At 40.8% G+C, this 50,681-nt stretch carries 57 protein-coding genes and 1 other RNA gene; 26 read left to right on the forward strand and 32 right to left on the reverse strand.

Annotated features, from left to right (window positions below):
- The first annotated feature begins 163 nt into the window (after positions 1-163).
- Positions 164-1,300, forward strand: a complete 1,137-nt coding sequence (locus L1266_RS17720; RefSeq protein WP_235378038.1) for a DUF2628 domain-containing protein — start codon at positions 164-166, stop codon at positions 1,298-1,300.
- A gap of 113 nt (positions 1,301-1,413) precedes the next feature.
- Positions 1,414-2,484, forward strand: a complete 1,071-nt coding sequence (locus L1266_RS17725) for a restriction endonuclease PLD domain-containing protein (RefSeq protein WP_235378039.1) — start codon at positions 1,414-1,416, stop codon at positions 2,482-2,484.
- Between the two features lie 78 nt (positions 2,485-2,562).
- Here L1266_RS17725 and L1266_RS17730 read toward each other — a convergent pair whose 3' ends face one another.
- From L1266_RS17730 to rsmI, 5 genes are all read right to left on the reverse strand, one after another.
- The gene (locus L1266_RS17730) at positions 2,563-4,086 is read right to left on the reverse strand and encodes a hypothetical protein (RefSeq protein ID WP_235378040.1); all 1,524 of its coding nucleotides are present in this window, start codon (positions 4,084-4,086) and stop codon (positions 2,563-2,565) included.
- Positions 4,086-5,192, reverse strand: a complete 1,107-nt coding sequence (locus tag L1266_RS17735) for a DNA methyltransferase (protein WP_235378041.1) — start codon at positions 5,190-5,192, stop codon at positions 4,086-4,088. The genes L1266_RS17730 and L1266_RS17735 overlap by 1 nt, the downstream gene beginning before the upstream one ends.
- 160 nt (positions 5,193-5,352) lie before the next feature.
- Complete coding sequence (locus tag L1266_RS17740; RefSeq protein ID WP_235378042.1) at positions 5,353-7,248, reverse strand: DUF3258 domain-containing protein; 1,896 nt, start codon at positions 7,246-7,248, stop codon at positions 5,353-5,355.
- Positions 7,249-7,373: 125 nt separating this feature from the next.
- Positions 7,374-7,739, reverse strand: an RNA gene (rnpB, locus tag L1266_RS17745) — RNase P RNA component class A.
- Between the two features lie 42 nt (positions 7,740-7,781).
- A complete protein-coding gene (gene rsmI / locus L1266_RS17750) occupies positions 7,782-8,639 on the reverse strand; it encodes a 16S rRNA (cytidine(1402)-2'-O)-methyltransferase (protein ID WP_138616426.1) in 858 nt (285 codons plus the stop codon).
- Between the two features lie 61 nt (positions 8,640-8,700).
- Here rsmI and L1266_RS17755 point away from each other — a divergent pair, with 61 nt between their 5' ends.
- Genes L1266_RS17755 through dolP form a run of 4 tightly spaced genes read left to right on the forward strand, consistent with a single transcriptional unit; the run spans position 8,701 to position 12,173 of the window.
- Positions 8,701-10,578 (forward strand): penicillin-binding protein activator, encoded by a 1,878-nt coding sequence (locus L1266_RS17755; protein WP_235378043.1) that lies wholly within the window; start codon positions 8,701-8,703, stop codon positions 10,576-10,578.
- 37 nt (positions 10,579-10,615) lie between these two features.
- Positions 10,616-10,987: a YraN family protein gene (locus tag L1266_RS17760; RefSeq protein WP_235378044.1), complete on the forward strand. Its 372-nt coding sequence runs from the start codon at positions 10,616-10,618 to the stop codon at positions 10,985-10,987.
- A gap of 32 nt (positions 10,988-11,019) precedes the next feature.
- Complete coding sequence (locus L1266_RS17765) at positions 11,020-11,607, forward strand: SIS domain-containing protein (protein WP_138602022.1); 588 nt, start codon at positions 11,020-11,022, stop codon at positions 11,605-11,607.
- The gene (gene dolP, locus L1266_RS17770; protein WP_054554183.1) at positions 11,607-12,173 is read left to right on the forward strand and encodes a division/outer membrane stress-associated lipid-binding lipoprotein; all 567 of its coding nucleotides are present in this window, start codon (positions 11,607-11,609) and stop codon (positions 12,171-12,173) included. Before L1266_RS17765 ends, dolP begins: the two co-directional genes overlap by 1 nt.
- A gap of 65 nt (positions 12,174-12,238) precedes the next feature.
- On the opposite strand, the gene L1266_RS17775 is transcribed toward dolP, so the two are convergent.
- From L1266_RS17775 to zapE, 8 genes are all read right to left on the reverse strand, one after another.
- Positions 12,239-12,679, reverse strand: a complete 441-nt coding sequence (locus L1266_RS17775) for a ClpXP protease specificity-enhancing factor (protein ID WP_054554182.1) — start codon at positions 12,677-12,679, stop codon at positions 12,239-12,241.
- Positions 12,679-13,305: a stringent starvation protein SspA gene (gene sspA, locus L1266_RS17780; protein ID WP_054554181.1), complete on the reverse strand. Its 627-nt coding sequence runs from the start codon at positions 13,303-13,305 to the stop codon at positions 12,679-12,681. Before sspA ends, L1266_RS17775 begins: the two co-directional genes overlap by 1 nt.
- 79 nt (positions 13,306-13,384) lie before the next feature.
- On the reverse strand, positions 13,385-14,122 hold the full coding sequence (locus L1266_RS17785) for a cytochrome c1 (protein WP_054554180.1): 738 nt from the start codon (positions 14,120-14,122) through the stop codon (positions 13,385-13,387).
- Positions 14,119-15,384: a cytochrome b gene (locus tag L1266_RS17790; RefSeq protein WP_054554179.1), complete on the reverse strand. Its 1,266-nt coding sequence runs from the start codon at positions 15,382-15,384 to the stop codon at positions 14,119-14,121. The genes L1266_RS17785 and L1266_RS17790 overlap by 4 nt, the downstream gene beginning before the upstream one ends.
- Positions 15,384-15,974, reverse strand: a complete 591-nt coding sequence (petA, locus tag L1266_RS17795; RefSeq protein WP_054554178.1) for a ubiquinol-cytochrome c reductase iron-sulfur subunit — start codon at positions 15,972-15,974, stop codon at positions 15,384-15,386. Before petA ends, L1266_RS17790 begins: the two co-directional genes overlap by 1 nt.
- Positions 15,975-16,594: 620 nt before the next feature.
- Complete coding sequence (gene rpsI, locus L1266_RS17800; protein WP_095209788.1) at positions 16,595-16,987, reverse strand: 30S ribosomal protein S9; 393 nt, start codon at positions 16,985-16,987, stop codon at positions 16,595-16,597.
- Between the two features lie 8 nt (positions 16,988-16,995).
- Positions 16,996-17,424: a 50S ribosomal protein L13 gene (gene rplM, locus L1266_RS17805; RefSeq protein ID WP_054554177.1), complete on the reverse strand. Its 429-nt coding sequence runs from the start codon at positions 17,422-17,424 to the stop codon at positions 16,996-16,998.
- Between the two features lie 344 nt (positions 17,425-17,768).
- Complete coding sequence (zapE, locus tag L1266_RS17810; protein ID WP_054554176.1) at positions 17,769-18,857, reverse strand: cell division protein ZapE; 1,089 nt, start codon at positions 18,855-18,857, stop codon at positions 17,769-17,771.
- 178 nt (positions 18,858-19,035) lie between these two features.
- On the opposite strand from zapE, the gene L1266_RS17815 reads away from it, so the two are divergent.
- The 3 genes from L1266_RS17815 to L1266_RS17825 all read left to right on the forward strand — a co-directional run bounded on the left by L1266_RS17815 (position 19,036) and on the right by L1266_RS17825 (position 22,136).
- Positions 19,036-19,479: a YhcB family protein gene (locus tag L1266_RS17815; protein WP_055020791.1), complete on the forward strand. Its 444-nt coding sequence runs from the start codon at positions 19,036-19,038 to the stop codon at positions 19,477-19,479.
- 123 nt (positions 19,480-19,602) lie between these two features.
- The gene (locus L1266_RS17820; protein ID WP_138602010.1) at positions 19,603-20,955 is read left to right on the forward strand and encodes a Do family serine endopeptidase; all 1,353 of its coding nucleotides are present in this window, start codon (positions 19,603-19,605) and stop codon (positions 20,953-20,955) included.
- A gap of 98 nt (positions 20,956-21,053) precedes the next feature.
- Positions 21,054-22,136 carry a trypsin-like peptidase domain-containing protein gene (locus L1266_RS17825; RefSeq protein ID WP_138602008.1) on the forward strand — a complete coding sequence of 361 codons (1,083 nt, stop codon included), beginning with the start codon at positions 21,054-21,056 and terminating at the stop codon, positions 22,134-22,136.
- Between the two features lie 67 nt (positions 22,137-22,203).
- Here L1266_RS17825 and murA read toward each other — a convergent pair whose 3' ends face one another.
- Genes murA through L1266_RS17860 form a run of 7 tightly spaced genes read right to left on the reverse strand, consistent with a single transcriptional unit; the run spans position 22,204 to position 26,860 of the window.
- Positions 22,204-23,463, reverse strand: coding sequence for a UDP-N-acetylglucosamine 1-carboxyvinyltransferase (gene murA, locus L1266_RS17830; protein WP_138602006.1), 1,260 nt, complete (start codon positions 23,461-23,463; stop codon positions 22,204-22,206).
- Positions 23,464-23,478: 15 nt separating this feature from the next.
- Entirely contained in the window at positions 23,479-23,736 is a 258-nt protein-coding gene (locus L1266_RS17835) for a BolA family protein (RefSeq protein ID WP_054554171.1), read from the reverse strand.
- 5 nt (positions 23,737-23,741) lie between these two features.
- Positions 23,742-24,035, reverse strand: coding sequence for an STAS domain-containing protein (locus L1266_RS17840; RefSeq protein WP_054554170.1), 294 nt, complete (start codon positions 24,033-24,035; stop codon positions 23,742-23,744).
- Complete coding sequence (locus tag L1266_RS17845) at positions 24,028-24,675, reverse strand: MlaC/ttg2D family ABC transporter substrate-binding protein (protein ID WP_371352324.1); 648 nt, start codon at positions 24,673-24,675, stop codon at positions 24,028-24,030. Before L1266_RS17845 ends, L1266_RS17840 begins: the two co-directional genes overlap by 8 nt.
- A 32-nt stretch (positions 24,676-24,707) precedes the next feature.
- Positions 24,708-25,256: an outer membrane lipid asymmetry maintenance protein MlaD gene (gene mlaD / locus L1266_RS17850; protein ID WP_054554168.1), complete on the reverse strand. Its 549-nt coding sequence runs from the start codon at positions 25,254-25,256 to the stop codon at positions 24,708-24,710.
- Positions 25,257-25,269: 13 nt separating this feature from the next.
- Positions 25,270-26,049, reverse strand: coding sequence for a lipid asymmetry maintenance ABC transporter permease subunit MlaE (mlaE, locus tag L1266_RS17855; RefSeq protein WP_054554167.1), 780 nt, complete (start codon positions 26,047-26,049; stop codon positions 25,270-25,272).
- Positions 26,042-26,860 carry an ATP-binding cassette domain-containing protein gene (locus L1266_RS17860; protein ID WP_082389312.1) on the reverse strand — a complete coding sequence of 273 codons (819 nt, stop codon included), beginning with the start codon at positions 26,858-26,860 and terminating at the stop codon, positions 26,042-26,044. The genes mlaE and L1266_RS17860 overlap by 8 nt, the downstream gene beginning before the upstream one ends.
- A 248-nt stretch (positions 26,861-27,108) precedes the next feature.
- Here L1266_RS17860 and L1266_RS17865 point away from each other — a divergent pair, with 248 nt between their 5' ends.
- The 12 genes from L1266_RS17865 to mgtE all read left to right on the forward strand — a co-directional run bounded on the left by L1266_RS17865 (position 27,109) and on the right by mgtE (position 36,466).
- Positions 27,109-28,077, forward strand: coding sequence for a calcium/sodium antiporter (locus L1266_RS17865; protein WP_138616432.1), 969 nt, complete (start codon positions 27,109-27,111; stop codon positions 28,075-28,077).
- Positions 28,078-28,080: 3 nt separating this feature from the next.
- Positions 28,081-29,052 carry a KpsF/GutQ family sugar-phosphate isomerase gene (locus L1266_RS17870; protein WP_054554164.1) on the forward strand — a complete coding sequence of 324 codons (972 nt, stop codon included), beginning with the start codon at positions 28,081-28,083 and terminating at the stop codon, positions 29,050-29,052.
- A 3-nt stretch (positions 29,053-29,055) separates the two neighbouring features.
- Positions 29,056-29,607: a 3-deoxy-manno-octulosonate-8-phosphatase KdsC gene (kdsC, locus tag L1266_RS17875; RefSeq protein ID WP_138602001.1), complete on the forward strand. Its 552-nt coding sequence runs from the start codon at positions 29,056-29,058 to the stop codon at positions 29,605-29,607.
- Positions 29,604-30,158 (forward strand): LPS export ABC transporter periplasmic protein LptC, encoded by a 555-nt coding sequence (gene lptC, locus L1266_RS17880; protein WP_054554162.1) that lies wholly within the window; start codon positions 29,604-29,606, stop codon positions 30,156-30,158. The genes kdsC and lptC overlap by 4 nt, the downstream gene beginning before the upstream one ends.
- On the forward strand, positions 30,148-30,669 hold the full coding sequence (gene lptA / locus L1266_RS17885) for a lipopolysaccharide transport periplasmic protein LptA (protein ID WP_054554161.1): 522 nt from the start codon (positions 30,148-30,150) through the stop codon (positions 30,667-30,669). Before lptC ends, lptA begins: the two co-directional genes overlap by 11 nt.
- Complete coding sequence (lptB, locus tag L1266_RS17890; RefSeq protein ID WP_054554160.1) at positions 30,666-31,391, forward strand: LPS export ABC transporter ATP-binding protein; 726 nt, start codon at positions 30,666-30,668, stop codon at positions 31,389-31,391. The genes lptA and lptB overlap by 4 nt, the downstream gene beginning before the upstream one ends.
- 106 nt (positions 31,392-31,497) lie before the next feature.
- Positions 31,498-32,994 carry an RNA polymerase factor sigma-54 gene (locus L1266_RS17895; protein WP_054554159.1) on the forward strand — a complete coding sequence of 499 codons (1,497 nt, stop codon included), beginning with the start codon at positions 31,498-31,500 and terminating at the stop codon, positions 32,992-32,994.
- Positions 32,995-33,020: 26 nt separating this feature from the next.
- Entirely contained in the window at positions 33,021-33,308 is a 288-nt protein-coding gene (hpf, locus tag L1266_RS17900) for a ribosome hibernation promoting factor (protein ID WP_054554158.1), read from the forward strand.
- 3 nt (positions 33,309-33,311) lie between these two features.
- Positions 33,312-33,764 carry a PTS IIA-like nitrogen regulatory protein PtsN gene (gene ptsN / locus L1266_RS17905; protein WP_054554157.1) on the forward strand — a complete coding sequence of 151 codons (453 nt, stop codon included), beginning with the start codon at positions 33,312-33,314 and terminating at the stop codon, positions 33,762-33,764.
- Positions 33,765-34,610, forward strand: a complete 846-nt coding sequence (gene rapZ / locus L1266_RS17910) for an RNase adapter RapZ (protein ID WP_138601999.1) — start codon at positions 33,765-33,767, stop codon at positions 34,608-34,610.
- Between the two features lie 13 nt (positions 34,611-34,623).
- Complete coding sequence (locus tag L1266_RS17915) at positions 34,624-34,896, forward strand: HPr family phosphocarrier protein (RefSeq protein WP_054554155.1); 273 nt, start codon at positions 34,624-34,626, stop codon at positions 34,894-34,896.
- Between the two features lie 211 nt (positions 34,897-35,107).
- A complete protein-coding gene (gene mgtE, locus L1266_RS17920; RefSeq protein WP_138601996.1) occupies positions 35,108-36,466 on the forward strand; it encodes a magnesium transporter in 1,359 nt (452 codons plus the stop codon).
- Positions 36,467-36,543: 77 nt separating this feature from the next.
- On the opposite strand, the gene L1266_RS17925 is transcribed toward mgtE, so the two are convergent.
- Together L1266_RS17925 and L1266_RS17930 are read right to left on the reverse strand one after the other, a co-directional pair.
- The gene (locus L1266_RS17925) at positions 36,544-38,721 is read right to left on the reverse strand and encodes a YgiQ family radical SAM protein (protein WP_235378045.1); all 2,178 of its coding nucleotides are present in this window, start codon (positions 38,719-38,721) and stop codon (positions 36,544-36,546) included.
- 121 nt (positions 38,722-38,842) lie between these two features.
- On the reverse strand, positions 38,843-41,038 hold the full coding sequence (locus L1266_RS17930; RefSeq protein ID WP_054554152.1) for a bifunctional diguanylate cyclase/phosphodiesterase: 2,196 nt from the start codon (positions 41,036-41,038) through the stop codon (positions 38,843-38,845).
- A 177-nt stretch (positions 41,039-41,215) separates the two neighbouring features.
- Here L1266_RS17930 and L1266_RS17935 point away from each other — a divergent pair, with 177 nt between their 5' ends.
- Positions 41,216-41,794, forward strand: a complete 579-nt coding sequence (locus tag L1266_RS17935; RefSeq protein ID WP_235373534.1) for an SRPBCC family protein — start codon at positions 41,216-41,218, stop codon at positions 41,792-41,794.
- Positions 41,763-42,650 carry a TIGR03899 family protein gene (locus tag L1266_RS17940; RefSeq protein ID WP_235378046.1) on the forward strand — a complete coding sequence of 296 codons (888 nt, stop codon included), beginning with the start codon at positions 41,763-41,765 and terminating at the stop codon, positions 42,648-42,650. Before L1266_RS17935 ends, L1266_RS17940 begins: the two co-directional genes overlap by 32 nt.
- 33 nt (positions 42,651-42,683) lie before the next feature.
- On the opposite strand, the gene L1266_RS17945 is transcribed toward L1266_RS17940, so the two are convergent.
- The 9 genes from L1266_RS17945 to L1266_RS17985 form a co-directional block, all read right to left on the reverse strand.
- A complete protein-coding gene (locus L1266_RS17945) occupies positions 42,684-43,451 on the reverse strand; it encodes a TIGR04219 family outer membrane beta-barrel protein (RefSeq protein WP_138601926.1) in 768 nt (255 codons plus the stop codon).
- 4 nt (positions 43,452-43,455) lie between these two features.
- Positions 43,456-44,442 (reverse strand): DUF2333 family protein, encoded by a 987-nt coding sequence (locus L1266_RS17950; protein WP_235378047.1) that lies wholly within the window; start codon positions 44,440-44,442, stop codon positions 43,456-43,458.
- 8 nt (positions 44,443-44,450) lie between these two features.
- Entirely contained in the window at positions 44,451-44,957 is a 507-nt protein-coding gene (locus L1266_RS17955; RefSeq protein WP_166339589.1) for a copper chaperone PCu(A)C, read from the reverse strand.
- 80 nt (positions 44,958-45,037) lie between these two features.
- Positions 45,038-45,364: a hypothetical protein gene (locus tag L1266_RS17960; RefSeq protein WP_054554146.1), complete on the reverse strand. Its 327-nt coding sequence runs from the start codon at positions 45,362-45,364 to the stop codon at positions 45,038-45,040.
- A gap of 9 nt (positions 45,365-45,373) precedes the next feature.
- Positions 45,374-45,580: a PspC domain-containing protein gene (locus L1266_RS17965; protein WP_166339652.1), complete on the reverse strand. Its 207-nt coding sequence runs from the start codon at positions 45,578-45,580 to the stop codon at positions 45,374-45,376.
- 10 nt (positions 45,581-45,590) lie between these two features.
- Positions 45,591-46,265, reverse strand: coding sequence for a PspA/IM30 family protein (locus tag L1266_RS17970; RefSeq protein ID WP_166339599.1), 675 nt, complete (start codon positions 46,263-46,265; stop codon positions 45,591-45,593).
- A 249-nt stretch (positions 46,266-46,514) separates the two neighbouring features.
- Positions 46,515-47,492 carry a tRNA dihydrouridine(20/20a) synthase DusA gene (gene dusA, locus L1266_RS17975; RefSeq protein ID WP_082389307.1) on the reverse strand — a complete coding sequence of 326 codons (978 nt, stop codon included), beginning with the start codon at positions 47,490-47,492 and terminating at the stop codon, positions 46,515-46,517.
- Positions 47,493-47,727: 235 nt separating this feature from the next.
- A complete protein-coding gene (locus tag L1266_RS17980; RefSeq protein ID WP_138601919.1) occupies positions 47,728-48,207 on the reverse strand; it encodes a hypothetical protein in 480 nt (159 codons plus the stop codon).
- Between the two features lie 97 nt (positions 48,208-48,304).
- Positions 48,305-48,925, reverse strand: coding sequence for a MarC family protein (locus L1266_RS17985; protein WP_138601917.1), 621 nt, complete (start codon positions 48,923-48,925; stop codon positions 48,305-48,307).
- Between the two features lie 94 nt (positions 48,926-49,019).
- Between L1266_RS17985 and L1266_RS17990 the strand changes: the two genes are divergently transcribed.
- The 3 genes from L1266_RS17990 to L1266_RS18000 all read left to right on the forward strand — a co-directional run bounded on the left by L1266_RS17990 (position 49,020) and on the right by L1266_RS18000 (position 50,417).
- A complete protein-coding gene (locus tag L1266_RS17990; RefSeq protein ID WP_054554141.1) occupies positions 49,020-49,454 on the forward strand; it encodes a transcriptional repressor in 435 nt (144 codons plus the stop codon).
- 73 nt (positions 49,455-49,527) lie between these two features.
- Positions 49,528-49,995 (forward strand): chemotaxis protein CheX, encoded by a 468-nt coding sequence (locus L1266_RS17995; RefSeq protein ID WP_054554140.1) that lies wholly within the window; start codon positions 49,528-49,530, stop codon positions 49,993-49,995.
- Positions 49,992-50,417 (forward strand): secondary thiamine-phosphate synthase enzyme YjbQ, encoded by a 426-nt coding sequence (locus L1266_RS18000; protein WP_054554139.1) that lies wholly within the window; start codon positions 49,992-49,994, stop codon positions 50,415-50,417. Before L1266_RS17995 ends, L1266_RS18000 begins: the two co-directional genes overlap by 4 nt.
- 168 nt (positions 50,418-50,585) lie before the next feature.
- Here the strand turns inward: L1266_RS18000 and L1266_RS22440 are convergent, their stop codons facing one another.
- Complete coding sequence (locus tag L1266_RS22440) at positions 50,586-50,666, reverse strand: IS3 family transposase (protein WP_366035313.1); 81 nt, start codon at positions 50,664-50,666, stop codon at positions 50,586-50,588.
- Positions 50,667-50,681 lie beyond the last annotated feature (15 nt).

A 50,681-nucleotide genomic window follows, 5' to 3' on the forward strand; every position in this document is an offset into this window, starting at 1 on the left:
CAATCGCCAACTGGTTGAAGCGATGATCAAAGTGAAGGCGCTAAATAAGATCAACACCCTTGGTCTGCCTAAATATCAGTAAGTTAAGTGAGTTTATTAGAGAGCTGCATTTGATCAACAAGGCCATGGCACATCAGTAACGACCAAAAAATGGTATCTTTCAATGAGTGACTTAAAGTTTAAAGTTATATTCAATGGGAAAATAAAAGATGGTTACAGCAAAGAAAAGCTTGGGAAATCCCTTTGTCGTTTTTTAAAAATTGATCCTAAGAATTACGAAAAGCTTTTTGATGGCAGAAATTATGCTTTAAAAAAACAGTTAAGCGAAGAGCAAGCTAAGCAAATAAAGAAGAAGCTCCTTTCTATCGGTATTATTTCAAGTATTGCAGTTGAACAAGCAAAAGTAGATACCAATGCTGAAATTAAGACAAGTAAAAAGAACGTAGTAGAATCAAAATTTTGGCAAGAAAGATTTGATATTTTAGACTCACTTCCCAAGACTAATTCAATTCTATCGCTCAGTAAAACAAAAGAGTTTAAAGCGCTGGATAACAAGAGCTCTCGTAAAATTACCTTTAATTTACTTGCATTCTTTTTCGGTACTTTTTACTATTTTTTTAAAGGTATGTGGGAAAAAGCAATAGTAATAGCTTTTCTATCAGTTACATACGCCTTTATGCTATCTATCGTTGAAGAGGCTCTGGAAATACAATTTTATAGCGCAATTTATTGGGCTGTACCTGCATCAATAACTGCTGTAACAGCTACATTCGACTACTACAAAAAAGTTTCAGAAAATCAGAGAATTTGGCCCGCTCTTAAAATACTAAATAATAAAGCAACTCTTGTTTCAATGGCTACAATCTCAATTTTGACATCTATCTTACCTACCCTAGATATTTCACCAATTAATTACAATAACTCAATTAATAGCGTAAAAAATGGTTACCTTGATTACAACAAGGCGACTACAGTTGGTCATGCATTCGATAATTGGTCTAGCTGTAAGAAAAAAAACTGGAGTGAATTTACTACAAAAAATAAGATCAATATTGTTGAGTTTAAATGTATTACTGACTTTGGGAACGTTGTAGAAAAGGACTTATGGGGAAAAGATAAAGTCTATATAGAGAAAGCTATCATCTTCCAATTTACATTAAATCACGATGGTAGCTTTCAAATAAATAGTATCGACTATAGTAATACCCCACTAGATGGGGAGAAGACAGAGTTTTCAGCAACAAGTTTCTTTGACCTAAAAGGCTGGCTCTACATAGTATACAGCAATAGCGATATTTGAATCGTAAATTATTAAAGGAAGTTAGCGTTAATGTGTATTAACGTTAGTTCAAGGAAGCTTGACTCTAAAATATAAACCCATAATATAGTGGTTTTTCTATTTATGGATGAATAATGTTCGATTTTGTAGTACACCCAAATGTTTGTTCAACAAGCGCTCAAAGTAATTTAAGAAGTATTTTAGAGGATATGTGGATTAAACACCTCCCAAGAGGAAGAGGAACGATATTTATTGTCTCCGGCTTTGCAAACTTTAATGGTGGGGCTAGATTCTATAAAACTTTAAAAGAACATACAGAGAATGGTGGCCAAGTAATTGCTATTCTTGGAGGTAGCACAAGCCAAAGACTGAGCACCAAACAAGTAGTCGAGGCTCTTTTAGAGTGTGGTGCAAGGGTTATTTTGATCAATCGAAAGCGTTTATTACACGCTAAATGTTATGGATATTTGACTGAAACTGGTGAGCAAGCTGCTGTTATCGGCTCGGGAAACTTTACAGGTCCAGGCCTTTCACAAAACATTGAAGCATCAGTTTACTTAAAGCCACATCTGATCTCTCAAAGTCAATTCAATTGGGGTTCGTTTATTGACGGTTTACTACAACAAAATTGGCAATACCACGAATGCACTTTAAGTTCTAGTAATCCATGTTGGTCATTACTTTACGATGAAAGACCTCGACATGTTCCGATAGACGAATCTGATGCAGAAACATTAATTGTACGATTAGTTAATACCGATACAAATCGAATTCTCGCAAATCGTGGAGAAAGAGCAGCAGTAGGAAGCCAGTATTTTTGGTTAAGCAAAGACTGTTTCGACTTTTTCCCACCACTTACGATCAGAAATACAAGGGGCTGGAAAGGAACCTTATCTACTATGATCCAAATGAATTATATTGATTTAGATATAATTAAAGAAGAACGCGTAACCTTCGAAGCTGAAAACAATCTAGATTTTAGGTTAGGAACAGGTGCTTATAGATGCACAAAAATAGCAGCTCCAGGAGACTTAGCTTGTGTAACAAGAGTCTCAGATGATTCTTATGAAATCCGAATAATTTCACAAACTCGCTCCCCATTACACCACCAAAAACTCGACTCATACGCAGTTACGTTTGTTGGGAACAGAGGTAAAAGATATGGCTATATAGATAATAATGATTTTTATCGTATTATTTCTTGAATAGCCAATCTGAGCAATAAATATAAGTCATTATAGTAGAGTAAGATTTCCTAGTCTTACTCTACTATTGAAACATTATTACTTTTGTAATAGTACTAAGCTTTCACTGTCAATTGAATTTGATTGATGAAGGTCGTAACGGGGGTACGCATCTAGACAAACTATTTCACTAACATCCCAGCCAATGTGCTCTGCTAATGTCGCTAAATAGCTTGGTGTATTTAACTCAAATACGACCCCTCCAAGAGTAGTTTTATTATGACCTACAACTAGAGCAAACTTTCCACCATCTTTTAGCATTGATAAGACATTTTCAAACATTTTTTTCATATCGACAAAATATCGATATACAAGAAAAGGCATAGCCTGCCTCCTAAACCCATCATTATCAGTCAAAGAACCAAGCATATCTAAGCATAAGTTATGTAGTTTTTCCGGAAGTTTATCTTTATTTTCAACTAAATCTTCTTTCAACTTATTTTGTTCGGATTTTTTTAACTCCCTTGAACCAATCAATGTACTATCTAAAACTTTAATATTTTTTGGGGATGCTAATTCAAGCCAAACCAAACTTAAACGTTGAGTATCAATGTATGGCAATGCAGTTGCGTAGGGAGGGCTAGTAATCGCAAAATCAAAATAATCAAAATAATCCTGTAATGCAAAAGTATCTCGAATATCTATATTTTTTGCGTTGCCGACCGGCAGGTTAGCTGGCAATACTTGTGATATAGTTTCAAGACTAGAAAAATACTTCTCAGCTTTTTCTTGTACGACTTCAAAAAAACACTTCTCTGGAAGTAACGATTTACGTCGCCTTATTCTTAAATCTGCAGGCTCTTGCTGAGAGTATTCCTTTATTATGTTACTAGCAATACACAATAAACTATCCCTAATTTCTTTCTTTTTTATTTTATTCGCGCATAACCTAAATGACTCAATTTTTTTTAGCTGTTCAATATCAAACCAATTTTTTAAGTAATCTAAACGCTCATTGCTTTCTAAGTAAATCGTATCGACAAACATTTTACTATTAGATATCACACACATCAGTTCTTTTTTTGCGAGCGGTAAGCTTAAATTAATTGAGGCTAGTTTGGTATTAGCTAAAAAGACTGCTAATGGATTAACATCAAAACCTACATTTTCAAAACCCTTTATAGAAGACTCGTAAAGAGTAGTACCACTTCCACAAAAAGGCTCTAAAACCTTTGAATTTTTTTTAAGCGAAAACTGCTGAAGAATGGAAGATACTATTTGAGGATTAAATTTCCCCTTGTATTCATGTATACCATGTGCCCCATACCTAGTAGGTTGGCGTTTCTGATGACCATTTACTGGACATGACTTTTCAAGCAAGCCTTGGTATGTATCTATTATTTCAGAGTTAATTTTAATATGAGCTACGTATGTTAATCTTTTTAGTGAAGTAACTAAAGCAGGCAACCTAGCTTCATCGGTAAAATCAAACTCATATCCAAGCTCTGTCGACTCAATCATATCAATGAAAAAACATTCCGTAATTTGCTTTAACTCAAGCAGAGCAAATTTTTTTTCATATTCAAACTGTTTATATACGGGTAAATAAAGTTCTATTTTCATTATTTTTGAATTACTACTATTGTTTCTTCTTTTATATTTGCATGAGACAAATTAAAAGACTTTCTATGACTGTTCATAGCTCTGTTAAACTTACCTACAACTTTAAACTCAAGCTCTTTCGCTGCCCTCTCTATTAAAGCGGCATTATCAACTATCTCACCGTGGATTTTAGACCGCCCAACGACAAAAGCTCCATATCCTTTAGGTAAAAGCACATCATTAATTAGACTCAAAGTCCCTTTCATCTGATGATAAAAGTGTTCCGGCGTATGGCTATTTTTCTTAAAAAAGTGCGCTCTGGCACCAATCTCTTTTGATTTAACATGTAAAGGATCGAATCCTAACCAAAACATACGATACTTATGATATAGCCAATACTCGTATGCATTTGGATAAGGGGGAGAAGTTATCACTAAGCCAACTTTTTTACCAATATCTTCAGCTGTAGTAGTGAGAACATCTTTGTTAATGACCTTTGATGGAGGTAATGTTGCTTCAGTGTTTAAAGATGATGCTAAAATCTTACATGTAGAACGAAACATCGAAAAAACAGCTCCAGGTTTTATATTTTTCTCAACAGCGGCATAACGCGTATCACTATCTTGATTTGAAACCTTAACTAAAATACTCGATAGTGCTACCCTTAAAGGCTCATATAAATGAATCTCGCCTTTGTAAGCGTTAATTGCTTCTCTTAACTGTAGTATATTTAGTTGAACTTCTTTTTTAAACCAATGATTTAGGTTTGGTATGTTTGCTATACTGTCTATATCGACACTTAGATTAATTGCTTTGGAAAGCACTTCATCACAGGTCAAAAGTAATGATTCGTCAATTTTAGACGTTTTAACTTTACTAATAAGACAAGCTATAGGGTTTAGATCTACACCGATTGATTCATACCCTTTATCTTGCGCTACCTTCAGGGTGGTCCCAGAACCACAGAAAGGATCTAAAATGATATTATTTTTAACGCCTAGTGCATCAATCAATTGTGATGGAATATCTGGGATAAACTTTGCAGGGTAAGGGTGAATCCGGTGAATTGGATCTTTTGTATTTTTATCTTTAAAGTCCCAATCTAAATCATTAAGAATGGAATGCATTTCAAACCTCTACCTCAGTTGTATTTTATTAATAAATTAAGCTCCTAAATCTAAAAGAAACCTATACTACAGACCGCGCCACTGGCTACTTATACAGTGTAACTTATTTTTAAAAACCAGACCAACAATACCGTATATCGGGCTTAAATAGATTCTACTTTCAACAATATTTAAATGAATTCACAACTTCCTCTAACCTACTTAAACTCGCCCCACCATGTGTGTACTTATCTGTAATCCCACCTTTAGAAAGTTCATGTCCAACAACCTGTTGTAGCAGCGCTAAATCAAATGAGTGATTATTTCGTATGTTACTAATAAACGTATGTCTAAAACTGTGAAAACTGCGCATTTCATCTAGCTCATTAACACTTGGTATATCAAGCTTAGTAATTAGGCGAGCAAACCAGCTTGTTATACTTTCTGCCGACGTGATCTCATACAAGATCCGCTCGTCTGCATTCTCAACATAATCCAGAAAGCCTAATTCAATTAAACGTTTATGGATTGGAATTCTACGCTTGGCATTTTCAGTTTTAAGGCGTTGAGATTCATGCTCATCGGTTACGAGAATATAATCAATGCCGTCTTCTCTTCGAATATCAGACTTTCTTAGCTGATAAATTTCTGTACGTCTTGCACCTGTATACATTGCTAATAAGAGCGACCATTTTTGCCATGCACTTTTTGTTTGCATAGCAAACGTTTCAAACTTATTAAGCTCTGCACTATTGAAAGCACCACGTATACGTTGTTTAAATTCACGTTTGATTGTGCAAGGCGAGTGTTGAATATACTCAACAGTATCTCTCTTAGCATAGGAGAATACGCCCTGTAACCATTTGTAGTAACCTTGAACTGTTTTAGGTTGTACACAGTCCTCTGGAGGTACATCGTAGTCTAGGCACTCTTTGAAGCTCATTTGGCTATAAGGTGCGCGGTTCTTTCTAGGCAATTGATAACAGCGATCAATAAAGCGACCTATATCACTTGCTTTATAAGTCTCGATAGGTTTGTCTTCAACAAGCAAGCACCAAATCTCATAAAAACGAGCATATTCATTTTGCAGACGCTCAGACAAGCCTTCTTTAATTTTGAATTCTAAAAACTCTTGGTGCACCTTGGAAAATAACGGGCCTGAAGGCTCACTTTTTGGAACTGGATTAGTATTATTTCCTTCATTAAATTTAGGCGTAATCAATGATTCAAATACTTGCTGGCTTTCTTGGTCTTTTAACAAGCATGAAGCTAAGAATTTCGTTTGCAGATTCCGTGAGTTTTCCAACAAACTCTTAAACCTAATAAACTCAAGCGAGTTTGTCTCAAATTGAACATCATGTTTTTTTAGAACTTCAATGGCATCTAGTTCTTCTGCACTGAAATCATCAACTTCTAAATCATCAAAGAAATCAAAACCTGGTTCACTCTCGTCAGGAATAGACATACCAACTAAAGAAAACATATCAATCATTTGCGCGAACTGGCGAATACTTTTTTGTACTTGTGTATTTGCAAAAATTTGTTGGTTACTGACGCCTGAGTTTTTTAGTGACATATATTGAGTTACTAAAACAAAAATATTTAACACTTCAAAGTCGTTACGTTTTAATGCATCGGAAAGTAACTCATCAGAACTACCATCAGCAATAGCTAACATGATTTCTGCTGCAATTCTTAAATGCTCAGGTGAGTGTTTATGTATTCCTTTCGTTTTAAAGCCACTGATAGCGTGGACTTTAGAGGAATAACCTTGCTGTTCTTCTGCAATTATCTTTTTACTAAGTTCAAAGGTTAGGGCTTGCTTCATATCGTCCGTAATACTTTTTGCTTTAAATACTAGTTGTTTAGTATCTATATCGTTGCGAGAACTAGCAAGCTCTTTGAGTTTATTTACATGTGGGGATATTAAATCTAATCGCTGAAGCGCGCATTGAAGGTTTTTAGTTTTAAGTGAGATTCGTATATCAGAGCCGATAAACTTACGGGGAAAGACATAACGAAAATAAAAACGTTCGTTACGTAAGATGAGGTTTTCAGGGAGTTTTATGTGTCTCATTTCGTTACCTAAGTTAGATAACGTATTGCATCAAATGGCACACTATTTGGCACAGTTTTAATTTTTTGTGCCATTAAATTAGTGGTTCAAGCGTAAGCACCTGATAGTTCAAATGCTTACGCTTGAATTTGAGTCAGCCAGTAAGCCGGGTTCTGTCGTGGATAATCATTCGTCTAGGCCATAAATTGCTCTATGGCTCAAGCAACCTACCCGGTTCTCACGTGGGCCACGCGTTCATTATTTAAAATGATAGAACCCTATTTGGTCTTGCTCCGGGTGGAGTTTACCTTGCAACCAACTGTTACCAGTGGCCCGGTGCGCTCTTACCGCACCCTTTCACCCTTACCAACCGAGGTTGGCGGTCTCCTCTCTGCTGCACTTGTCGTAGGCTCGCGCCCCCCAGCCGTTAGCTGGCACCCTGCCCTGTGGAGCCCGGACTTTCCTCCCCCTGCGCATTTTCGTTGCAGGCAGCGATTATCTCGGCTGACTCGGCGCGCAGTATACCTGAGCGCGCACGTCTATGCAGTAAAGAATTAGTCTTTTTCGTCAATAATTGCTTTATAAAGTGCATTTTTCTTCAAACCAAAATACTCAGCTACAACACCACAGGCTTTTTTCAGTGGCATTTCGGCTTCGAGTAAACCTAGCATGCGGCGCGCATCTTCTGGAATATCGTCACTTTGCTTCGCTTTACCCGGTAACATCAATACGATTTCACCGCGCTGCTTAGTGGGATCATCCGTTAAAAACTGTTTTAACTCGGCAACCGTGCCATTGAAAAAGGTTTCGAAGGTTTTGGTGAGCTCTTTGGCGAACACCACTGGCTGCTCTGCACCAAGTGCTATTTCTAAATCATCAAGGCTCGCCATGATACGGTGGGTGCTTTCATACATAATGCTAGTAATGCCTGAGTTTACCGCTTCAATGAAAAAGGTCTGCCTTGCTTTACTCTTTGCAGGTGTAAAACCAATAAACTGAAAACGATCTGTTGGTAAACCAGAACAACACACCGCGGTAATTGCAGCACATGCCCCCGGCACCGGCGTGACGTGCGCGCCTTGTTCACGGCATAAATTAACCACCGCATAACCTGGGTCGCTAATAAGTGGCGTGCCGGCGTCAGATACCAGCGCAATATTCATTCCTTGCTCTAACCAATCTACAATTTGTTGCGCTTTTTGTTTCTCGTTATGGTCATGTAAAGCAAAGGTTTTTGCTTTGATATTAAAATGGCTTAACAACTTTCCTGTGTGACGAGTATCTTCAGCGGCTATTAAGTCAACCTCAGATAGGGTTTGGATGGCACGCTGGCTGATGTCATCAAAGTTACCAATAGGCGTGGCAACAATGTAAAGAGTGCCGATTTTATCTGAATTGTCCTCATTTAACATTGAGGTCTCCTGCGTCAGTCAGTAATATAAGCAAATCGCGTTAACGTATCGGGAAATCATTGTGCGACTTAAACTTGTTAGTCTATTAATTGTATTGTCAGGGTTATCGGCTTGTAGCACAACCGAAAAACCTCGAAATAGTGCAGAAAATCAATCGGGCCAATCGAGTATTGCCCTATCACAGCTAACCGACGCACAATCTATGTACCAAGCAGCGCTAAATCGTCAAGGCGCAGATAAAATACAGCTTTTATACACTGCGCGTGATGCGGCTATCAGTGAGGAGCGCTGGGCACTACTAGAAAAAGTCTGCCTTGAACTAGAAGCGACCCCAAGTGTAGACCAAATTCAAAACAAACTTTACATTGCTCTTGCACAAGAGCATCAAGGCAAAAGTGATTTAGCTTTAGCTCAGTTACAGCAACTCGAGCCACAGTTAAGCCAGCCTGAACATCAAGCATGGCACCAATATTTAACTGCGCGTGTTTATGCATCGCAAGGCATGCCAAAACGAGCAATGCCTTTCTTTTTTAAAGCATCAACACTTAGCAGCGAAAACAATTTTATCGTTGCCAATCTAAACAAAGATTTATGGCAAAGCCTAACCCAGCTTTCATCGTACGCACTTGAGCGTTTTAATCGTGGCTCTGTGGTGCAACAAGGTTGGGTCAATTTAGCGCTTTATCATCAAGTGTATTTAGGTGCGCCTGTTGAGCTTCATCAAGCAATGAACAACTGGCTGCGTCGCTACCCGGGTCACCCAGCAGCTGAGGTGCTGCCTAAAAAGGTAACAGAGCTAGTACAAATTGAACCTTTAAATGTAAACCGCCTCGCAGTACTACTCCCTCAATCAGGCGCCAATGAGCGATTAGGTGATGCACTAAAAGCAGGTGTGCTTGCTGCCTTAGATGGAAAATCATTAGAACAAACATTATTTATTGATGAGTCGCTATCAGCCGCTGAAATTACACTTAAACTCAGCGAATTTAATGCTGATTTTGTTATCGGCCCTTTATTAAAAACTAATATCGAAAAGCTAACCAACGCTCAAACACTAGTTGATTACCCAGTGATGCATTTAAACACCTTTGATGGTGAGCGAATTTCACAGCAGCACTTTTTCTTTGCTTTAAGTCCTGAACATGAAGTTCAGCAAGCACTGGAGCGATTTTTAACAGCGGGCTATCAAAAGCCGATGCTGCTAGCGCCAAATAATAGTAACGGCCAACGCCTAGTTGAATACTTCAATACGCAGTGGCAACGCTACAGCGAAGTTAAACCTCAAATTGGGCTTTACTCTGGTAAAGACGACATGCCGAAAACAATCACTGGCTTACTTGAAGTAGACCAAAGCAAAGAGCGTATTAAAGTTGCCAAATCGTTATTCAAGCAAGAAGTTGAAAGTGAAACTCGCTCGCGCAGCGATATTGATGTGATTTATATTTTAGGTGATGCTACTGAAACGCGTTTAATCAAGCCCTATTTAGACGTAAACGTAAGTACTTTTGCTGAGCGTATTCCGCTTTATGCCAGCTCAAAAAGCCACAGTAAGCAAATCGATAGAACCGACAAAGGCGATTTAGATGCCCTTTATTTTACGGAACTACCTTGGATGCTTGATGGTCAAATTCAACAACACAATTTACGCCAGCAATACGAAAGTTTATGGCCAGAAAACGCAGATATAAGCCAGCGCTTATTTGCCATGGCATTCGATGCAGCCAGTATGCTAGGTGATGTGAAGCAATTAAGCATGGTGCAAGGTAAACGCTTTAGTGGTATCAGTGGTCAACTGAGCATTGCCAGCAATGGCTATGTTACGCGCACTTTAGATTGGGCACAGTACAAGAATAAACAAATTATTGCGGTTGATTTAGCGACTGAGCAACCAATTCCATTATTTATGCAATCTGCCTTTGGAATTAACGCTGCTGAATAATCTTTTTAAAACGTAGTAATAGCTCAAGGATGAAGCTATGTCTTGGTTTAAGCAATTATGGCAAAATAGCCGCGAAAAAGGCCTGTATTACGAAAAACAGGCTGAACAATATTTAATACAACATGGTTTAAAAGCCATTGAACGCAATTACTTATGTAAATACGGTGAGCTAGACCTAATAATGCGTGACGGGCAAACGCTGGTATTTGTAGAAGTAAAATTTAGAATAAACGCCTTGCGTGGTGGCGCAAACTATGCGCTCAGCAAACAAAAGCAGCAACGATTAAGGCGCACGATTAGCCATTATCTTGCCGAGAAAAAAATCTCAAACCAGTCTATGCGGATAGATTATGTCGCTATAACAGGTGAGCTTAACAGCACCCTAAACTGGTTTAAAAATGTTTACTAACGCCGTTTGGCGTCGGCTTAATTTGGTAGGTTATGCAAGAAACGATAAAAAAAATCTTTACTGAAAATATTCAAGTTCAAATAGCGGCAGGTGAAGTACTGCCAAGCGCACTTGAATCAGCAGCATTCACCATTGCACAAAGCCTCATTAACGGCAATAAGCTGCTATGTTGTGGCACTCCTAGCTGTCATATGTTGGCACAGCACATGGCAGGGCTATTAATTAACTTTTATGAAACCGAGCGCCCTTGCCTACCCGCAGTTGCGCTTGCACAAGATCAAGTTAACTTAGGCGCAGCAGCCAATAACGATGAGCACGAAACCTTTGCACGACAAATTCGTGCATTTGCTCAGCAAGGCGACCTTTTATTAGCAATTGCAGTTAATGGTAATGAAAAGCAAATTATCTCAGCAGTTGAAGCGGCACTGACTCGTGATATGAAAGTGATTGTGCTTGTTGGTGATGACGGTGGTGAATTAGTTGGCTTACTTGGCCCAAATGACGTTGAAATTCGTGTGCCATCAAAGCGCCCAAGCCGTATCGTTGAGTCGCATTTAGTGAATTTGCACTGCCTCAGTGAACTTATCGATTTAACCTTATTCCCACAGGAAGAAAATTAATGTTTAAACAGTCTTTAATTGTTATTAGTACCGTTTTATTGCTGCAAGGCTGTGCAGCTGCCGTTGTCGCCGGTACAGCGGGCGCTGTAACTGCCGCGAATGATCGCCGCACAATCGGTTCACAAATCGACGATAACAACATCGAAATTAAAAGCTCTATCGCTATTAGCGAAAATGAGCGACTACATAAATTTGCCAACGTAAACGTTATCAGCGTCAATGGTATTGTGCTTATGATTGGCCAAGTTGCTAACGCAGAAATGAAAGACGAAGCACAACGCGCTATTGAGGGCGTTGATGGCATTCGTAAAATCCACAACCAAATTCGCATTGGCTCAAATATTGGTATGAGTACGCAAACGCACGACTCTTGGTTAACTTCTAAAGTGAAAACGCAATTGCTCACCACAGAAAGCATCAGCAGCAATAACATCAAAGTAGTAACAGAGAATGGCGAAGTCTTTTTAATGGGCTTAGTGAGCGATTCTGAAGCGAATTTGGCGGTTGATGTAGCACGTAACGTATCAGGCGTTGAACGTGTTATTAAAGTGTTTGAATATCTGTAACGCTAAATAGTTAATTAATAATAAAAAACCCGCTAAATAGCGGGTTTTCTTTTGTCTGACTAAGGTTACTTAATCACTCGTAAGTGAGCACCTTTTTTCTTCTCTGGTTTAGCAGGTGGTTCATCATCTGGCGTAATATCGTCAGGTGTTTCAACACTTTCTAATACCGGAGCAAAATCGTCTTCGTCCTCGATGAATTCTTCTGCAGTAAATACAGTCCCTTCACCATTCTCACGTGCATAAATTGCGAGCACAGCACCCATAGGTACGTACACTTGCATTGGTTGGCCACCAAAGCGCGCATTAAAGCTAAGCTGTTGGTTGTCCATTGCAAATTGTGTTACCGCTGATGGGCTAATGTTCAAAACGATCTGACCGTCTTGCACAAACTGTGTTGGTACTTGTACAGCAGGAAAATCAGCGTTAACCACTAAGTGTGGTGTGCACTGATTATCAACAATCCAATCAAAGAAAGCGCGTAGTAAATAAGGACGATTAGGCGTCATTATAAACGGATCTCACGCTCTGCTTCAGTTAGTGAAGCTTGGAATGATTCACGCTCAAATAGACGCAACATGTATTCTTTAAGCTCTTTCGCGCCTGCACCATTAAGCTCAATGCCAAGCTCAGGTAAACGCCAAAGTAATGGTGCTAAGTAACAATCAACTAAGCTGAACTCTTCACTCATGAAGTAAGGTGCTTCAGAGAAGATTGGTGCAATTGCAAGTAACGCTTCTGTCAGCTCTTTACGTGCTTGCGCAGCTTCGCTGCTACCGCTAGTGATTTTGTTAGCTAGGCTATACCAATCCGTGTCGATACGATGCATCATCAGACGACTACGGCCACGCATAACCGGATAAACTGGCATTAGTGGAGGATGAGGGAAACGTTCATCAAGGTATTCCATGATGATGTTTGCCTGATATAAACCAAGCTCACGATCGATCAGTGTTGGTACTGTACCGTAAGGGTTAATCTCATGAAGTGCTTCTGGCAGGTTATCCTTTTCAGCCAGGTGAATGTCAACACTTACACCTTTTTCAGCAAGTACGATACGTACTTGATGGCTATACATACAGTTAGCACCAGAAAACAGGGTCATTACAGGGCGCTTATTGGCAGCTACGGCCATGCCTACCTCCATTATATTACAAAAACAGCAATAGGGGCTTAAGCCCCTATCACAAAACTACCTTTCAAAATGCCCAGGATTAGTGAACATCTCTCCAGTATTCTTTCTTCAGCATGAATGCCAAGATAAATAGAATCACTAGGAAACCAATTACCTTTAGACCTAACGCTTCTGACTCTAAACGTGACGGCTCGCCAACGTAAGCTAAGAAGTTAGTTAAGTCACGAGCAGCACGATCGTACTCGTCAACACTCATTTCACCAGAACCATCTGTCTCAACGCCAACAACTTTAGTCACTGTGTGACCATGTTCTTCAACTTCTTCAGTGATTGGTGTTGGTAAGCCTTGTAGTTCTTGAAGAACGTGTGGCATACCTACCGATGGGAAAACAACGTTGTTTACGCCAAACGGACGAGATTCATCTTTATAGAATGACTTCAGGTAAGTATAGATCCAGTCAGTACCACGAACTCGCGCTACAAGCGTAAGATCCGGTGGCGCTGCGCCAAACCATTTAGCTGCGTCATCTTTATCAATCGCATTTTTGATGTGGCTACCTACTTTTGAGCCATCAAAAATTAGTTGCTCTTGACCAATCTCAGTAGGAATACCGATATCGCGGAACGTACGCTCATAACGTTGATACTGCATTTGGTGACAACCAAGACAGTAGTTCATGAACAATTTAGCACCGCGCTGTAAAGATGCGTTATCTTTAAGGTCAATGTTCGCATCCATTAAAGGAACCGAAGGACCTGCTGCCATTGTCAACGATGGCAACAATGCGAATAAACCGATAATTAGCTTTTTCATCATTTCGTCAACCTCGTTGGTAATGGCTTAGTTTTCTCATTCTTGCTGTAAACAAATAACAATACGAAGAACATGAAGTATGTCACAGTCGTGATTTGCGATAACAGCGTTTTGAAATCAGTTTGTGGTGTAGCACCAACCCAACCCAAGATAACGAAAGTTACCACGAATTGTGCGATGTTTAACTTGTGTAAGCCACAACGATAACGAATAGAGCGAACCGAACCACGGTCAATCCAAGGTAGTAACGCAAGCACTACGATAGATGCACCCATCGCCACAACACCCATTAACTTGTTAGGTATTGCACGTAGGATTGCGTAGAATGGCGTAAAGTACCAAACTGGGAAAATGTGCTCTGGTGTTTTCAGCGGGTTAGCTGCTTCGAAGTTTGGCGCTTCTAAGAAGAAACCATTCATCGCAGGCATAAAGAATACAACCCAACAGAATAAGATTAAGAAACCAACCACACCCACAATATCTTTTACTGTGTAGTAAGGGTGGAAAGGGATTGCATCAACAATGTCTTTCTTGTTGGTGTAATACTCGTGGAATTTGAATTTAGGCTTATCTTCTTCAGCTACAGTGCCTTTCTTACGCTTGATTTCAACACCATCTGGGTTGTTTGAACCCACTTCGTGTAGTGCAACAATGTGTAAGAATACTAAGATAACGATTACTAAAGGTAATGCAATTACGTGTAGTGCAAAGAAGCGGTTAAGCGTAGCACCAGAAATTACGTAGTCACCACGGATCCAAAGCGTTAAATCATCACCAATAACCGGAATCGCACCGAATAGTGAAATGATTACCTGTGCACCCCAGAAAGACATTTGTCCCCAAGGAAGTAAGTAACCCATGAAAGCTTCAGCCATAAGCGCTAAGAAGATGAACATACCGAATAACCACAGTAATTCACGTGGTTTTTGGTAAGAACCGTAGATCATGCCACGGAACATGTGCAGGTATACAACGATAAAGAACGCTGATGCACCTGTTGAGTGAAGGTAACGAAGTAACCAACCGTATTCAACATCACGCATGATGTATTCTACCGATGCGAAAGCACCTTCAGCAGATGGTACGAAGTTCATTGTTAACCAGATACCAGTTACGATTTGGTTAACAAGTACTAACATGGCTAGAGAGCCAAAGAAGTACCAGAAGTTAAAGTTTTTTGGTGCTGGATACTGTGCAATATGCATGTTCCAAACACGTGTCATTGGAATACGATCGTCGATCCAACCAATAATTTTACCAAACATTACGCCACTCCTTTTTCTTCACCGACTAGAATAGTCGTGTCATCAAGGAAGGTATACGGAGGAATTTCTAGATTTAATGGTGCAGGTACAGATTGGAATACACGACCAGCCATATCAAATTTAGAACCGTGACACGGACAGAAGAAACCGTCATCTGTGCCCTCTACTTTCTCACCAAAGCCACCTTGTAGGAAGCTAGGAGAACAACCTAAGTGCGTACAAATACCAACAGCAACGAAGATCTCAGGACGTTGCGAACGATATTCATTGGTTGATGATTCAGGTTGTTGAGGCTCTTCAGACGCAGGATCACGAAGTTGACCTTCATGTTCTTTCATCTGTTCAAGCATTCTTGGTGTACGATTAATAACCCAAACAGGTTTTCCTCGCCACTCAACACGTATTAATTGTCCTGGCTCAAGCTTGCTGATATCTACTTCTACAGGCGCACCCGCAGATTTAGCTCGCTCACTTGGATTCCAAGACGCAATAAAAGGAACAGCAGCCCCAGCCGCACCAACACCACCAACAACAGAGGTAGCTATGGTTAAAAAGCGACGTCGGCCATTGTCTACAGGCGCATTGCTCATCCACTTATCTCCACTATGATTCCCAACACTTGCCATATTGAGAACATCAGTTACAGCAGGTTAATTTTTAGAAATTTCAAAATAGACGCGATCATAATTAAAACCCTTGATTAAAACAAGGTTATTCACAGTCTCATGCTCGAATAAACCCTATTTAATGAATTATTAATTTAGGTTAGCTCGAGTATGAAGCCGCTGGTTATGATAACGCATATAAAAAAACAATATACTGACCAAGATCAACCTCACTAAGAGGAAACAGAATTCTGCATTAGCTGTTGTTGAACTCACTCACATTACTTGCCCCCCAATTGTAGCAAAAAATTTCATCAATTAACTGATGGATTTAAGCTAATTTTGCTAAATCTTGAAGTTTTTTTACTGTAATACGCACTAATTATTAACAGCGGTTAAATATCGAACGAAAAAAGGTAGTTTTTTGTACTTCAGCTATCAAAAGCTTAAAACCCGAGAAATGAATGTAAAGCTATTGTTGTTTAAAAGCATAAATAATGGAACCCCCTCTCGATCTGCTAAAAACTGACGTCTGAAAGCTGACAGCTCCAAAAACAAAAAACCCAGCCGGAGCTGGGTTTTTGGTATTCTGATAAACGTAAATATTAACGTTTTGAGAATTGTGGACGCTTACGTGCTTTCTTAAGACCCACTTTCTTACGCTCAACTTTACGTGCATCACGTGTAACGAAACCTGCTTTACGAAGTGTAGGACGTAGAGACTCGTCAAACTCCATAAGTGCACGAGTGATACCGTGACGGATAGCACCAGCTTGACCAGTTGTACCACCACCTGAAACAGTGATGTGTAGGTCAAACTTTTCAGTCATTTCTACGTGCTCTAATGCTTGACGAACAACCATGCGAGCAGTCTCACGACCGAAGTACTCTTCTAGAGAGCGCTTGTTGATTACGATGTTACCAGTGCCTGGGCGTAAGAATACGCGAGCACTTGAACTTTTACGACGACCTGTACCGTAGTATTGATTTGCCATGATAGTGCTCCTTAAATGTCTAGAACCTGAGGCTGTTGTGCAGCATGGTTGTGCTCAGTACCTGAGTAAACTTTAAGTTTACGGTACATTGCGCGGCCTAAAGGACCACGTGGCAACATGCCTTTAACAGCTTTTTCGATGATCATTTCAGGCTTTGCAGCTTGAAGCTTGTCGAAAGTAGTAGACTTAAGACCACCTGGGAAACCAGTGTGTGCGTGGTACATTTTGTCTTTTGCTTTATTACCAGTAACAGTAACTTTCTCAGCGTTGATAACGATGATGTAATCACCAGTATCTACGTGAGGAGTGTATTCAGCTTTATGCTTACCGCGTAGGCGACGAGCGATTTCAGTAGCGATGCGACCTAAAGTTTTACCTTCAGCGTCAACTACGTACCAGTCACGTTTTACTGTTTCTGGCTTAGCAACAAACGTTTTCATTTATTAAAATCCAATGTTTTTTAATTAAAACCACAGGTAATTATTATTAATTACCGCTCTAAGTTGAATGCTTTAACCCCTTCGAGTTTAAGACTTTGAGCCATCAATTAGAGGCTAAACTAATATCTGGCAATAGAACGCAACGTGGCAGACGCGGGAGTATACCAGCACTTGAACCACATTGCTATATGATGGTTGTTTTTTATTCGAGAAAATCGGCTATCAGCTAAGTGCGCGCGAAATAAATTTCACGCCTACATCAATCGTAGGCGTCACGCTTACTTGGCGCGCCTTACATTCAACACCGTTCGGCTAATAACTGACGGCTGAAAGCTGACAGCTCACTAAGCTAGATGCTCTTTTGCTAAGTACTCTAACGATTGCATTTCTTGTAGTCGGCTAATACAGCGCTTAAATTCAAAATTTAAGTTACCTTCGCTATATAGCTCGGTTATTGGCTTTTCAGCAGAGATAATCAGCGTTACATGACGCTCGTAGAATTCATCCACTAACGCGATAAAACGACGTGCGGCATCATCATTGGCTTGCCCAAGAGCTTTTACGTTCGACAAAATCACCGTGTTATAAAGTCGGCTTATTTCCATGTAATCAACTTGGCTGCGGGCTGTTTCGCATAGTTCACTAAACTCAAACATAGCAATACAGTCAGACACTTTACGGGTTTTGATCATCCGCCCTTCAATTTCAATTTCTTTATCGAGCACACCCGGCTCAGGTGACAACTTATCGAAGTATTCAAATAAATTATCATCAGCTTGCTTATCAAGCGGACTATGGAAAATTTCGGCTTGCTCAAGGGTACGTAAGCGATAATCAACCCCCGAGTCTACATTAACAATTTCGGTGTTGGCTTTTACCAACTCAATTGCTGGTAAGAAACGTGCACGTTGCAAACCGTTTCGATACAGCTCATCAGGCACGATGTTTGACGTAGCTACCAGCACAATGCCGCGCTCAAATAAGGCTTCCATCAAACCACCTAGCAGCATTGCATCAGTGATATCTTGCACAAAAAATTCATCAAAACAGATAATATCTGTTTCTGATTTAAAGATATCTGCAACCACATTTAATGGATTACTGGTATTTTTTAACTTTTTCAGCTCATCATGCACGCGATGCATAAAACGGTGAAAGTGCACACGCATCTTACGATCAGTAGGTAAAGCTTCGTAGAACGTATCAACTAAATAGGTCTTACCTCTACCTACTCCGCCCCAAAAATACAGCCCTTTTATACTTGGCGTGCTATCTTTAGAGAATAGTTTGGCAAACCACCCCTTCGCGGCCGGTTTGTCTGCCGTTAGGTCATCATAGAGTCTTTGCAAATGGCGCACTGCATTTTCTTGCGCTGCATCATGTACAAAGTCTTCACGTTGTAAATCTTGTTGGTATTTCTGCCAAGGAGTCATAGGTCGTTACAATAAAACACAGTTAAATTTGCACAGTATATTAACACGCATCGTATCTCAGGGTATATTAGCCCGCAGTATGATTTCACAATCAAATTAAGCATATTTTAATAATGATTGGACTATAAATGCTTTTAAAGCATTTGTTTTTGTTATTTTTTCCCAAAGGGGTAGATTTATGGGCACAATTACCTGGATAGGTATTCTAATCATCGTTGCAATTTCAGCATTCTTCATTGGTGCTTTTGTAACCAAAAAACAATTTAAGCAAGACGAACTAGAACAACAAGTCGAGCAAGCTAACAATGCGCTTGAACAATATCGTCAGGATGTAGCTGATCATCTAGCGAGCACAGGTAAGCTAGTATCTAAAATGAAAGATAACTACGACCAGCTACTTAACCATGTAGAAGAGACAAATAAACTACTACTTGCTGATAAAAAACAGCACCCAAATGAGCCGTTCTTTTCTAAAGAAACAACTGAGCAATTACAAAACTCATTACAAGACCGCAGAGGCGATCGTTCAAGTGCTGAAGCTCAGCCTGCTGACTATGTTGTTGGTGAAACGGGCTTGTTCACTGGCTCAGAGAAAGTTTCAGAACATTCTAAAGCCTCTTGATGAACTTTTTTTTGACCCCATAGTCATTAGATATAACAGCTTTATATCTAAACCAAGAAAAGGGCTGCTTAAGCAGCCCTTTTTAGTTTTTGCTTTATCTCTGAAGTGGAGTAAACCCAGACTATGAAAATGAAATTATCTGTTATCAGTGCTGCTATTTTATCTTCTAGCTTATTATTAAGCCCTGCAATTTCAATGGCAAAACTTCCTGTTGCTGTAAATGGTCAACAATTGCCAACCCTCGCGCCTATGCTTGAACAGATCACACCGGGTGTGGTGAGTATTCAAGTGTCAGGCTCTAAAGAAGTTCGCCGCCGTGCGACTCCTTTTGATGACTTTTTTGGTGTTCCTCGTGGTGGCAGTCAAAAGCGTGAATTTAGTGGCCTAGGCTCAGGTGTGATCATTGATGCAGACGAAGGGTACGTGGTTACTAATAACCATGTTATCGAAGATGCCGAAAAAATGGTGGTGACCTTAGAAGATGGCCGCGAATATGACGCGACCAAAATTGGTAGTGATAAAGAGTCAGATATTGCCTTGCTGCAAATTGATGCTGAAGACTTAACAGCGCTTAAAATTGCCGATTCAGATCAATTACGTGTAGGAGACTTCGCAGTTGCCATTGGTAATCCATTTGGTCTAAGTCACACTGTAACATCAGGTATCGTCAGTGCCCTTGGCCGTAGCGGTTTAAATATAGAGGGCTATGAAGACTTTATTCAAACCGATGCAGCTATCAATCAAGGCAACTCAGGCGGCGCTTTAGTGAACCTTAATGGTGAACTGATTGGTATCAACACCGCTATCTTAGGTGCATCAGGTGGTAATGTGGGGATTGGTTTTGCCATTCCATCTACCATGATGAAAAACCTTGTTGACCAGATCATCGAACACGGTGAAGTGCGTCGTGGCTCGCTGGGTATTTCAGGTCGACCACTTGATGCAGGCCTCGCTAAAGCACAACAGCTAGACGTAAAACAAGGCGCTTACGTTATGCAAGTAATGGATGATACAGCAGCAAGTAAAGCGGGTATCAAAGCGGGTGATGTAATCATTAGCGTTGATGGTACTGAAATTAGTGGTTTCCATGAATTACGCAGTAAAATTGCTACCCTTGGCGAAGGCAAAAAAGTAAAACTGGGCATTTACCGAGATGGCAAAATCAAAACCGTTAATGTCACATTAGATGGTGCATCAGCAACGACTGCTGCTGGCGAAGAAACGCACCCAGCTTTCCAAGGAGCGACATTAGAAAATACCCAGAAGAGTGATGGTAAGGGTGTTGAAGTAACCGGCGTACAAGCGCGTTCTCCAGCTGCTCGTGTCGGCCTTGAAGAAGGTGATGTGATCATGCAAGTGAACCGTCAACGCGTTGAAACAATCCGCGACATGAATAAGATCATCGAAAATACCAAAGGTAACATCGTACTAGGTGTTAAACGAGGTAGAGAGCTTATTTTCGTACTTATTCAGTAAACCTAGTTGATAAATCATGAAAAAATAACAGCGGTGCTTGCCGCTGATATTTTTTTTGTGCCATCATTAAGGGATTGCTCACTGATAATAAGAATACTGTGCTGAAACTTTTAAAATTTATCCTTCCACCGCTTTTCACTGGTTTAGGCATTGCCTTTTTAGTGGTTTTATTTAGCCCAAGCCTTCGTAGCACACTGTTACCAGATATGAATTTACCTGCAGCGATATCCTCTGAACATATGAGCTTTGCTGATGCAGTACAAAAAGCAGCGCCGTCGGTTGTTACTATTTTTTCAGAAAGCATTTCCAATCAACCGCGCTATAAACGTCAAAACACCGTTCAAGCTCTTGGCTCTGGTGTGATCATGACCCAAGACGGCTATATCTTGACTAACTACCATGTAATCAAAAATGCCGACCTCATTATTGTTACGCTCGCTGATGGCCGTCGTTTTTATGATGTACAAGTGATTGGTTTTGATACTCAAACAGATTTAGCACTGTTAAAGATCAGCGCTGAGCATTTACCAAAAATTCCAGTGAACGATAAATTTAAACCACGTGTAGGTGATGTTGTTTTAGCGATAGGTAACCCGCTTAACTTAGGTCAAACCATTACCCAAGGTATTATCAGTGCGACGGGTAAACAAAACTTAATCGATAGCCCTTACAGCAGCCTATTACAGATGGATGCTGCGATTAACGTTGGCAACTCAGGTGGCGCGTTAGTCAATTCAAGAGGTGACTTAGTCGGTATTACCTCGGCACAATTTAAAACTCATGAAAATCTCGATATTCAGGGTATTTTCTTTGCGGTGCCTTACTCGATTGCCAAAGATGTGATGGATAAACTAATAAAGCATGGCCGTGTCGTACGTGGCTATTTAGGCTTTAGTGGCACCGGCATTGATAGTACAGGTAAAGATGTTAGCGATAACTTTACGCCTGTTGCAGGTATGCGTATTTCTCAACTTGATCCATTTGGCCCAGCCTGGAAAGCAGGTATTAGAGAAACAGATATTGTAGTTAAAATTGGCGGTATTTCAGTAGCAAACCCACAACAAGTACTCGAGAAACTGGCCAATACAGAGCCAGGAAAAGAACTTGAGTTTGAAGTATATCGCAATGGCAAAATCTTAAAAGTAATGGTGACTGTTGCAGAACTCGAAGACGAGCAGTAGTTACTTAGGTAATACAGATACAAAAAAGGCCTAACAAGTGTTAGGCCTTTTTTGGAAGTCTTAGCGATTAGCTTGAACGGCGCTTGATATTAGCACCTAGCGCACTCAGCTTATCTTCAATGCGTTGATAACCACGGTCTACGTGATAGATGCGGTCAACAATAGTCTCACCTTGAGCAACGATCCCTGTCAAAATAAGGCTCGCTGAAGCACGTAAATCAGTTGCCATCACTTGCGCGCCTGATAGGCTTTCTGTATCGCCACAAATTGCCGTATTACCTTCTAAGCGAATGTTTGCGCCCATACGCTGTAACTCTGGTACGTGCATAAAACGGTTTTCAAAAATCGTTTCTGTGATGGTTGCACTGCCTTTAGCTACCACATTTAAAGCTGTAAACTGCGCTTGCATATCGGTAGGGAAACCCGGGTGTGGCATAGTCTTAATATTAACTGCTTTTAATTCGCGGCCACGCATATCAAGATAAATGCTGTTATCAGTGACTTCAACCAAGGCATTGGTAGCGCGTAGTTTTTCAATCACAGGATCAAGACTATGGTGGTCTGTATTTTTACAAAGCACTTCACCGCCAGCCATTGCCGCCGCAACCAAGAAGGTACCTGTTTCAATGCGATCAGGAAGAATGCTGTACTCACAACCCGATAGTGACTCAACCCCTTCAATTTCGATACGGCTAGTGCCTGCACCGCTGATCTTCGCACCCATCGCAATTAAGCAATTAGCAAGATCGGTAATTTCAGGTTCGCGAGCGGCATTTTCAAGTACAGTTTTACCATCAGCCAGCGTTGCTGCCATTAGTAAGTTTTCTGTTGCGCCAACACTGACCATCTCCATAAAGATTTCAGCACCTTTTAAGCGACCATCAACCTTAGCGTTGATATAACCATTTTCAACCTTGATGATAGCGCCCATGCGCTCGAGGCCTTGAATATGGATATCAACTGGGCGGGCACCAATCGCACAACCACCTGGCAGTGATACTTGCGCTTGGCCAAAACGGGCAACTAAAGGGCCTAATGCAAGCACAGAGGCACGCATTTGCTTTACCAGCTCGTACGGTGCAAGCGTTTTATCAACCGTCGCACCATCAATGATTAGTTTGTCTTGCTGCCATTCGACATTTGCACCCAGCGTTTTTAACAAGGCTTCTGTGGTGCCGATATCGCGTAAACGAGGAACATTACTAAAGGTACTTTTGCCCTGCCCTAAAAGCGCAGCAAAAAGAATTGGAAGAGCGGCATTTTTAGCGCCAGAAATAGTGACTTCACCTGCCAGAGAGGTGCCACCTTGAATAACAAATTGATCCATTAGGAGGCCCTGCGACTATTGAGGTAAAATAAATTTTTGTTCGCGTTTCCATTCAGTCGGTGTGAACGCTTTGATAGATACAGCGTGGATTGTACCGTCTGAGATTGTTGACATTAACGGAGCATAAACCAACTGTTGCTTCTTCACGCGAGATAAACCATCAAAACACTCACCAACAGCAATCACTTCGTAGTGGCTACCATTTGCTTTAACAATCACTTCATCTAGTTTTAATTCGTCGCGTAATAACGTTTCGACTTGGCTCGTTTCCATAAATCTCACTCAAATAAGTTTGTGACCTGACCCAACTGCATTAAGTTTTGCAATTGCTCAGGGCTATTTTGCAGTTCAAGGTGAATGCCTTGCTGCTTTAATTCTGCGAAAGAGTGAATTAACCAAGCTAAGCCCGCCGTGTCAACCCTAGAAAGCCCAGAAAGGTCAAAATACCATGTTTTATGCTTCGTATCTGGCTTAACGTTCAGAAGCCGTTCACGACCAATTGAATTTCGAGTCAGTTCGCCACTGACTCGAAACTGGTTCTCTTCAAGTTGAGTAATCTCGACTTTACTCATTGCCACCTTCACCTCTGAACTGAACTGGCAACTGGCTCTTCTGCTCCAATAAATCACTCACATATTCTATACCTTGTTGGCGTAAAATACCTTGTAATTCACTTTGTTTAGCATCTAATAAGCTAATACCTTCCGCAATCATGTCATAGGCTCGCCAATCACCATCACGATCCTCGCGTACCTTAAAATCGATTTTAATATCTGGCTTACCCGGCTCAACAATTTTTGTTTTCACTACTACGACATCTTGGCCTTTGAAAGGCTGCGCAGGTGCGAACTCAACGCTTTGATTAGTGTACTGTGTAAACACGCCAGCGTAAGTGGCGATTAAATATTTTTGAAATACATCAATAAAGCGCTGCAACTCTTTAATTGCTTTCGCTTTTTCTTCTTTATCTTCGATAGCGCGCACCTTTGATACATGATTACCTAATACGCGCAATGCAGCATATTTGTAGTCTATGTAAGGCATCAGCTCTTCTTCAACGATAACGCGTAAATGCTCTTTATCTTTCGCAATTAGAGGCTGATCTTTAGAAATACGCGCAAACGTATGATCAGATACTTTACGCACCATTTTATAAGGATCTTTTAAATCAATATTTGCATCAGCTGCATTGACATTTAACGTCAACAGCATGCCCAAACATACTAAAAACTTCTTAAACATAATTATTCACTTCCTTGGTTGAATAAGAACTGACCTATCAATTCTTCTAAAACTAATGCTGATTTTGTGTCGGTAATGTAGTCACCATTGGCAAGAGCCTTACTTTCAACACCAAACAGCTCATCTAAGCCAGCATCTTGTTCATTAACTGTCACTTCATTGCCCATACAACGCTGCTCAGCAGATTCTGGGGCAATAACAGGGTTAATACCTAAATACTGTTCACCTAAAATACCTGACGTTAAAATAGAGATTGATGTGGTGTCTGAAAACTTACATAAGTAATTAGCATCAATCGCCATATTAACCACCGGCACAAACTCTTTTGGATGGATAAAAATAGATTCAACTCGACCAACAACCACACCACCTACTTTGATAGGCGCTCTTGCTTTTAAAGAACCAATATTCTCAAACTTTGCGTTAAGTTGGTAAGTTTCACCACTCCCACTAATGCCAGCATTCGCAACTTTAAATGCTAATAATGCAAATGCAGCGATACCAAGGGCTACAAAAAAGCCAACTAATATTTCTAATTTCCGTGAATTCATCTTAATACCCTAATTAGCTGGTAAACATTACCGCTGTTAAAATAAAGTCAAAACCTAATACTGCCAATGACGAGTGCACAACGGTTTCTGTTGTGGCCTTACTGATCCCCTCAGATGTAGGAACACAGTCATAGCCTTTGTAAAGTGCAATCCAAGTCACAATCATGGCGAATACAAAACTCTTAATCATGCCGTTCACAATATCTTGTTGAAACGACACTTGCGCTTGCATGATTGACCAGAAGCTTCCTGAGTCAACACCAAGCCAATCAACACCCACTAAATGAGCGCCAATAATAGCAACCGCAGAAAATATTAGTGCAAGCAATGGCATACTGATAAAACCAGCCCAAAAACGCGGTGCAATAATGCGTTTAAGTGGATCGATCGCCATCATTTCTAAACTTGATAATTGTTCAGTCGCTTTCATTAACCCAATTTCAGCAGTAAGCGCACTACCCGCGCGACCAGCAAACAGTAATGCTGTTACTACAGGGCCTAACTCACGTAATAAGCTCAATGCCACTAAGGGTCCTAAGCTATCTTCAGCACCATAGCCTACTAATACGGTGTAACCTTGCAGAGCGAGCACCATACCGATAAATAGGCCTGACACCATGATGATCAAAAGAGATTGCGAGCCCACCATATATAATTGGCGAACAAGTAAAGGTGTGCCTTTTTTAAAGTTTGGCACATTAACGAGTGCACCAAACAGCATTTGAGTAGAACGACCAAGCGCGGCAAAGCGCCCTAGCGTTTTGTGACCTAACTTCTGGAATAGATCAAGCATTATGCACTCCTAGTAATTCATCATCATACGCAGGAGCTGGGAAATGGAATGGCACAGGGCCATCCGATAAACCATTTAAGAACTGTTGCACAAGCTCAGATTCATGGTTTTGCATTTGCTCAGGTGACCCTTCGCCTATCACTCCTTGATCAGCAATGATGATCACGTGGTCGGCAATACTCATTACTTCTGTTACATCATGAGTTACGATCAGTGATGATAAACCTAACACCTCATTCAGTGACTTAATAAGTTTAACAAGCACACCCATGGAAATAGGATCTTGACCAGCAAAAGGCTCATCATACATGATAAGTTCTGGATCAAGGGCAATTGAACGCGCTAAAGCAGCACGACGAGCCATACCACCCGAAAGCTCAGACGGCATTAAATCTTGTGCACCACGCAGGCCAACAGCTTGTAATTTCATTAAAACAACAAGGCGGATTAAATCTTCGCTAAGCTGAGTATGTTCGCGCAAAGGAAAGGCGATATTGTCAAACACTGACATATCGGTAAATAAAGCGCCGCTTTGAAACAGCATGCTCATTTTGGTACGGGCGGCGTAAAGTTCCTTGCGAGTCATGCTAGGAATGCTTTTGCCTTCAAATAAAATGTCACCAGAGTCAGGCTTCAGCTGACCGCCAATTAAGCGTAACATGGTGGTTTTACCAATGCCGCTCGGTCCCATGATAGCGGTAATCTTGCCTTTCGGAATGTTAAAACTCATATTTTTATATATGATTCTATCGCCCCGTGAAAAGGTTACATCCTTGATTTCTACTATTGATTGCGACAAGTCGCTCTCCATAACGTTTTTCACTAGTTTTGCCATTTTAAGGGTTTTTTAGTCAAGATGGAAAAAACAAATCGTAAAATTTTGTAATATTTTCTATCAATAAATTCTAAAGCTAGCTGTAAAGAGCTTAACGACACCTGAAATTTAGTTTCCTTACCAAGCACGCTTTATGCTTGCCAGCCCATTCTTTTACTTATACTTTCAGGCTCGCTTTTGTTACTATTTGCAGTCATCTGTATAAGTAATGTTGGCGTATCACAATGGTGACTTCTTTTGTCATTTTAATTATTGGCTTTGCTGCACTCGTCTGGAGTGCTGATCGGTTTGTTTATGGGGCGGCTGCACTGGCAAAAAATATGGGGATCCCCACCCTAATCATTGGTTTAACCGTTGTTGCTATGGGCTCATCTGCGCCTGAAATGATGGTATCTGCATCAGCGGCACTTGCCGGTAAAACAGATACTGCGGTAGGTAATGCGGTCGGCTCTAACATTACTAACATCTTACTTGTACTTGGTGTCACAGCTTTACTGCGCCCTCTTTCAGTATCTTCAATGACACTCAAACGCGAAATGCCGCTGGTACTGTTAATCTCAGTAGCCGCTTGGTATGTGTTCTCAGATAACTATTTTTCGTTCGCTGAAGGCATTGCATTGATGATTGCCTTTGCGGTGTTCATTGGTGGCTTAGTTATTGTGTCTCTGCGTGCTAAAAACCAAGATGACCCATTTGTCAGCGAAGCATGTGAAGATGTTCCGAACGATGTCAGCACTAAATCAGCCATATTTTGGTTAATCATCGGCATGATTTTATTACCAGTCAGTTCACACTTTTTAGTTGAATCAGCCGTTGATATCGCAAAATATTTTGGTCTATCAGACCTTGTAATAGGCTTAACCATAATTGCTATTGGCACCAGCTTACCAGAGCTGGCAGCCTGTATTGCAGGGGTATTAAAAAACGAAGACGATTTAGCGCTTGGTAATATCGTTGGCTCAAACATTTTCAATTTACTCGCCGTATTACCACTTGCGGGTATTATCAACCCATCAATTATTGACCCTTCTGCGGCAAACCGCGATGCACTTATCATGATTGCAGCAACCGTTGTATTGATTGCCATGTCATTGAACTTTAAAGGTGCTCGTCGTATCAATAGAGTAGAAGGTGGCTTACTGTTAGTCGCATTTATTGCATATCAGGGCTATATTTTCAGCCAAGTAGGATAATTAATGACACAACCTAGCTTTATCGCGCAGGGTAAGCGCGTACTCGAAATTGAAGCACAAGCTTTACAAGAAATTGAGCAATATATAAATCAAGATTTCGATAATGCTTGCCAATTAATGTTCCAATGTACAGGTCGTATTATTGTGATTGGTATGGGCAAGTCTGGCCATGTAGGTAATAAAATTGCTGCAACCCTTGCAAGTACTGGCACTCCGGCATTTTTTGTTCATCCTGGCGAAGCTAGCCACGGTGATTTAGGCATGATCACCCGCGACGATGTGGTGATGTGTATTTCAAATTCAGGTGAGACCAGCGAAGTACTCAGTATTATCCCTGTTATTAAGCGCATTGGCGCAAAAATGATTTCGTTAACAGGCAACCCAGACTCAACAATGGCAAAACTGTCTGATGTTCATGTGTGCATCAAAGTTAGCCAAGAAGCGTGTCCGTTAGGCCTTGCCCCAACGGCAAGCACCACTGCAACCTTGGTTATGGGCGATGCAATGGCGGTTGCGCTACTAGAAACCCGAGGTTTCACTGCCGACGATTTTGCACTTTCGCACCCTGGTGGCAGCTTAGGTAAACGTTTATTACTTACATTAGATGATGTGATGCACGCAGGCGACGCAACGCCAATCGTTAGCGAAACCCAAAGCATCAAAGATGCATTGATTGAAATGTCAGCCAAAGGCCTTGGTATGACCGCAGTGATTGGTGCAGATGAAAAGTTAGCCGGGTTATTCACTGATGGTGACTTACGCCGTATTTTAGAACAGCGCATCGATATCCATAACACGGCAATTAGCCAAGTGATGACCCGTTCATGCACAACGGCTCGCCCTGACATGCTTGCGGCTGAAGCTTTAAATATTATGGAGCATAAACGTATTAATGGTTTAATTGTGGTGGATCAAAGCAACACACCAATTGGTGCCCTTAATATGCAAGACTTATTAAAAGCAGGAGTTCTCTAAGCAATGACATTCGCCGAACTATACCAGCCCCTGAGCCCTGATGTGAGTCAGCGTGCTCAAAAAATAAAACTATTAATCTGTGATATTGATGGTGTTTTTTCTGATGGTCGAATTTATTTGGGTAATAATGGCGAAGAGCTTAAAGCATTCAATACTAAAGATGGTTTTGGTATTAAAGCACTCATTAATAGTGGCTTTGAAGTGGCAGTGATTACTGGCCGCCATTCACAAATAGTTCAGCAGCGAATGACTAGCCTAACAGTTCAGCACATTTATCAGGGACAAGAAGATAAGCTGATTGCTTATCAAGAGTTAAAGGATAAACTGGGGCTGACAGATGAACAGATTGCCTATATTGGTGATGATGGTCCAGACTTACCAGTTATGGAAAAAGTTGGCTTTGCTGTCGCAGTAAACGATGCACACCCGCTTATCAAGAAGCTGGCTCATTACACCACATTATTACCGGGTGGCTTTGGAGCCGTGCGTGAATTAACTGATTTACTGATGTTAGAAAACGGCAAGCCGTTAACTAGCGATGGTACCAGCGCATGAATATAGCCCGTATTTTACTGAGTATTGTTTTTGTCTGTTGCATGGTGTGGTTATGGTACCCGTACTTTAACCAGTCAACTGATACAATAACTAGTGAAGACGAGATCATCGCAACACCTGATTACACTGCCGTTGCTCTAAAGCAAACAGCTTATGACGAGCAAGGTAAAATTAGTCATAAAGTGGCAGCTGCAAAAATGGAGTTGTATCAACAATTAGGGTTTACCTTTTTTGAACAACCTATTTTTACTATTTATAGCGATCAGCAAGTTTGGCAAGTAAGAGCCAAAGAAGCTACTTTATACGAAAATGATCAGCTGATTTTTGAAGGGGATGTAGTTGCTAAAAACTTAACCCATAACGGTATGATCGAAGACATAAAAGCAGAAAATATTAATGTCGACATTGATAAAATGACGATGTTTTCAAAGCAACCTGTAACACTAACAGGACCGAATTTAAAAATTACCGGTAAAGGCTTAAAAGCCGATTTAAAAGCCGAAATTGTTGAGTTAACTAACCATACACGAACCATATACTATGACCAATAAACTGAAGAAATTACTCCTGATCCCAAGCTTATTAATTGCCTTTTCGGGCGCAGCTGCCGAGCAAACAGGCGCTCAAATTAGCATTAGCTCAGATCGCCAAGTCGGTAAACTAAAAGATGGCGTTGGCATATTCGAAGGTAACGTAGAGATCGTGCATGGTGATCGTCGCATTACAGCAGAGCGACTTGAGGCACATGGCGGTGACACCGAAGGTACAGTCGAATTAATTATCGCTACAGGCAAACCAGCTTACTTCGAAGAAAAGCAAGCTGATGGTACCGTGATGAGTGCCAGCGCCGAAGAAGTTCGTTATGATGTTGCGAAACGCTTCTTAACACTCAATGGCGAAGCTGAAGTCACTCAAGCGGGTCAAAAAGTAACGGCAAAAAGCATTACCTATGATATGGCTCAACAGCTGATCAGCGCAGAAAAAGACGAAAACTCAACAGATCGTGTACACACTATTTTAGTGCCTGTAGAAAATAAAAAAGACGATAAAGGCCAACCATGAGCACATTAAAAGCAGAGCTTTTAGCTAAAAGCTACAAAGGCCGCCAAGTGGTTAAAAATGTCGGTCTTGAAGTTGAAGCGGGCAGTATTGTTGGCTTGTTAGGGCCAAATGGTGCAGGTAAAACAACGACCTTCTATATGATTGTAGGCCTCGTACCAAGCGACAAAGGAAAAATAAGCATCGATGATAACGATATCACGCTTTTGCCAATGCACAGCCGTGCGCGCTTAGGTATTGGTTATCTACCACAAGAGTCGTCTATTTTTCGAAAATTAACAGTTTACCAAAACTTGATGGCCATATTAGAGACCCGCAAAGATCTTAACAAAACAACGCGCGAAGAGACGCTTAACAACTTATTAGATGAATTTAGCATTCAACATATTCGCGATAGCCAAGGTATGGCACTGTCAGGTGGTGAACGACGCCGCGTTGAAATTGCACGTGCATTAGCCGCTAATCCTAAATTTATCCTTTTAGATGAGCCTTTTGCTGGTGTTGATCCTATTTCGGTGTTAGATATAAAGAAAATTATTGAGCACCTAAAAAATCGTGGTATTGGTGTACTTATTACTGACCATAATGTTCGAGAAACCCTTGATGTTTGTGAAAAAGCCTACATTGTTTCTCATGGGGAGCTAATTGCATCAGGGACACCTGAGCACGTATTAGCTGACCAAACTGTACGTGATGTTTATCTAGGCGAGCAATTCAGGCTGTAACCATTACGCCACCGACTAGAGCATCTGCTAGACTTATACAATGACAATAAATCGATAACAGTGTCCTCACCGTTACCGATAACTTAAAAAGGATTGTTAGGGATACATGAGGCAATCATTACAGCTGCGCATGGGCCAGCAACTTACAATGACTCCACAACTGCAACAAGCCATTCGCTTGTTGCAGCTCAGTACATTGGATCTCCAGCAAGAAATTCAAGAAGCGCTTGATAGTAATCCTCTGCTTGAAGTGGAAGAAGCGGATTACAACGAAGAAAGCATCGGTAAGAATGAGCAAAAAGCGGAGTCTGACGATGTACAAGTCAGCGCGTCTGCCGACGAAGCACCTAGCGAATTCGAGCAAGAAAGCAGTGATGCTCTGAGTAAGGATACGGTTAGCGATGACTTAGCTATGGATGTTACGTGGGATGAGTACATGAGTGCCGCCCCATCAACATCGTCTGGGCCAATGCCTGAAGACGAGTCTATTTACCAAGGTGCTTCAACAGAAACACTGCAAGAATATTTAATGTGGCAACTACAGCTCACACCATTTAGTCCTACCGATGAAGCGATTGCCGTTGCCATCGTTGAAGCTATCGATGACTCAGGTATTTTAACGGTTAGCTGCGAAGATATTGTCGAAAGCTTTAATCAAAATAATGATGAAGAAGAAATCGAACTCGATGAAGTTGAAGCTGTCTTAAAAAGAATACAGTTATTCGATCCAGTTGGTATCGGCGCCCGAAGTTTACAAGAGTGCCTGTGTATACAACTTCGTCAATTCGATGCCAATACGCCATATTTAGCTGAAACTAAAATGGTTTTATCTGAGCATATCGAATTATTAGCAAGTCGCGACTATCGCACTTTAATGAAAAAGACTAAGCTTAAAGAAAACGAGCTTAAAGAAGTGATGACGCTCATTCACAGCTTAAATCCTAAGCCTGCGGATAGCATAGTACGCGAAGAATCTGAGTACGTCATACCCGATGTATCAGTGAAAAAAGTGAAAGGCCGCTGGGTAGTCGAGTTAAACCCAGATTGTATGCCAAAAATTAGAGTGAATAGCCAATATGCAGCGATGTCTCGCTCTGTTAAATCAAGTAGCGACAGCCAATTTATTCGTTCTCACTTACAAGAAGCAAAGTGGTTTATTAAGAGCTTAGAAAGCCGTAACGATACTTTACTAAAAGTGACCAACTGTATCGTGCAACAACAGCAAGCTTTCTTTGAACATGGCCCAGAAGCAATGAAGCCAATGGTGCTAAACGATGTCGCTGAAATGGTCGAAATGCATGAATCGACGATTTCTCGGGTTACAACACAAAAATATATGCATACCCCAAGGGGAATTTTTGAGTTGAAATATTTCTTCTCAAGCCATGTCAGCACCGAAAATGGTGGTGAGTGCTCTTCTACAGCAATTCGCGCTTTAATCAAGAAGTTAGTTGCTGCAGAAAACTCGGTTAAACCATTGAGTGATAGCAAAATTGCAGATATATTGGCTGAGCAAGGAATTAAAGTAGCTAGACGTACAATTGCAAAATATCGTGAGTCTCTAGCAATACCTCCGTCTAATCAGCGTAAAAGTCTGATTTAGACGTTTTACATAGAAGGAAAATGCTTATGCAACTAAATTTAACTGGTCGTCACGTAGAAGTCACTGATTCATTAAGAGACTATGTAAACACTAAGTTCGCAAAACTAGAAAGGCATTTTGATCATATTAATAATGTTCATGTCATTTTAGATGTAGAAAAATTAAGCCAAAAAGCAGAAGCAACTTTACATGTAAACGGAGGCGAGTTGTTCGCTTCTACAGAACATCAAGATATGTACGCAGCAATTGACTCATTGATCGATAAACTTGATCGCCAAGTCATTAAGCATAAAGAGAAATTAGCTCGACATTAAATTATGAAACTTAGTTCACTTACTAATCAGGACTGCAGCAAAGCTGCGGTCCTTTTTAATAGCAAAAAAAGAATTCTTGAGTATATTAGCGAGTTAGCTCACCAGCAGTTTCCTCATTTATCTCAACAAGATATCCTAGATGCTTTTCTGAACAGGGAAAAGTTAGGTAGTACAGGTATCGGCCGAGGAATAGCTATTCCCCACGGTCGAATGAGTGGTGCTGATGAACCTCATGCATTTATTATTGTCAGTGAATCTCCCATCAATTTTGATGCGATAGACAATCGTCCCGTTGATATTTTTGTGGCACTCATCGTACCAGATGGCGATTGCCAGTTGCACTTGAAGACCTTGTCAACAATTGCTGATAGACTTAAAGATAAAGATTTTTGTAAACAGTTGCGAAGTGCTACAAGCGATCAGCAACTATTTCAAGTAATTGCATCAGAGGCATAAATGGAATTAATAATTATCAGCGGTCGCTCAGGCTCGGGGAAATCGGTCGCTTTACGAGTTCTTGAAGACTTAGGCTACTACTGTGTTGATAATATTCCTGTCAACCTACTGCCTTCGCTCGTGCGAAGTGTTTCTGATAATTATGACAAAATTGCCGTCAGTATCGACGTACGTAACTTACCGAAAGAGCAGCAAGAGTTTAATGATATTCTTGAGTACCTGCCAGGTTTTGCTAACCCAACACTATTCTACCTAGATAGTGATGATCAAACCCTAATCAAGCGTTTTTCTGAAACTCGCCGTTTGCATCCATTATCGATTGATTCTTTACCGCTTGATCTTGCCATTAAACAAGAAAAAATCCTGCTTGATGTGCTGATCACCCGCGCTGACTTTATGATTGATACCACTGATTTGAGTGTTCATCAGTTAGCAGAATCAATTCGTGAAAAGATTTTAGGTAAGAAAGATAAAAAACTGATTATTACGTTTATGTCGTTTGGTTTTAAGCATGGCATTCCAAAAGAAGCTGACTACGTTTTTGATGCACGCTTTTTACCGAACCCACACTGGGAGCCTGATTTAAAGCCACTAACCGGCCTCGATCAGCCTGTCAGGGATTATTTAGCTAGCCACAGCATAGTGCAAAAGTTCACTTGGCAGATTCAAACCTTTGTACAGACTTGGTTGCCACATCTAGAGCGCAATAACCGCAGTTACCTAACCATTGCAATTGGTTGTACAGGAGGCCAACACCGTTCTGTTTACTTAGCGCAAACAATTGGTGAAAGCTTTTCTAAAACTCATGCTAATGTAAAAATTCGCCACCGCGAACAAGATATCTAACTAGGCACCAACAATGCACGCTGAAGATACCTTTTTAATTCAAAACAAACTTGGCTTACATGCTCGCGCTGCGACTGTTTTAGCGCAACTAGCACTGCAATTTGATGCCAAAATTACACTTTTTCAAGATGAGAAAGAAGCTGAAGGCGACAGCGTGTTAGCGTTAATGCTCCTTGAAAGTAGTCAAGGAAAAGAGGTTCGTGTTGTATGCGAAGGTCCTGACGCTGACGCTGCATTAACGGCAATCGGCGAATTAATTGCGCAACGCTTTCACGAGCAAGAATAGCATTTGCTAAGACTTCAAGGTTTACGGTAAACTTACTTCGGATATTTAAAATTCCCTTTAAATATCCTACTTTTATATCGCTCGCTTTTCTAAATTACAAAACTCTTAATAAATTTATCGCAGTGCGACGATATCTCTGCAAATACACTACAAAGCAACTATGCTGTATTTGCATAGCCTATTTAAACTTTTTTCAGTTGTAAGGACGCCAATGCCAGAAGCCTTTGAACAAGATTACCCACTACAACAACTCAAACAAGTGACCAAGTCACTCAATAGTGGTCAATTTGTTCAAGTGCGCGGCATGTTAGCCAAAACGGCACCTTGTGATACAGCCCTTTTACTTGAGTCTTCTCCCCATAAAATTCGTCGTATGCTTTGGCAGCTGGTTGACCCAGATGTCCGTGGTGATGTTCTAGAGGAACTCTCTGAAGATGTACGTCTTGGCATTATTGCCCAGATGGAGCCTGAGCACATTGCTGCTGCTACAGAAGATATGGACGACGATGACTTAGGTGAGGTTTTACGTAGTCTTCCTGATACCGTATATCAAGACGTTGTTAGCGCGATGGACTCGCAAGATAGAGAAAGGGCAACTCAAGCGCTTTCTTATCAAGAGCGCTCAGCCGGAGCCCTGATGAACAGCGATACGGTAACCATTCGTCCAGATGTTACCCTAGATGTAGTTTTACGCTATTTACGCTTACGAGGTGAGTTACCAGAGGGTACCGATGATTTATATGTAGTTGATAAACATAACTGCTTTTTAGGGGCGCTTTCGTTAACCACGCTACTGACAAGTCCTTCTGATAAAGTTGTTCGTGATTTAATGGATGAAGACTGTGAGTCAATCCTAATCTCTATGGATGAAAGCGATGTGGCGCAGCTATTTGAGCGTCACAACTGGATTTCAGCTCCTGTTGTAGATGATAACGCTCACTTGCTTGGCCGTATTACCATCGATGATATCGTTGACGTAATCCGTGAAGATGCAGAGCACAGCATGCTAAGCCTCGCTGGTCTTGACGACGAAGAAGATACCTTTGCGCCAGTGCTAAAAAGTTCGCAGCGTCGCTCTATTTGGCTTGGGGTTAACTTATTAACCGCATTGCTAGCAGCCATTGTGGCAAGCTTTTTCGAAAACACCTTAGCAATCTTACCTATTTTAGCGGTACTCAATGGTATCGTCCCTTCAATGGGTGGCGTTGCAGGTAGCCAAACCTTAACCCTGGTTATTCGTGGTATAGCGGTTGGCCATATCAACCAAACCAACCAACGCTTCTTATTACTCAAAGAGCTGGCGATTGGCGCACTGAATGGTATTATTTGGTCGATATTAATTGCTGGAGTGGTTGCCCTATGGCAATGGGACTTTAAGCTCGGCGCAGTGCTGGCCTTTGCAATGTTTATGAACCTTGTTGCCGCAGGTATTGCAGGTGCGAGTATTCCATTAATTCTTAAGAAAATGAAAATAGACCCAGCCCTTGCCGGCAGTGTAGTGCTGACAACCGTCACTGATATTGTTGGTATCTTTGCCTTTTTAGGCACCGCAACCTGGCTATTGATCTGATACCAATTCACAATAATACTTAATTAAGCGAATTGGTATAAATAAAAACGGCCCTTTAAGGGCCGTATTTATATCTTTTACTTTGCACGCTGCTTATTTTTACCTACTCTAGGTTTGGTATTGGCCTTTTTAAACTGGCTAAAACCGGTATGACGAGTCAGTGCTGCACGGCCTTTACCGCCCTTACCTTTAGCAGTTTTCTCGTTTCGACCTTCTTCAGGAACCAAACAATTCGGCCCTTTACCAATTAAATTTGCTTTGCCCATTTTTCTTAGTGCTTCACGGATCATCGGCCAACCAGCAGGATCGTGGTATCGTAAAATCGCTTTGTGTAAGCGACGCTGGCGTGCGCCTTTTGGAACAGGCACTTGCTCAGTATTGTTCTTAATATTGCGCAGCGAGTTCATCTCAGTGTGATAAATTGTGGTTGCATTGGCCATCGGCGATGGATAAAAGTTTTGTACTTGATCAAGCTTAAAGTCATGAGCCTTTAACCATAGCGCCATATTCACCATGTCTTCGTCTTTCGTTCCTGGGTGAGCAGAAATAAAATACGGGATCAAATACTGCTTTTTACCCGCTTCTTTTGAGTATTTATCAAATAGCTCTTTAAACTTATCGTAAGCTCCCATGCCCGGCTTCATCATCTTAGATAATGGACCATCTTCAGTGTGCTCAGGGGCAATTTTTAAGTACCCGCCTACGTGATGGGTAACCAACTCTTTTACGTAGCGAGGGTCTTCTACGGCTAAGTCATAACGTACGCCAGACGCGATCAAGATTTTCTTCACACCTTTTACATCTCGAGCTTTTTTATAAAGCTCAATCGTTGGGGTGTGATCCGTGTCCATGTGCTTGCAGATATCAGGATAAACACATGATAAACGACGACACGTGCTCTCTGCCTTTTTGCTCTTACAGCGCAACTTATACATATTCGCGGTCGGTCCGCCTAAGTCAGAAATAACCCCTGTGAAGCCCGGTACTCTGTCACGAATTTGCTCAATTTCATCAATAATTGATTGCTCAGAACGGCTTTGAATAATACGTCCTTCATGTTCTGTTATTGAACAGAAAGAACAACCACCAAAGCAACCACGCATGATGTTCACCGAGGTTTTAATCATTTCATAAGCTGGGATTTTTTCATCGCCGTAGCTTGGGTGCGGAATACGCTGATAAGGCAAACCAAATACGCCATCCATTTCTTCAGTTTCAAGCGGAAATGCAGGCGGGTTAACCCAAATAGAGCGGTCGCCATGGCGTTGAAATAACGCACGTGCACAACCTGGGTTTGTTTCTTGGTGCAAAATACGCGAGGCGTGAGCATAAAGCGGTTTATTCACACTTACTTGCTCATACGCAGGCAGCTTAACGTAGGTTTTTTCCCATGGCTTAGGGCGAGCAGGCTGAATCGTGATTGGTTTAGCCGCCTCGGCACTTAAATCGATCCCCGCTTGCTTAAATTCAGACTTACTACAACCCACATCATCTGCGCCATACGGGTTTGGAATTGGATCAATCTTACCGATTTTATCAATTGCAGTTGAGTCACTACCGCGCCAACCCGGTAATGGTTCTTTACGAATAACCGCAGTACCACGAATATCTTGAATTGTCTCAACCGACTCACCCGCAGCAATACGGTGGGCAACTTCAACAAGTGGGCGCTCAGCGTTACCGTAAATTAAAATGTCAGCTTTAGCATCAAACAATACACTACGGCGTACTTTTTCTTGCCAATAATCATAATGAGCAATACGGCGTAAACTCGCCTCAATACCACCAATGATCAACGGCACATCTTTATAAGCTTCGCGACAGCGTTGGCTGTATACAACTACCGCACGGTCAGGACGTTTACCGCCTATGTTACCCGGCGTATAAGCATCATCATGACGCATACGCTTTTCAGCAGTATAACGATTGATCATCGAGTCCATATTACCCGCTGTAACACCAAAGAATAAGTTAGGCTTACCTAACGCCATAAAGGCATCTTTTGAGTTCCAATCAGGTTGTGCAATTATACCCACACGAAAACCCTGTGACTCAAGCATACGCCCTATCACAGCCATACCGAAACTTGGGTGATCTACATACGCATCACCACTGACAATGATCACGTCACAGCTATCCCAGCCTAACGCGTCCATTTCTGCACGAGTGGTTGGTAAAAATGGCGCCGTGCCATAGCATTCAGACCAATACTTAGGGTAAGAAAACAGGCCTCGCTCGGCTTTTAATGCGCTCATAAAGTGTACTCTGCTAACAAAAGGGGCGAATTATACCTCAGTCTTATAGATTATTATAGAAAACAAAACGCCCTTCACATTGGAGGGCGCTGTTTAATTTGTATGCACTGACTGGAACTGGCTATTGCTTAGCTTGCAGGTAAGTAATTAACTCTTTTTCTGGCATAGGCTTAGCGTACATGAAGCCTTGCACTTCATCACAGCCAAGCTGAGCTAAATAATCTGCTTGCGCTTGTGTTTCAACCCCTTCTGCAATGGTTTTTAAGCCTAACCTTGCGCCAAGAGAAATAATTAACGCAGCAATCGCCTGACAATCTTGACCAGGTAAATCTTTGATAAAGTCGCGATCAATTTTTAGTCTGTCTAATGGTAGTTTTTGCAAATAGCTTAACGACGAGAAGCCAGTACCAAAGTCATCAATTGCAATCTCAATACCAAACTCTTTAAGTTCTTTTAATGTGGTGATCACATTAGCTAGCTCATCCATAACCACGCTTTCGGTCACTTCGAGTTCAATAAACTGCGGTTTTACATCGTATTTAATAAGCGTGTCTTTTACTTGTTGAGCATAGCCTTTAACTTTAAACTGCGGTACTGAAACATTTACGGCAATACTGATTGCAAAGCCCATTGCTTCAAGGCGCTTTTGCTGCATACATGCTTGCTCTAGCACCCATTGCCCTATATCAACAATTAAACCAGCATCTTCAGCCATCGGAACGAAAATCGCTGGTGAAATATACTGACCATTACCTGATGGCCAACGCAGTAGCGCTTCACAACCTATGATTTCTAGAGTATTTAAATCAAGTTGCGGCTGAAACCAAACCTCTAATTTACGTTGTTCGAAGTCTTGACGAAGCTGTCTAATGATCCCTAAACGCCAAGCCATTTTCTCTTCCATGTCTGGGGTATAAGTCACCACCGTTTCAGCAGATTGTTTTTTAGCTTGGTTTAAAGCAATGTAACCTAGTTTTAAAGTCTCGATCCCTGCTTGCTGAAAGTCACCTTGATAACATAAGCCAATGTTAAAGTTGATTGGCAAAATATGCTCGCCAGCATTAAATGGTAAACTTAAATGCTCACGAAGTAACTCAATATCGCATTTATCAGCAGCCAACAACAAACCGAAAACATCTGCACCAATGCGCGAGATAAGCTCTGCATTAGGGTATTCTTGTTGTAGCCTATCAACAATTGCATTTAGTAATAAATTACCGATTTCTTGCCCTAAGCCATTGTTGATATCAGAGAATTGCGAAACATCAATTAGTAAAAAGACAAAGTCATTTTTGCCCGGCTGGTAGTAGCGCTCCACCTTATTCATGAAATCGTTACGATTCGATAAACCAGTTAATACATCTTTATAAGCTGCATCACGTAAACGGTTGAATAATCGAACATTATCAAGACCTACACTGACGTTCGTTAAGAATATCTCTGCAAATTGCAGTTGTGAAGGACTTGGCGTGTGCTCAGTTTCAAGGTAAATAGCTGCTTGGCGGTTTTTGCTTTTTAATAAATACGTACTGTCTACATCTGTATGCTGATGTTCACCTTGGGCTAGGCAGTTATTGACTTGCATGATAATACGGCCATCATCAAGTTGTTCAATGCCTTGACCTATAAACTCATTGTATTCAGCGCAGCCACCTAGCACATAAACCTGATTGTCATCTTCAATTGAGCCGCACAATAGCCCTTGTGGTTCGCAATCTAAAATAATCGAAAGCTGTTTAATAACCGCCATCGAAAACGCTTTAATATCAGTAAAACCAAGAATTGCCTTAGATGCATACAAAATATTATTTAAAGCACGGCTTTGAAATTCGAGCTGACAAACTTGTTCATAAGAGCGAATTGCTGTTACTAGGGCTGTGATAAGTTTACTACGTGTTAGTTCTGTTTTTGTTTTGTAGTCGTTGATATCGTATTCACGGATCACTTTTTCTTCAGGTGCATAGCCTGGTTGACCGGTACGTAAAATAATCCGCACATTGTGATTATTGAGGCACTCTCGTACCTGCTTTACAACTTGCAGGCCAGCATCATCTGATTCCATAACCACATCAAGTAAAATTACCGAAATGGAATGGTTACTTTTAAGTAATTCGAGCGCTTCTGAACCTGAATAGGCGTGGTGGAATCGTAAGCCTTTATCCCAGAACTCAACGCCAGAAAGCGCTAACTTAGTCACTGAATGTATCTCAGGATCGTCGTCGACTATTAATACGTCCCAAAACTCAGAGACAGTCTCTTCAACAAGCTGCTCCTCATCTTGGTCACTAAACAAAAAGTCGTTACTTTCTGATGCCATTAATAATTCCTTAGAGCAACCCTAGTAAAAATACCAACATTTTACAGTGATGCATAAAATTCTCTCAGTCACTTAACTATGATACATTTATTAGAACATATATAGTCATATCAGATAAATTATAGCCTAGGTTACGTATAATGTTATGAAAGATATAAAACTATTGCCCGAGGTAAAATGATAAAATTTTTTGTTTTAACTCTAAAAGCCCTATTTCTCAGTGCGCTAGTTATGCTTGTCGTTGGGCTATTACTTTCTCAACGCTATACGGTTCATAAATCAATACAGGTCACTGCTAGCAGCTCAGAAATAGCGAAACTAGTCGGTGACTTTAATCAATGGCATAAATGGCAACCATGGAAAAGCGTAGATCCCAGCATCAAGTTTACGGTTTTAGAGCCAAGCCAAGGCGTTGGGGCACACCAATTTTGGCAAAGCCGCTTCGGCGATGGCGAAATGACAATAACACAACAGAATAATGAACAACTTACTTTTAATATTTTATTTAATAAAGAGCATATAGCCCAAGGAACGATCCTATTTACAGGTGCTGGTAATGAAATAAATATTGAGTGCTCGTTACAAGGTGAAGTAAATACTCCTATCATTGGTGGCTACCTTGCATTATTAAGCCAGTATATTCTCAACAACACAGTTAAACTGGCGCTCAATAACATCAAAACCCATGCGCAGTTAGCAACAACAAACAAGGCTATTGCTCCCAATGACAGTGAAAGCGGCTCAAGCGAGAGTTAATCTTGCTAATATTATAGAAAATCAACTTGGCTACCCGATTCATAAGGCATCATCGGCTAGGATTAACCATGCGAGCGATGATAGCTACTCAGCACAAGGTCAGCAGCAATTAGCCTATCAGATTAAAACGCAAGCAAGCTTATTGGAGCGCGCTCACACTCGCCAAGAAATTCAATTTATTAAACGCCAAGAAAATATTGAAACCATCATGGCGATGGCTATGGCGTTTTGCCCGGATGTCACGGGTCAACAACAGCCCGATTTTGATTGGATAGAGCGATTTATAAGTTTATGTGAAGACACAGCTAATTCCTCAATGCAAAAGCTGTGGGCAAAAATTTTAGCAGGTGAAACAGTATCGCCAGGCACCTTTTCGATTAAAAGCCTACAAACCCTTAAACACATGACTCAACGTGAAGCAGATGCCCTTCAGCGCTGTACATCATTGTGTGGATTCAACGAAAAAGACAACAGCCACTTAATTTTACTCGGCTTTTACAAGAAACCCTCGCTGTTTGATTTACTTAGAAAAGGTAATAAGGTGTCATTTAACTTAGGGAAAACCCCTGTTAGTTTTCCTGACATTCTGACCCTAATGGATATTAACTTACTGTATCGAAAAGAAATCGAATCGGCGGTTTTAAAAGCTGGTCAAGAACTAATACTGAGCTTTATGAATCAACGCTTGGTTTTAAAAGCAAAAAGTAATGACTTAGTACTCAGTTACTATAAATTTACCCAGACTGGTGACGAGTTAAGAAAGCTAATCGCATCACCAATAAACAAAGCTTATAAGCAAATACTGGCAACATCATTAGAAGATGAATTTGAAGTTAGCTGGCAAGCTTTAAAGTAAAGCCGCCAGCTAAAAATAAATCAAAAGATTCGATTAGAAATGAACTTGAATACCTGCAAACGGGCCCGATGCATCTAAATCTGTGTAGATATCATCAATATCATCAAGTTCTAATGTCATTGAGCGGTAACCCGCTTTAATATCCATATCGATTGCTAAGTTATCAAGTAAAGCGTATGCAATACCCGCTTGGTAATCTTGGACTTTACTATCGTCGATAGCCAGTAGGCTACCTTCAAAGAAAACGCTTAAACCCGTTAATGGTAAACCAACTTCAGCACGGCCATACACTAAAGGTACGAAACCAGAAAAATCAACACGCTCAGTCGTGTTTTGGCCACCTTCTTGAGATGTACCAGTCACAACAATTTCACCATCAAATTGTTTAGCATTTACACCTAAATCAATTGAAACCAAATCATTATCAAAGATTTCGTAGTATAGAATGTAGTCGACATGCGATAAATCACTCACAGTGCCTACTTGTGTGCCTACAACGTAATCAGAACCACCAAAACTAAACGTTTCATCAAGTGTTGTATCACCATTTAACTCAAGTTCAGTGTATTTTAGTTTAATGTTTGGTATTAACGGCACTGGGTGCTCAAGTGCTGCGTAGTAGCTCGTGAACGTTTCATCATCAAATTTAAAGCTTTGTAGATTTCCATCTTGAGCAAAACTACCACTGTTATCTGATTGCCAACCATCAACACCTAGGTATAAACCTAATAATGTATCAGCTTGTGCTGTTGGAGCTAAACAGGCCATTGAAAGGGCAGCTGCTAAACAGTACTTTTTCATCATTTTATCCTTGCGCTAAAAGTTCGCTAAGTTCAATTAGAGCCGCATTGGCTCGAGAAATATAATTCGCCATGACCAGTGAGTGGTTAGCTACAAAGCCAAAGCCACTGCCATTTAAGATCATTGGGCTCCACACTGTTTCTTGCGTAGCCTCTAATTCACGAATAATTTGTTGCAGACTAACACGAGCGTTTTTCTTTTCTAAGACATCGGCAAAATCATATTCAACCGCTTGCAAAAAGTGTAGTAATGCCCACGTTGCACCACGCGATTCATAAAACACATCATCAATTTGCCACCAAGATGTTTTCACTTGGTTCTGTAAAGGAGCATAAGTTGCTTGATGAGCCGCGGTATCACCTGCTAAATCTGTATTCAAACGATCTTGACCAACACTTGCACTTAAACGCTGGCTCAAGCTGCCAAGACGTTTTTCTGCTTCTTTTAGCCAGCCACGTAAGTTATCTGCACGCGCATAAAATTGACTATCACGATCGTTCTGATCGGCAATTTGAGTGCGGTACACAACGAGTAAATCAATGCCTTTTTGATACTCAGTTTCAGCACTTGGCCATGCCCATGCTACCGAGCTAATATTAAATTGCGGTTGTGCTTTTTTTAACGCTTCGTGTTCAGTTGATTGAGACTGCGAACGGCTGAAATCTTTACGCATCGACAAGACTAAATCGCGGGTCATTTCAAGCGCGCCATATTCCCACGCAGGCATGTTATCCATCATTTCGCTCGGTGGCATCATATCGTTAGATAAATAGCCGCCAGGCTTATTTAATAATGTACTTGCTACATTGATCAACGTTGTGGTTGTTGTATAGCCTGTTACAAACTTTTCACCACGCATCTGCGCTTCTTGTTTAGCCTTACTTACAACATCCATACGAGCTGGTTCACTACTCCAGTAAACAGCAATCGCGTAAAAAATAATTAATATAATAAGTAATGCACTGGCTATTTTTCCTTTATGCTCAGACATAATATCTCCTAGTGATGTGAGTGCCCTTGACTTTTTTGTGATGCCTGTTCAGACATTTCTTGTAAAGACACAACTTTAGCTTGAGTAAAAACTCGATTGCCGTCATTAAAATATAGCGTGAGTTTGCGCTCTTGCCCTGCTTTTAGCTGCTCTTCAGGTTCAAACACCATTAAGTGATAACCACCTGGTTTAAATTCAACACTGCTGTGACCATCAATTTTTAATGATAAAACCTGTTCCATTTTCATCATGCCATCAACATGAGTATGTTGATGAATTTCAACACGACCTAAACCATCAAGCTCTGCTTTAGTTAACACTGTTGCGTGTTCACTTGGGTTAGTAATGGTCAAATAAGCAACACTTGCTTTACTGGCTGGTAAAAATTCACGTACCTGCGCGTTACTTACAGTAACTTCGGCAACATCGCTGTGGTCATGACCACTATGGGCAGATGAAAAAGTACTAAAGAATAAGCTTGCGGTAAGAAAAGAGAGTGCGGGCCACAGTTTCATTATGTTTTAATCCTTGTTAAGACATTAACTTACCCGCTAAATTTAGCATATTTTATGTATTAAGGCAGTTTATTCGTACCTTAAGCTGGCGATTTTTTGTTATCGGCAATCAACCAGCATAATGCCGCGATAAGTAAAAGTGGCCATGCAATCATTACTGAGCCAAATAAAAACGCAAGCACAACACCAATCAAAGCAACAACACCTGCGCCAAGTAGGCCAATTGTAAATAACGCCACACCTGCAACGACGGCAATGACTGCCACTATTGCACCGATGACTTCAAGCCCAGCCCAACTCATGTCAGCAATTGACAATGGTAATTGCCATGAGTCAAAGGAAACAAATGAAACTGCATCAGTGCATAGTAATAACATTGCCAAAATGATGATAGCTAACGTTTTCATGCTCTACTCCTAATAACCTTTCAATGGTAAAGTGCAATGAGCCACTAAATAACCCACGCCGATTAACAGCGGCATTTGAATAAGTAGTATGATCATGACCAAGCGTGTCGACCATACTGGGAATCCCAAGCGCGCAGCGAGTCCGCTACACACACCCGAGATCTTTTTGTTACTTAGATCACGGTACCAACGTGTCGATGTGTGATAAGTATTCATCATTAACCTCCTAAGCCGACTGCTTCATCATTGCTTTTAAATCAGCAAGCTCTTTATCGATTGCTTCATCTTTCTCAAGGGCTGCGATTTGTGCTGCTGTTGAATTTGCAGCATCACCTTGTGTAAGTTCATACGCTTCCACTTGCGACTCAATGTTTTCAACACGCTGCTCTAAGTAGTCAAAACGTGCTAATGCATCTTCAACTTTACTGCTATGCAGCTGCTCTTTTACTTTTAAGCGTGCTGTAACAACGCGTTCTTTTTGCATGTAAGTCAGCTGTTTGGCTTTTGCATCTGCAAGCTTGTTTTGTAAACGCTGACAATCCTCTGTCAATTTAGCGAGTGACTCTGCCACTTTATCCATTTCAGCTTGTTGTGCTTCGATTTCTGTCGTTAAACGCTGCTTTTCAACTAGTGCTGCTTTGGCAAGATCATCACGATCTTTACTCAACGCTTTTTCTGCTTTCGCTTGCCAGTCTGCTACTTTCGCTTGTTTCGCTGCAATTTCACGTTTCATTTGTTTTTCTTGCGTTAAAAATGTCGCAGCAGTTGCACGGCATTCAGTCAGGGCATCCTGCATTTCTTGCACGAGTAGATTAAGTAACTTTTCAGGATCTTCAGCTTTGTCTAATGCTGCAGAAAGGTTTGCCTGAATAATGTCATTTACGCGATTTAATACACCCATGTGACTCTCCTGTTGATTATTGGGTTAATACAACTAGGAGATTCCAATTCTTGTGCCAACTAATGAATAAAATAAATTTATTATTTATATACAATAAGTTAGATTAATTAAATTTAGATTCAGGCTGACTAGTGACTGAATGAAAAATAACTAATTTGACTAAATAATTAACTTTTTCACTAAATTTTAGGATCAAAAAAAGCCACAAAATGTGGCTTTTAAATAGGCTATTTTTAATAGGCTTTGTGATTAGGCTTCTGGGACAAAACTTAAAGCTTTATCCATAACAGATAAATCGGCCGCTTTACCATGGCCTTTTTCTGAAAGGTGGCGTCTGAAACCACGCGCACCAGGTTGGCCTTGGAAAATCCCCAACATATGGCGAGCAATATGCCAAAAGTTAGCGCCTTTGCTCATTTCATCTTCAATATAGTCATACATCGAGCGTACAACCTGATGACGACTTAGCGTAAAGGCTTCATCACCATAAATATTTTCGTCGACCTCAGACAAAATAAACGGATTACTATACGCCTCACGACCAATCATGATGCCATCAACATAATCAAGGTGAGCCACACTATCAGCAATTGTTTTCACGCCACCATTTAAGCTTAAGTGCAGTTGCGGATAATCTTTCTTCAACTGATAAACGCGCGGGTAATCCAGAGGTGGGATCTCACGATTCTCTTTTGGGCTTAAGCCATTTAACCACGCTTTACGCGCATGAATAATAAAGTCATCGCAACCAACATCATGACTCGCTTCAATTAAAGCACATAAAAACTCATACGAGTCTTGCTCATCAATACCAATGCGCGTTTTAACTGTAACAGGAATAGTCACTTCGGCCTTCATTGCAGCAACGCAGTCAGCAACCAGTTTAGGCTCAGCCATTAAACAAGCACCAAAACGACCATTTTGCACACGGTCAGACGGACAGCCAACATTTAAATTTACTTCATGATAACCGCGCTCTGCTGCTAACTTTGCACACTTAGCCAACGCTTCAGGATCTGAGCCACCAAGTTGCAATGCCACTGGGCCTTCATGCTCATTAAAATGTAAGTAATCGCCCTTACCAAATAATATAGCGCCGGTTGTCACCATCTCAGTGTAAAGCACAGCATGCTTAGTCATTTTGCGGTGAAAGGTTCGACAGTGACGATCAGTCCAATCTAACATGGGTGCCACGGAAAAACGGCGGTTTAATGTCGTTGTGCTCATAACATGGCCCCTTTAAAGATCAATGCATTTACTTGCAACTTAAATTACCTAATACGATTAACGCTTAATATAGCGATGACACATACCTTTAGGCATGCACCGAAATGAAAAATTGCAGCCATTATACCACCGAAGCTAACTCCCGGCATGGCTTAATCGAAGATCAGATGATGAAAAGAGACGAAGAAGTGTACTGCAATCTCACTTCTTTGAAGAATAAGCAAAAATGGAAAGGTTACATCTTCACTTCATTTAGAAGATGTTCAAGATTTTGGCCCGTAAGCTCTAAAACAGTAATTTCGAGCTCTTTGTAATCCTCATTTTTCAGGTTAACTAGCTTAGCACCAACAGCAATTCGTGCGATTTTCTCAACGGGGTCTATTTCTACAATTTCAATTGATGCTCGCGTGTCGTGATCTTTTGATTGCACATAATACTCGCTAAAGAAGGTACCATCAGCACGGACATTTGGATTACTGTCAGACACAGACTGCAGGAGCGTGCCTTTCTTTAAATCACTTTTACGAAGTGAGAAGCTATATTCTGCCACATTGGCATGACCAACAATTACAGTTACGGCGCTTTCACCATTAATTTTAAAATCATGGTCTGTTACTTCGATGACTTTTAGCTTACCACTATCATAGGTCGGCTCCATGCAAGCACCTAAACTAAAAATCAGAAAGACAGATAAAACAACGTTTTTGATTAGCATTCTTTGTTCCTTAAAATTTATATTGCCTTCTTTAAAGTTAGATAAAAGAAGGCAATTATTCAAAATTTAAATCACTGAAAATGCACTTTAAATTAAACTACGCGACGACACTTAAACCAAAATAGTGAGCAATACCACCTAAGATATTAGTCACCGCCACTGACGATAGAATTAAACCCATCACCCGGCTAATGATACTTGCGCCACTATCGCCTATTAACTTATGAACATGCGTAGCAAGTAGTAGTAAAACCAACACAATTACTAATACCAAAAGCATGATTGAGGAAGTTATAAGCTGTTCATACCAAGTGTATTCGGTATTTCGGGTCATTAGTACTGCACCAAGCATGGCACCCGGACTGGCAATAGAAGGAATCGCCAAAGGAAAAATAGCGGTTTCAGTGCTATCACGAACGCTTTTTATCTCGGTTTCAGGTTTACTTTCACCAAATATCATCGACAGTGCAAAAAGTAATAGCACAATTCCTCCGGCAATCTGAAACGCCGAAAGAGGAATGTTAATCGCGTTTAAGAGTAGCTCACCTGCAACAACAAAAAATAATAAAACCAGCGCCGAAACGCCAACCGCCTTTAAAGCAACTTTACGTTTGAACTTAGCATCATCCCAGCGCGTAACAGCAATAAAAACGGGAACTGTGCCTATTGGATCGATTACCGCAAAAAAGAAAATGAATGCCGCTAGCAATTCACTCATTAATCAAACTCCCTAAAAACGTGTTAGCGAATAAAAACACTGCAACTACAATACAGTATGTTAGTATATCACGGTAGCGTAAGGATAAGAGAAGATGAATATAGAATCACTCGTCAGTAAAGCAAAACAAGTATGCGATAATCGTGGTGCTCGTTTCACACCCATCCGTGAAAAAGTATTCCGCCTATTAGCTAGTGCGCAAGGTGGTGTGGGTGCTTATGACCTATTAGAACAACTTAAATTAACTGAATCAGGCGCAAAACCAGCCACTATTTATCGAGCGCTCGATTTCTTATCGGAACTTGGCTTTATTCATAAAATTGAAAGCACCAACTCATTTATGCTGTGCCATCATTTTGATCACATTCACCCTGTACAATTATTAATTTGTGATAGCTGTGGTTATGTAAAAGAATTACATTCAACAGTAATTTCTCATGAACTTAATAACTTAGCTGCAGAAAGTGGATTTATTGTCTCTGGACAAACAATCGAAGCGCATGGTAAATGCGAAAAATGCAAAGAATAAGTGCGGTGTTTGAAACAACCACTACACTTAAAGTATGATTAACGGCATTTCGAAACCTAAGGGAAAATAAATAATGAATGTGGAGTTCATCAACCCTTTTTTATCATCATTATTAAATGTATTGAGCACTATGGCTCAAACAGAATTAAAGCCGGGTAAACCTAGTTTAAAGAAAGACGAACTAGCCCGTGGCGATGTATCAGGTTTGATTGGTATGGTTGGCCCACAAACTAAAGGTTCACTTTCAATCACCTTTGATGAAAATCTAGCTCTGACCATTATGGAAAGAATGCTAGGTGAACGCCCTGATACGGTAAATGAAGAAGTAACCGACATGGTAGGTGAAATTACTAACATGGTAACAGGTGGCGCAAAAAATCTACTTGGCGAAAAAGGCTATGAGTTTGATATGGCAACGCCAGTTGTAGTGTCTGGTAAGGGACATACAATTGCTCATAAATGTGAAGGCGCCAAGGTATTAATTCCATTCACGTCAGCTGATGGTAACGCCAATATTGAAGTTAGCTTTGATAAACTATGAGCTGGCAGCAAAAAACCATTCAATTGAAGCCTCGCTCACGAGGCTTTCACATCATTGATGACGAGCTACTTCGGCAACTTCCAGAGATAACACAATACAAAGTCGGTTTATTACACCTGTTCATTCAGCATACGTCTGCAAGCTTAACTATTAACGAAAATGCAGATCCTACAGTTAGAATGGATATGGAAAGTCACTTCAATCATTTTGTGCCAGAACGACAAAGTTATTACCGCCATGATTATGAAGGTGATGACGACATGCCTGCCCACATAAAAAGCAGTACTTTAGGTGCTGAACTCACTATTCCAATTAACCAAGGCCGTTTAATGCTTGGTACCTGGCAAGGTATCTATTTAGGCGAACACCGAGATCATGGCGGTGTAAGACGCATTGTCGCGACGATTCAAGGTCAGATCTAAAACTAGCTGTAAGCTGTAAGCTGTAAGCTGTAAGCTGTAAGCTGTAAGCTGTAAGCTGTAAGCTGTAAGCTGTAAGCTGTAAGCTGTAAGCTGTAAGCTGTAAGCTGTAAGCTGTAAGCTGTAAGCTGTAAGCTGTATGATCTGACCCCGATAAAGTAGACACGGGGTTTAATTAACTTGTTCGTACTGCATGGGACTTTTATACCCTAGGGTGCCATGCCTTCTTACTGAGTTGTAGTATTTTTCAATATAAAAATACGTTTG

This window comes from Pseudoalteromonas sp. Cn5-37 (assembly GCF_021532495.1).
Classification (GTDB): domain Bacteria; phylum Pseudomonadota; class Gammaproteobacteria; order Enterobacterales; family Alteromonadaceae; genus Pseudoalteromonas; species Pseudoalteromonas simplex.

Excerpts from the sequence above, each read along its gene's own strand:
- L1266_RS17725 (WP_235378039.1), top strand. The coding sequence starts at position 1,414 with ATGTTCGATTTTGTAGTACACCCAAATGTTTGTTCAACAAGCGCTCAA.
- zapE (WP_054554176.1), bottom strand. The coding sequence starts at position 18,857 with ATGACTCCTTGGCAGAAATACCAACAAGATTTACAACGTGAAGACTTT.
- murA (WP_138602006.1), bottom strand. The coding sequence starts at position 23,463 with ATGGATCAATTTGTTATTCAAGGTGGCACCTCTCTGGCAGGTGAAGTC.
- L1266_RS17955 (WP_166339589.1), bottom strand. The coding sequence starts at position 44,957 with ATGAAACTGTGGCCCGCACTCTCTTTTCTTACCGCAAGCTTATTCTTT.
- L1266_RS17840 (WP_054554170.1), bottom strand. The coding sequence starts at position 24,035 with ATGAGTAAAGTCGAGATTACTCAACTTGAAGAGAACCAGTTTCGAGTC.
- L1266_RS17740 (WP_235378042.1), bottom strand. The coding sequence starts at position 7,248 with ATGAGACACATAAAACTCCCTGAAAACCTCATCTTACGTAACGAACGT.
- mgtE (WP_138601996.1), top strand. The coding sequence starts at position 35,108 with ATGCCAGAAGCCTTTGAACAAGATTACCCACTACAACAACTCAAACAA.
- L1266_RS17970 (WP_166339599.1), bottom strand. The coding sequence starts at position 46,265 with ATGGGTGTATTAAATCGCGTAAATGACATTATTCAGGCAAACCTTTCT.
- L1266_RS17935 (WP_235373534.1), top strand. The coding sequence starts at position 41,216 with ATGATAAAATTTTTTGTTTTAACTCTAAAAGCCCTATTTCTCAGTGCG.
- rapZ (WP_138601999.1), top strand. The coding sequence starts at position 33,765 with ATGGAATTAATAATTATCAGCGGTCGCTCAGGCTCGGGGAAATCGGTC.
- L1266_RS17865 (WP_138616432.1), top strand. The coding sequence starts at position 27,109 with ATGGTGACTTCTTTTGTCATTTTAATTATTGGCTTTGCTGCACTCGTC.
- L1266_RS17930 (WP_054554152.1), bottom strand. The coding sequence starts at position 41,038 with ATGGCATCAGAAAGTAACGACTTTTTGTTTAGTGACCAAGATGAGGAG.
- L1266_RS17940 (WP_235378046.1), top strand. The coding sequence starts at position 41,763 with ATGACAGTGAAAGCGGCTCAAGCGAGAGTTAATCTTGCTAATATTATA.
- L1266_RS17835 (WP_054554171.1), bottom strand. The coding sequence starts at position 23,736 with ATGGAAACGAGCCAAGTCGAAACGTTATTACGCGACGAATTAAAACTA.
- L1266_RS17870 (WP_054554164.1), top strand. The coding sequence starts at position 28,081 with ATGACACAACCTAGCTTTATCGCGCAGGGTAAGCGCGTACTCGAAATT.
- L1266_RS17980 (WP_138601919.1), bottom strand. The coding sequence starts at position 48,207 with ATGCTAATCAAAAACGTTGTTTTATCTGTCTTTCTGATTTTTAGTTTA.
- lptC (WP_054554162.1), top strand. The coding sequence starts at position 29,604 with ATGAATATAGCCCGTATTTTACTGAGTATTGTTTTTGTCTGTTGCATG.
- L1266_RS17760 (WP_235378044.1), top strand. The coding sequence starts at position 10,616 with ATGTCTTGGTTTAAGCAATTATGGCAAAATAGCCGCGAAAAAGGCCTG.
- L1266_RS18000 (WP_054554139.1), top strand. The coding sequence starts at position 49,992 with ATGAGCTGGCAGCAAAAAACCATTCAATTGAAGCCTCGCTCACGAGGC.
- petA (WP_054554178.1), bottom strand. The coding sequence starts at position 15,974 with ATGAGCAATGCGCCTGTAGACAATGGCCGACGTCGCTTTTTAACCATA.
- L1266_RS17845 (WP_371352324.1), bottom strand. The coding sequence starts at position 24,675 with ATGCTGTTGACGTTAAATGTCAATGCAGCTGATGCAAATATTGATTTA.
- L1266_RS17925 (WP_235378045.1), bottom strand. The coding sequence starts at position 38,721 with ATGAGCGCATTAAAAGCCGAGCGAGGCCTGTTTTCTTACCCTAAGTAT.
- L1266_RS17730 (WP_235378040.1), bottom strand. The coding sequence starts at position 4,086 with ATGAAAATAGAACTTTATTTACCCGTATATAAACAGTTTGAATATGAA.
- mlaE (WP_054554167.1), bottom strand. The coding sequence starts at position 26,049 with ATGCTTGATCTATTCCAGAAGTTAGGTCACAAAACGCTAGGGCGCTTT.
- rplM (WP_054554177.1), bottom strand. The coding sequence starts at position 17,424 with ATGAAAACGTTTGTTGCTAAGCCAGAAACAGTAAAACGTGACTGGTAC.
- L1266_RS17895 (WP_054554159.1), top strand. The coding sequence starts at position 31,498 with ATGAGGCAATCATTACAGCTGCGCATGGGCCAGCAACTTACAATGACT.
- L1266_RS17960 (WP_054554146.1), bottom strand. The coding sequence starts at position 45,364 with ATGAAAACGTTAGCTATCATCATTTTGGCAATGTTATTACTATGCACT.
- L1266_RS17815 (WP_055020791.1), top strand. The coding sequence starts at position 19,036 with ATGGGCACAATTACCTGGATAGGTATTCTAATCATCGTTGCAATTTCA.
- L1266_RS17775 (WP_054554182.1), bottom strand. The coding sequence starts at position 12,679 with ATGACGCCTAATCGTCCTTATTTACTACGCGCTTTCTTTGATTGGATT.
- rsmI (WP_138616426.1), bottom strand. The coding sequence starts at position 8,639 with ATGTTAAATGAGGACAATTCAGATAAAATCGGCACTCTTTACATTGTT.
- sspA (WP_054554181.1), bottom strand. The coding sequence starts at position 13,305 with ATGGCCGTAGCTGCCAATAAGCGCCCTGTAATGACCCTGTTTTCTGGT.
- dolP (WP_054554183.1), top strand. The coding sequence starts at position 11,607 with ATGTTTAAACAGTCTTTAATTGTTATTAGTACCGTTTTATTGCTGCAA.
- ptsN (WP_054554157.1), top strand. The coding sequence starts at position 33,312 with ATGAAACTTAGTTCACTTACTAATCAGGACTGCAGCAAAGCTGCGGTC.
- lptB (WP_054554160.1), top strand. The coding sequence starts at position 30,666 with ATGAGCACATTAAAAGCAGAGCTTTTAGCTAAAAGCTACAAAGGCCGC.
- L1266_RS17790 (WP_054554179.1), bottom strand. The coding sequence starts at position 15,384 with ATGTTTGGTAAAATTATTGGTTGGATCGACGATCGTATTCCAATGACA.
- L1266_RS17785 (WP_054554180.1), bottom strand. The coding sequence starts at position 14,122 with ATGATGAAAAAGCTAATTATCGGTTTATTCGCATTGTTGCCATCGTTG.
- dusA (WP_082389307.1), bottom strand. The coding sequence starts at position 47,492 with ATGAGCACAACGACATTAAACCGCCGTTTTTCCGTGGCACCCATGTTA.
- L1266_RS17985 (WP_138601917.1), bottom strand. The coding sequence starts at position 48,925 with ATGAGTGAATTGCTAGCGGCATTCATTTTCTTTTTTGCGGTAATCGAT.
- L1266_RS17765 (WP_138602022.1), top strand. The coding sequence starts at position 11,020 with ATGCAAGAAACGATAAAAAAAATCTTTACTGAAAATATTCAAGTTCAA.
- L1266_RS17735 (WP_235378041.1), bottom strand. The coding sequence starts at position 5,192 with ATGCATTCCATTCTTAATGATTTAGATTGGGACTTTAAAGATAAAAAT.
- mlaD (WP_054554168.1), bottom strand. The coding sequence starts at position 25,256 with ATGAATTCACGGAAATTAGAAATATTAGTTGGCTTTTTTGTAGCCCTT.
- hpf (WP_054554158.1), top strand. The coding sequence starts at position 33,021 with ATGCAACTAAATTTAACTGGTCGTCACGTAGAAGTCACTGATTCATTA.
- L1266_RS17990 (WP_054554141.1), top strand. The coding sequence starts at position 49,020 with ATGAATATAGAATCACTCGTCAGTAAAGCAAAACAAGTATGCGATAAT.
- L1266_RS17915 (WP_054554155.1), top strand. The coding sequence starts at position 34,624 with ATGCACGCTGAAGATACCTTTTTAATTCAAAACAAACTTGGCTTACAT.
- lptA (WP_054554161.1), top strand. The coding sequence starts at position 30,148 with ATGACCAATAAACTGAAGAAATTACTCCTGATCCCAAGCTTATTAATT.
- L1266_RS17950 (WP_235378047.1), bottom strand. The coding sequence starts at position 44,442 with ATGTCTGAGCATAAAGGAAAAATAGCCAGTGCATTACTTATTATATTA.
- L1266_RS17860 (WP_082389312.1), bottom strand. The coding sequence starts at position 26,860 with ATGGAGAGCGACTTGTCGCAATCAATAGTAGAAATCAAGGATGTAACC.
- L1266_RS17720 (WP_235378038.1), top strand. The coding sequence starts at position 164 with ATGAGTGACTTAAAGTTTAAAGTTATATTCAATGGGAAAATAAAAGAT.
- L1266_RS17945 (WP_138601926.1), bottom strand. The coding sequence starts at position 43,451 with ATGAAAAAGTACTGTTTAGCAGCTGCCCTTTCAATGGCCTGTTTAGCT.
- kdsC (WP_138602001.1), top strand. The coding sequence starts at position 29,056 with ATGACATTCGCCGAACTATACCAGCCCCTGAGCCCTGATGTGAGTCAG.
- L1266_RS17820 (WP_138602010.1), top strand. The coding sequence starts at position 19,603 with ATGAAAATGAAATTATCTGTTATCAGTGCTGCTATTTTATCTTCTAGC.
- L1266_RS17965 (WP_166339652.1), bottom strand. The coding sequence starts at position 45,580 with ATGAATACTTATCACACATCGACACGTTGGTACCGTGATCTAAGTAAC.
- L1266_RS17995 (WP_054554140.1), top strand. The coding sequence starts at position 49,528 with ATGAATGTGGAGTTCATCAACCCTTTTTTATCATCATTATTAAATGTA.